The sequence below is a fragment of the Enterococcus sp. genome, assembly GCF_022711995.1.
GTDB lineage: Bacteria > Bacillota > Bacilli > Lactobacillales > Enterococcaceae > Enterococcus_D.
Genome location: NZ_JALAHI010000034.1, coordinates 1 through 55,555, shown reverse-complemented (window position 1 = coordinate 55,555; position 55,555 = coordinate 1). Strand labels below are relative to the sequence as shown.

56 protein-coding genes, 1 tRNA gene and 1 other annotated feature are annotated in these 55,555 nt (G+C 41.9%); of the genes, 12 read left to right on the top strand and 45 right to left on the bottom strand.

Going from position 1 to position 55,555, the window contains the following annotated elements:
* Nucleotides 1-172: 172 nt before the first annotated feature.
* The 3 genes from Q0A12_RS03135 to Q0A12_RS03125 all read right to left on the bottom strand — a co-directional run bounded on the left by Q0A12_RS03135 (nucleotide 173) and on the right by Q0A12_RS03125 (nucleotide 2,575).
* On the bottom strand, nucleotides 173-814 hold the full coding sequence (locus tag Q0A12_RS03135; RefSeq protein ID WP_291291251.1) for an HD domain-containing protein: 642 nt from the start codon (nucleotides 812-814) through the stop codon (nucleotides 173-175).
* Nucleotides 815-982: 168 nt separating this feature from the next.
* On the bottom strand, nucleotides 983-1,183 hold the full coding sequence (locus Q0A12_RS03130) for a cold-shock protein (protein ID WP_086275065.1): 201 nt from the start codon (nucleotides 1,181-1,183) through the stop codon (nucleotides 983-985).
* Nucleotides 1,184-1,450: 267 nt separating this feature from the next.
* Nucleotides 1,451-2,575, bottom strand: a complete 1,125-nt coding sequence (locus tag Q0A12_RS03125; RefSeq protein WP_291291250.1) for a hypothetical protein — start codon at nucleotides 2,573-2,575, stop codon at nucleotides 1,451-1,453.
* 177 nt (nucleotides 2,576-2,752) lie between these two features.
* Here Q0A12_RS03125 and Q0A12_RS03120 point away from each other — a divergent pair.
* Nucleotides 2,753-2,824, top strand: a tRNA-Arg gene (locus tag Q0A12_RS03120).
* Between the two features lie 242 nt (nucleotides 2,825-3,066).
* Here Q0A12_RS03120 and Q0A12_RS03115 read toward each other — a convergent pair.
* The 11 genes from Q0A12_RS03115 to sfsA all read right to left on the bottom strand — a co-directional run bounded on the left by Q0A12_RS03115 (nucleotide 3,067) and on the right by sfsA (nucleotide 13,386).
* Nucleotides 3,067-4,248, bottom strand: coding sequence for a GNAT family N-acetyltransferase (locus Q0A12_RS03115; RefSeq protein WP_291291249.1), 1,182 nt, complete (start codon nucleotides 4,246-4,248; stop codon nucleotides 3,067-3,069).
* Nucleotides 4,249-4,302: 54 nt separating this feature from the next.
* A complete protein-coding gene (locus tag Q0A12_RS03110; protein WP_291291248.1) occupies nucleotides 4,303-4,716 on the bottom strand; it encodes a DUF3284 domain-containing protein in 414 nt (137 codons plus the stop codon).
* Nucleotides 4,713-4,901 (bottom strand): DUF3188 domain-containing protein, encoded by a 189-nt coding sequence (locus tag Q0A12_RS03105; RefSeq protein WP_003126909.1) that lies wholly within the window; start codon nucleotides 4,899-4,901, stop codon nucleotides 4,713-4,715. Before Q0A12_RS03105 ends, Q0A12_RS03110 begins: the two co-directional genes overlap by 4 nt.
* Nucleotides 4,902-4,955: 54 nt before the next feature.
* Nucleotides 4,956-5,177: a hypothetical protein gene (locus tag Q0A12_RS03100; RefSeq protein WP_291291247.1), complete on the bottom strand. Its 222-nt coding sequence runs from the start codon at nucleotides 5,175-5,177 to the stop codon at nucleotides 4,956-4,958.
* Nucleotides 5,178-5,277: 100 nt separating this feature from the next.
* Complete coding sequence (locus Q0A12_RS03095) at nucleotides 5,278-6,714, bottom strand: PTS sugar transporter subunit IIC (protein ID WP_291291246.1); 1,437 nt, start codon at nucleotides 6,712-6,714, stop codon at nucleotides 5,278-5,280.
* An 88-nt stretch (nucleotides 6,715-6,802) separates the two neighbouring features.
* The gene (locus Q0A12_RS03090; RefSeq protein ID WP_291291245.1) at nucleotides 6,803-7,120 is read right to left on the bottom strand and encodes a PTS lactose/cellobiose transporter subunit IIA; all 318 of its coding nucleotides are present in this window, start codon (nucleotides 7,118-7,120) and stop codon (nucleotides 6,803-6,805) included.
* 23 nt (nucleotides 7,121-7,143) lie between these two features.
* Nucleotides 7,144-7,461: a PTS sugar transporter subunit IIB gene (locus Q0A12_RS03085; RefSeq protein WP_086275072.1), complete on the bottom strand. Its 318-nt coding sequence runs from the start codon at nucleotides 7,459-7,461 to the stop codon at nucleotides 7,144-7,146.
* Nucleotides 7,462-7,595: 134 nt separating this feature from the next.
* A complete protein-coding gene (locus Q0A12_RS03080) occupies nucleotides 7,596-10,310 on the bottom strand; it encodes a sigma-54-dependent transcriptional regulator (protein WP_291291244.1) in 2,715 nt (904 codons plus the stop codon).
* A 65-nt stretch (nucleotides 10,311-10,375) separates the two neighbouring features.
* Nucleotides 10,376-11,629 (bottom strand): DEAD/DEAH box helicase, encoded by a 1,254-nt coding sequence (locus tag Q0A12_RS03075; RefSeq protein ID WP_291291243.1) that lies wholly within the window; start codon nucleotides 11,627-11,629, stop codon nucleotides 10,376-10,378.
* Nucleotides 11,630-11,641: 12 nt separating this feature from the next.
* Nucleotides 11,642-12,640, bottom strand: coding sequence for a Gfo/Idh/MocA family oxidoreductase (locus tag Q0A12_RS03070; RefSeq protein WP_291291242.1), 999 nt, complete (start codon nucleotides 12,638-12,640; stop codon nucleotides 11,642-11,644).
* Between the two features lie 20 nt (nucleotides 12,641-12,660).
* Nucleotides 12,661-13,386 (bottom strand): DNA/RNA nuclease SfsA, encoded by a 726-nt coding sequence (sfsA, locus tag Q0A12_RS03065; protein WP_291291241.1) that lies wholly within the window; start codon nucleotides 13,384-13,386, stop codon nucleotides 12,661-12,663.
* Between the two features lie 380 nt (nucleotides 13,387-13,766).
* Here sfsA and Q0A12_RS03060 point away from each other — a divergent pair, with 380 nt between their 5' ends.
* The 3 genes from Q0A12_RS03060 (at nucleotide 13,767) to Q0A12_RS03050 (ending at nucleotide 16,136) form a co-directional block, all read left to right on the top strand.
* A complete protein-coding gene (locus Q0A12_RS03060; protein ID WP_291291240.1) occupies nucleotides 13,767-14,111 on the top strand; it encodes a DUF4828 domain-containing protein in 345 nt (114 codons plus the stop codon).
* Nucleotides 14,112-14,309: 198 nt separating this feature from the next.
* Nucleotides 14,310-14,465: a hypothetical protein gene (locus Q0A12_RS03055; RefSeq protein WP_291291239.1), complete on the top strand. Its 156-nt coding sequence runs from the start codon at nucleotides 14,310-14,312 to the stop codon at nucleotides 14,463-14,465.
* 339 nt (nucleotides 14,466-14,804) lie between these two features.
* On the top strand, nucleotides 14,805-16,136 hold the full coding sequence (locus Q0A12_RS03050; RefSeq protein WP_291291238.1) for a serine hydrolase: 1,332 nt from the start codon (nucleotides 14,805-14,807) through the stop codon (nucleotides 16,134-16,136).
* 63 nt (nucleotides 16,137-16,199) lie between these two features.
* Here Q0A12_RS03050 and Q0A12_RS03045 read toward each other — a convergent pair whose 3' ends face one another.
* Nucleotides 16,200-16,718: a GyrI-like domain-containing protein gene (locus Q0A12_RS03045; protein WP_291291237.1), complete on the bottom strand. Its 519-nt coding sequence runs from the start codon at nucleotides 16,716-16,718 to the stop codon at nucleotides 16,200-16,202.
* A 130-nt stretch (nucleotides 16,719-16,848) separates the two neighbouring features.
* On the opposite strand from Q0A12_RS03045, the gene Q0A12_RS03040 reads away from it, so the two are divergent.
* The gene (locus Q0A12_RS03040; protein ID WP_291291236.1) at nucleotides 16,849-18,051 is read left to right on the top strand and encodes a YdcF family protein; all 1,203 of its coding nucleotides are present in this window, start codon (nucleotides 16,849-16,851) and stop codon (nucleotides 18,049-18,051) included.
* A gap of 275 nt (nucleotides 18,052-18,326) precedes the next feature.
* Here the strand turns inward: Q0A12_RS03040 and Q0A12_RS03035 are convergent, their stop codons facing one another.
* Both Q0A12_RS03035 and Q0A12_RS03030 read right to left on the bottom strand, forming a co-directional pair.
* Nucleotides 18,327-18,839, bottom strand: a complete 513-nt coding sequence (locus tag Q0A12_RS03035) for an HD domain-containing protein (RefSeq protein WP_291291235.1) — start codon at nucleotides 18,837-18,839, stop codon at nucleotides 18,327-18,329.
* A 122-nt stretch (nucleotides 18,840-18,961) separates the two neighbouring features.
* Nucleotides 18,962-19,720: an RNA methyltransferase gene (locus Q0A12_RS03030; RefSeq protein ID WP_291291234.1), complete on the bottom strand. Its 759-nt coding sequence runs from the start codon at nucleotides 19,718-19,720 to the stop codon at nucleotides 18,962-18,964.
* Between the two features lie 109 nt (nucleotides 19,721-19,829).
* On the opposite strand from Q0A12_RS03030, the gene Q0A12_RS03025 reads away from it, so the two are divergent.
* From Q0A12_RS03025 to Q0A12_RS03015, 3 genes are all read left to right on the top strand, one after another.
* A complete protein-coding gene (locus Q0A12_RS03025; RefSeq protein WP_291291233.1) occupies nucleotides 19,830-20,111 on the top strand; it encodes an acylphosphatase in 282 nt (93 codons plus the stop codon).
* A gap of 112 nt (nucleotides 20,112-20,223) precedes the next feature.
* The gene (yidC, locus tag Q0A12_RS03020) at nucleotides 20,224-21,150 is read left to right on the top strand and encodes a membrane protein insertase YidC (protein WP_291291232.1); all 927 of its coding nucleotides are present in this window, start codon (nucleotides 20,224-20,226) and stop codon (nucleotides 21,148-21,150) included.
* A 122-nt stretch (nucleotides 21,151-21,272) separates the two neighbouring features.
* The gene (locus Q0A12_RS03015) at nucleotides 21,273-22,214 is read left to right on the top strand and encodes an AEC family transporter (RefSeq protein WP_291291231.1); all 942 of its coding nucleotides are present in this window, start codon (nucleotides 21,273-21,275) and stop codon (nucleotides 22,212-22,214) included.
* Nucleotides 22,215-22,322: 108 nt separating this feature from the next.
* Here the strand turns inward: Q0A12_RS03015 and Q0A12_RS03010 are convergent, their stop codons facing one another.
* The 9 genes from Q0A12_RS03010 to rpsB form a co-directional block, all read right to left on the bottom strand.
* The gene (locus Q0A12_RS03010; RefSeq protein WP_291291230.1) at nucleotides 22,323-26,672 is read right to left on the bottom strand and encodes a PolC-type DNA polymerase III; all 4,350 of its coding nucleotides are present in this window, start codon (nucleotides 26,670-26,672) and stop codon (nucleotides 22,323-22,325) included.
* 107 nt (nucleotides 26,673-26,779) lie between these two features.
* The gene (locus tag Q0A12_RS03005; RefSeq protein WP_291291229.1) at nucleotides 26,780-28,483 is read right to left on the bottom strand and encodes a proline--tRNA ligase; all 1,704 of its coding nucleotides are present in this window, start codon (nucleotides 28,481-28,483) and stop codon (nucleotides 26,780-26,782) included.
* A 73-nt stretch (nucleotides 28,484-28,556) separates the two neighbouring features.
* Nucleotides 28,557-29,825: an RIP metalloprotease RseP gene (gene rseP, locus Q0A12_RS03000; RefSeq protein WP_291291228.1), complete on the bottom strand. Its 1,269-nt coding sequence runs from the start codon at nucleotides 29,823-29,825 to the stop codon at nucleotides 28,557-28,559.
* Nucleotides 29,826-30,181: 356 nt separating this feature from the next.
* Nucleotides 30,182-30,988 carry a phosphatidate cytidylyltransferase gene (locus tag Q0A12_RS02995; protein ID WP_291291227.1) on the bottom strand — a complete coding sequence of 269 codons (807 nt, stop codon included), beginning with the start codon at nucleotides 30,986-30,988 and terminating at the stop codon, nucleotides 30,182-30,184.
* Entirely contained in the window at nucleotides 30,985-31,782 is a 798-nt protein-coding gene (locus tag Q0A12_RS02990; protein ID WP_291291226.1) for an isoprenyl transferase, read from the bottom strand. The genes Q0A12_RS02995 and Q0A12_RS02990 overlap by 4 nt, the downstream gene beginning before the upstream one ends.
* A gap of 413 nt (nucleotides 31,783-32,195) precedes the next feature.
* Nucleotides 32,196-32,753: a ribosome recycling factor gene (frr, locus tag Q0A12_RS02985; RefSeq protein ID WP_291291225.1), complete on the bottom strand. Its 558-nt coding sequence runs from the start codon at nucleotides 32,751-32,753 to the stop codon at nucleotides 32,196-32,198.
* Nucleotide 32,754: 1 nt separating this feature from the next.
* Entirely contained in the window at nucleotides 32,755-33,477 is a 723-nt protein-coding gene (pyrH, locus tag Q0A12_RS02980; protein WP_291291224.1) for a UMP kinase, read from the bottom strand.
* Between the two features lie 144 nt (nucleotides 33,478-33,621).
* Nucleotides 33,622-34,503 (bottom strand): translation elongation factor Ts, encoded by an 882-nt coding sequence (tsf, locus tag Q0A12_RS02975; RefSeq protein WP_291291223.1) that lies wholly within the window; start codon nucleotides 34,501-34,503, stop codon nucleotides 33,622-33,624.
* Between the two features lie 113 nt (nucleotides 34,504-34,616).
* Nucleotides 34,617-35,405, bottom strand: coding sequence for a 30S ribosomal protein S2 (gene rpsB / locus Q0A12_RS02970; protein WP_291291222.1), 789 nt, complete (start codon nucleotides 35,403-35,405; stop codon nucleotides 34,617-34,619).
* 298 nt (nucleotides 35,406-35,703) lie between these two features.
* On the opposite strand from rpsB, the gene Q0A12_RS02965 reads away from it, so the two are divergent.
* The gene (locus Q0A12_RS02965; protein ID WP_291291221.1) at nucleotides 35,704-36,174 is read left to right on the top strand and encodes an ArgR family transcriptional regulator; all 471 of its coding nucleotides are present in this window, start codon (nucleotides 35,704-35,706) and stop codon (nucleotides 36,172-36,174) included.
* A 58-nt stretch (nucleotides 36,175-36,232) separates the two neighbouring features.
* Here Q0A12_RS02965 and argS read toward each other — a convergent pair whose 3' ends face one another.
* From argS to Q0A12_RS02915, 10 genes are all read right to left on the bottom strand, one after another.
* Nucleotides 36,233-37,924 (bottom strand): arginine--tRNA ligase, encoded by a 1,692-nt coding sequence (gene argS, locus Q0A12_RS02960; protein ID WP_291291220.1) that lies wholly within the window; start codon nucleotides 37,922-37,924, stop codon nucleotides 36,233-36,235.
* An 85-nt stretch (nucleotides 37,925-38,009) separates the two neighbouring features.
* Nucleotides 38,010-38,212 (bottom strand) — a binding site (T-box leader).
* An 83-nt stretch (nucleotides 38,213-38,295) separates the two neighbouring features.
* Nucleotides 38,296-39,306, bottom strand: coding sequence for an ornithine carbamoyltransferase (argF, locus tag Q0A12_RS02955; RefSeq protein WP_291291219.1), 1,011 nt, complete (start codon nucleotides 39,304-39,306; stop codon nucleotides 38,296-38,298).
* Between the two features lie 192 nt (nucleotides 39,307-39,498).
* Nucleotides 39,499-40,518 carry a tRNA (adenosine(37)-N6)-threonylcarbamoyltransferase complex transferase subunit TsaD gene (gene tsaD / locus Q0A12_RS02950; protein WP_291291218.1) on the bottom strand — a complete coding sequence of 340 codons (1,020 nt, stop codon included), beginning with the start codon at nucleotides 40,516-40,518 and terminating at the stop codon, nucleotides 39,499-39,501.
* Nucleotides 40,515-40,979 (bottom strand): ribosomal protein S18-alanine N-acetyltransferase, encoded by a 465-nt coding sequence (gene rimI / locus Q0A12_RS02945; protein ID WP_291291217.1) that lies wholly within the window; start codon nucleotides 40,977-40,979, stop codon nucleotides 40,515-40,517. Before rimI (Q0A12_RS02945) ends, tsaD begins: the two co-directional genes overlap by 4 nt.
* Nucleotides 40,972-41,514, bottom strand: a complete 543-nt coding sequence (gene rimI, locus Q0A12_RS02940; protein ID WP_291291216.1) for a ribosomal protein S18-alanine N-acetyltransferase — start codon at nucleotides 41,512-41,514, stop codon at nucleotides 40,972-40,974. Before rimI (Q0A12_RS02940) ends, rimI (Q0A12_RS02945) begins: the two co-directional genes overlap by 8 nt.
* A complete protein-coding gene (gene tsaB / locus Q0A12_RS02935; protein ID WP_291291215.1) occupies nucleotides 41,498-42,220 on the bottom strand; it encodes a tRNA (adenosine(37)-N6)-threonylcarbamoyltransferase complex dimerization subunit type 1 TsaB in 723 nt (240 codons plus the stop codon). Before tsaB ends, rimI (Q0A12_RS02940) begins: the two co-directional genes overlap by 17 nt.
* A 234-nt stretch (nucleotides 42,221-42,454) precedes the next feature.
* Nucleotides 42,455-43,441 (bottom strand): LacI family DNA-binding transcriptional regulator, encoded by a 987-nt coding sequence (locus tag Q0A12_RS02930; protein WP_291291214.1) that lies wholly within the window; start codon nucleotides 43,439-43,441, stop codon nucleotides 42,455-42,457.
* Nucleotides 43,442-43,482: 41 nt separating this feature from the next.
* Nucleotides 43,483-44,964: a UDP-glucose--hexose-1-phosphate uridylyltransferase gene (galT, locus tag Q0A12_RS02925; RefSeq protein WP_291291213.1), complete on the bottom strand. Its 1,482-nt coding sequence runs from the start codon at nucleotides 44,962-44,964 to the stop codon at nucleotides 43,483-43,485.
* A gap of 13 nt (nucleotides 44,965-44,977) precedes the next feature.
* Entirely contained in the window at nucleotides 44,978-45,967 is a 990-nt protein-coding gene (gene galE, locus Q0A12_RS02920) for a UDP-glucose 4-epimerase GalE (protein WP_291291212.1), read from the bottom strand.
* Between the two features lie 48 nt (nucleotides 45,968-46,015).
* Nucleotides 46,016-47,173, bottom strand: coding sequence for a galactokinase (locus tag Q0A12_RS02915; RefSeq protein WP_291291211.1), 1,158 nt, complete (start codon nucleotides 47,171-47,173; stop codon nucleotides 46,016-46,018).
* 153 nt (nucleotides 47,174-47,326) lie between these two features.
* Between Q0A12_RS02915 and Q0A12_RS02910 the strand changes: the two genes are divergently transcribed.
* Nucleotides 47,327-47,494: a DUF3042 family protein gene (locus tag Q0A12_RS02910; RefSeq protein ID WP_291291210.1), complete on the top strand. Its 168-nt coding sequence runs from the start codon at nucleotides 47,327-47,329 to the stop codon at nucleotides 47,492-47,494.
* Between the two features lie 23 nt (nucleotides 47,495-47,517).
* On the opposite strand, the gene Q0A12_RS02905 is transcribed toward Q0A12_RS02910, so the two are convergent.
* From Q0A12_RS02905 to Q0A12_RS02865, 9 genes are all read right to left on the bottom strand, one after another.
* Nucleotides 47,518-47,880, bottom strand: a complete 363-nt coding sequence (locus Q0A12_RS02905; RefSeq protein ID WP_291291209.1) for a DUF488 domain-containing protein — start codon at nucleotides 47,878-47,880, stop codon at nucleotides 47,518-47,520.
* Between the two features lie 156 nt (nucleotides 47,881-48,036).
* Nucleotides 48,037-48,435 carry a rhodanese-like domain-containing protein gene (locus tag Q0A12_RS02900; RefSeq protein ID WP_291291208.1) on the bottom strand — a complete coding sequence of 133 codons (399 nt, stop codon included), beginning with the start codon at nucleotides 48,433-48,435 and terminating at the stop codon, nucleotides 48,037-48,039.
* Between the two features lie 15 nt (nucleotides 48,436-48,450).
* Nucleotides 48,451-49,416 (bottom strand): ROK family glucokinase, encoded by a 966-nt coding sequence (locus Q0A12_RS02895; protein WP_291291253.1) that lies wholly within the window; start codon nucleotides 49,414-49,416, stop codon nucleotides 48,451-48,453.
* Nucleotides 49,416-49,625, bottom strand: coding sequence for a YqgQ family protein (locus Q0A12_RS02890; RefSeq protein WP_291291207.1), 210 nt, complete (start codon nucleotides 49,623-49,625; stop codon nucleotides 49,416-49,418). Before Q0A12_RS02890 ends, Q0A12_RS02895 begins: the two co-directional genes overlap by 1 nt.
* Before the next feature lie 18 nt (nucleotides 49,626-49,643).
* Complete coding sequence (locus Q0A12_RS02885; protein ID WP_291291206.1) at nucleotides 49,644-50,324, bottom strand: rhomboid family intramembrane serine protease; 681 nt, start codon at nucleotides 50,322-50,324, stop codon at nucleotides 49,644-49,646.
* The gene (locus Q0A12_RS02880) at nucleotides 50,321-50,878 is read right to left on the bottom strand and encodes a 5-formyltetrahydrofolate cyclo-ligase (protein WP_291291205.1); all 558 of its coding nucleotides are present in this window, start codon (nucleotides 50,876-50,878) and stop codon (nucleotides 50,321-50,323) included. Before Q0A12_RS02880 ends, Q0A12_RS02885 begins: the two co-directional genes overlap by 4 nt.
* Nucleotides 50,879-50,954: 76 nt before the next feature.
* Nucleotides 50,955-51,935 (bottom strand): iron ABC transporter permease, encoded by a 981-nt coding sequence (locus tag Q0A12_RS02875; protein WP_291291204.1) that lies wholly within the window; start codon nucleotides 51,933-51,935, stop codon nucleotides 50,955-50,957.
* Complete coding sequence (locus tag Q0A12_RS02870; RefSeq protein WP_291291203.1) at nucleotides 51,932-52,915, bottom strand: iron ABC transporter permease; 984 nt, start codon at nucleotides 52,913-52,915, stop codon at nucleotides 51,932-51,934. Before Q0A12_RS02870 ends, Q0A12_RS02875 begins: the two co-directional genes overlap by 4 nt.
* Nucleotides 52,912-53,703, bottom strand: a complete 792-nt coding sequence (locus Q0A12_RS02865) for an ABC transporter ATP-binding protein (protein WP_291291202.1) — start codon at nucleotides 53,701-53,703, stop codon at nucleotides 52,912-52,914. Before Q0A12_RS02865 ends, Q0A12_RS02870 begins: the two co-directional genes overlap by 4 nt.
* Nucleotides 53,704-53,917: 214 nt before the next feature.
* Here Q0A12_RS02865 and Q0A12_RS02860 point away from each other — a divergent pair, with 214 nt between their 5' ends.
* Together Q0A12_RS02860 and rpmG are read left to right on the top strand one after the other, a co-directional pair.
* Nucleotides 53,918-54,808 (top strand): ABC transporter substrate-binding protein, encoded by an 891-nt coding sequence (locus tag Q0A12_RS02860; protein WP_291291252.1) that lies wholly within the window; start codon nucleotides 53,918-53,920, stop codon nucleotides 54,806-54,808.
* Between the two features lie 161 nt (nucleotides 54,809-54,969).
* Nucleotides 54,970-55,119, top strand: coding sequence for a 50S ribosomal protein L33 (gene rpmG / locus Q0A12_RS02855; protein WP_003126840.1), 150 nt, complete (start codon nucleotides 54,970-54,972; stop codon nucleotides 55,117-55,119).
* Nucleotides 55,120-55,555 lie beyond the last annotated feature (436 nt).

The window sequence follows — 55,555 nt, the reverse complement described above, 5'->3', positions numbered from 1 at the left end:
CCGGTATTCCGGAACAAGTAGCCCATCTGGTCTTGTTTCTCTCTTCCGAAGAGGCAAGCAATATTTCTGGAACAGAGGTTTATGTGGATGGCGCAGAATCATTGCTATAAATGAATTTGAAAAACAAGCAAGAAACAGGCGCGCATTCTCATGCCTGATTCTTGCTTGTTTTTTATAGACTCTCGTCTTTGATAAGATTGGCGATTTCTTCTAGAAAATTTTCTCTTCCATAAAAATCGGCGTTCAATAGCTCAGGGAAAACTGCTTTAAAAAAATAGGCTACACTGGGCCGCTGGTTAAATTGTTTGACTGTCATCACGGCTTCACGAAACATTTCTTTATAGACTTTATCTGGATTGCTTTTGGAAATTTCTTCAAAGGATTCATAGAGCAAATCAATTTTATCGGCAATCGCCAATAACTGTCCCTCCAAGGAATCATCTTTCCCATCAGCTAATCTGCGACGATACGTAGGCTGAAGTGATTCTGGAATCTCTTCTTCAATGAAAGTATCCGTCATCTTTTCTTCTACTGTGGAAAGCATTTGTCGCAACTCTTTGTTAGCATATTTGACAGGGGTTTTGATATCACCAATGAATCGTTCGGTGTAATCGTGATTTAAGGCTTTCTCATAAAGAATCTGCCAATTGATGGAATTTCCCGCCTGTTCCTCAATGTCCGCTAATGTCTGAGCAATCATTGCGACTCGAAACGAATGAGCGGCAACACTATGTTCTGTAAACTTAAAGAACCCTGGTGCCCGTTGAATTTTTTCCAAATTTGCCAGCCCCAAAATAAATTCATTTAGTCCCATCACTAAACCTCCCTTTTCTTTCAAGTATAACAAATCCCCAAAAGACGAACAAATCTTGACTCTGTTGAGTCATCACAACCACTCTCCCTTGAAGTAGACTGCTTCTTTTGTCACATTCAAGACACAAAAAAAGAGCAGCTAGGCTGCTCTGATAGGTAAAAGTTAAGTTTACGCTTTGTTAACGTTAGTAGCTTGAGGGCCACGTTGTCCGTCTTCGATATCGAAAGTAACTGCTTGACCTTCTTCTAAAGTTTTGAAGCCGTCACCTTGGATAGCTGAAAAGTGAACGAATACGTCGTTTCCGTTTTCTGCAGTGATGAAACCAAAACCTTTGTCTGAGTTAAACCATTTTACTGTACCTGTTTCCATAATAAAAAATCCTCCTTGTGTTAAAACACATATTTTGCAATTACTTGTATATGGTGAAAATGTGGGAGATGTTTTAAAATGAAACAAGCTACCATAAATTACCGTAACAAAAACTACACTTCGTATTATAGCACAGTTTTTCTGTTCTGACTATGGCTAACGTAAAAAAAATGAAAACGCAATTATTTCTTAACTTTTTCGGTGTTTTATAACAAAAAAAGGCAGCCCATCGGCTCCCTTTTTTTGACTTCTACCCTTTGCTTAAAACTAATACCGCAAAATCGCGGTTAAACTCTTTTCATCCGGTGCCTCTTTTTGCTCTACGATAAAAACATCTCCACTGTTTTCCAATACATTTTTAGCTAATTCATTCAAGACTTGTCGACGGTCATACTCCGTGTCGGGATCTTCGCCAAACCCATCGACTAAATTCGAAGTCGCGATAAAGAGCTGTGCAATTCGTCCTTCTTTTGCTGCTGGGACGATATCCACTAACTGATCCATGAACTTGCGATCGAGCAGCTTGTTGTAAGAAGCAATTTCATTTTGCTTCAGATCATCAATCAGTTTTTGCCCACACTCCGCAATTTGTTGTGGGGATAATGAAGCAGGTGATGATGCAATGCACGCCTCTTTTTTGAAGTAACTTGTTTTGGCAATTTTCTTAAACAATGTTTGGTTTTCAGGGAGTGCAAAAAGATAAAGTGGTAAATTTTCTTCATTTGGAAATTCATTTTTAAAATAATTGTCTACCGCTTGATAGTAATTGACGTGATCGATTTCAACTTCTTCGTCTTTGGCACTAAAGCCATGATAGGCAACGCCTTCGCCAGAGCTATTGGGACCGCCTTGTGCACTATAGTTGAAGTCGCCGCCCCCACTGATTTCTTCTCCAAGAGCAGTCTCAATGTCGATAGGTGCGTCTTTTGGCAATTCCACTTCAGTAACTTGTTTATTTTCCACACGATACAATTTCATCGAGTCCCGATTCAATGCAAGCAGATAAAAGGCATAATTAAACTGGGCATTTTTGATGATCGCTAACAGGTACGGTGTATCGCCGACATAGTATTGATCATCTACAGGAATACTCAAACGGTGAACCAACATTACTTCTGGGGTAAAAATTATCGCAACACTTTTAGTGCTGCTGCGCCAAAACGTCTGATCTGCAAGCAACGCATCCATTTTTTCCTGAATTTTGTGCCATGAATGCTCGGGATATTTCTTCTCAAATCGTCGTTTTGCTTCTTTGGCAAAGTTCTTGAATTTGATTTGATCTTTCTCGACATTCTGGTGACCCACATGAGTATTTAGCATGATCGTGACAAATGGTCCTTTGATTCCGTCAGTTGTTAATTGTGACAAAAAAGCTTTCCCAAATTTTACCATTCAACATTACCTCCTACTTGATCGGTTACACTTAAAGTGTACCATGCCTATTTTTATCCATAAAGCAAAACGATTGTCTCTACAATGTTTCCAGTCTGTTCTCATTGGCAATCAAGAAAAATAACTATGACTTAGGGTTGCAGGAGGAAGAATTTACAGGTAAAATAGGTTTGTTGTGTTCCCTTAGTTAAATGGATATAACAAGTCCCTCCTAAGGATTAGTTGCTGGTTCGATTCCGGCAGGGAACGTTTGCGTCCGATAGACCGTGTTAAACTCTTGCCAGTCAAGAGTTTTTTTGTTTTTACTGCAAAAGAAGGGCACATTTGAAACAATATTCCCCCACCCCAATCCTTTTTTTCTAAGAGACAAAGTTGACAATTACGGCCAAAAAAACAATCCCTCTGATCGATCTGCACTTTTTTAAAGAATGTCTGTTTCAGACACAAGCGAGGGATCAGAGAGGATTGTTGGTTCAGAATTCTCCAATAAATCAGAAATAGTCTTCTAATATTGGTTTTCCTGTTGGAAGATTATATTTGATACTAGCTATAGCAGCGTCGTCGGCCGCTAATTGTTCCAAGAAGACCATTGTTTCAATCGTTTGGTAACCCATAAACATTTGAACAAAACGTTGGGGGCTTGCTTTTAGCATCGGTAACTGGGTATGGGCTACTTTTTCCACTGAATGCTGGCCATCTTTAATAGCAACTTCGTAAATGCCGTTGTTCCATGGGGCATATTTGTCTTCTTGAATAGCAATAGCAAAGGCGCCATCTTGTTGATACGTAAAAGGATAGTCTTTCAAGAAGCCTTTGACATTGACCACTCGCGCCATCATATCTGGTCTGACTTGATAGTGTGCCATCGGTTTAGCAGCAATTGCTTGACGAATGTCATTGTCGAAACTAGGCTGATAAATGATTCGAGCAACGGAATCCGCATGGGAAACGATCAACCGATTTAACCCATGATAAGCTTCGATATTCAGATATCCCCACTCTTCAATAATGAATTTTCCTTCTTGGATCGTATAAATCAAATACCCTGTGGCCTGTCCAGCGGCATCGCGATAAATGGCAAAAGTATAAGGTTTGCGATACGTAAATTTGATGGTTTCCCACCAGTCTGCTCGTTGCAATGCCCCTTTTTTATGTCTTGGCATGGCATGATAAATCTCGTGGATCACATCTTTGGCTTCTGTCCAAGGCAAGCGTTGGATCGTCCCTGTTACTTTAGGACTATCTGCCCACTCATGTGCCGGAACATCATAGACCATACGTTCAAAGACATATTCATAGCCATAGCGACGATAAAACGGAAAAGAAAAGGGGGCCAGATAGGATAGGATAATGCCTTGCTCGTTGCAATCTTCCAAGATACGAGCCATGATACGATCGATCCTTCCTTGACTCCGATATTCCGGATAAGAGGCAACAAACCCAATTCCTGCCATCGGATAGCTTATGCCATGGAAATCAACGGAAAAGGGGGTAGCCATAATTTGACTGGCTAATTTTCCCTGCTCATCATAAGAGCCATAGTTCCATGAATTTTCTGCTAATAAGCGGTAACGCTCTTTATTTTTTTCACTTAACTCCCATTGAAAAGCATAAGCCACTAAGTCCAACACTTCTTGTGGACCTGCTTCACTCATTTTACGTACATCACTCATCCAAATTCCTCCTAATACTCCCTAAAAACACAAAAAAGGCGTCACAGGACCCCTTTAATATGATTCTTCCATCATAACCAGCATTTTTTTGAATTGTTTGCGCTTGAAATAACCTAAAATCGTTCCCAAGAGCATATCATTCAGTTGCTGTAAAATGCCAAATGACTTCATCGTTTCAGTATAACTCACTTTTGTCTGTTTGTCGTTAAGCGCTGATATTTCATAACGAACGACAAATTCATTCTTTGTGGTCTCTGTCCGAAACTGATAGACTTGATTTTCGATAAGTTCCTCAATTTTGATTTTTGCACGACTGGAGGCTGAAAATTCCTTGACGTACTCATAACCGGCCAACTGTTTGCGAGAAACGGTTTTGCCTGTTGCCTTGCGGATATCAAAGATTACTGAGTCGATTATCTTATCGAAAAAGACTTGACTTGGAACGTTCAATGTTTTTTCAATTTTCATTTAGACTGTCCTCCATTTGATTGATCAGCTTTTTTCTTGCCTTTCATAAACAACAAACCGCCGCCTATCAGTAAAGCAATTCCAGTGGTGAAACTGAAAATGTCTAAACGCATATTGCTTGGGTTCATGCTATACAAAATTACAAGCAACCCGATACTACACAAAAATAAGCCGTTTTTTATCATTTTGATTCATCCCTATCTATTTAATAGTCCCTGACATCCCTACAAAAAAAGAGATTAAACAGCTGCTGCTTGAAAGTATAGCACAGATCCCCATGGTTGCGCTTTGATCAATTCTTTTGCTTTTTTAGCGGCTGCTTCTGAATCGTCAGCAGTTGTAGTAAAAATCAGCTTGATCCCTTGTTTTTCTTTGAAAGTGTAAGATACACCGTCCTCGTTATACCCTTCTAATAACTCTTTGATTGCGTCCTGTTGCATAGCACTTGCGATTGAAATCATCTTTATTCCTCCTTGATAACTTGTGTGATGCGGTATTCAAAAATGAAAAGAACTGCTACCTCAACCTATGAAGCGATAGCAGTTCCTCTCGATTAAAGGGCTATTCGCCTAATTTTGGATCGATTTTGTTTGCTGAAATAACAAATGGTGCCCAGATAGCGAAGGTTACCACCATACATACTAAGGTAACGATCGGTGCACGCCAGTCAGCTCCTGTTGCCAAGAATGATAACAGCATTGGCGGTACCACCCAAGTAACTTGTTGAGAAACGGGTGCGACCAAACCAAAGTAAGTAGCTAACCAACCAATTGTTGTAGCAACAAGCGGTGCGATAATGAATGGAATGAACATGATCGCATTCAATACGATTGGCAAACCGAACATTACTGGCTCATTGATGTTGAAGATACCAGGTCCGATCGACAATTTAGCAACCGTTAGATAATCTGCACGTTTCGAGAATACTAAGATTGCGATCAACAGAACGATCGTTCCTCCTGAACCGCCAAACCATGCAAAAGCATCGAATGAACCACGAACCCACATATACGCTTTGCCATCTTCAATAGCCGCTAAGACGGCGCTTGTACCTGTTTTTCCGTCATATCCTTTTTGGAAAATATCGATATTGATCAATTGAGCTTGACCCCAAACACCTTCCAAAACTGGTGCCAATACGTTTGGACCATGAATACCAAAGAACCAAAAGATTTGTACGAAAACAGTAACGATCAAGACTGCACCTAACCCTTGAGACAATCCCAAGAATGGTTCAGCAATGTATTTTTGAACGAGATCAATAATCAATTGTCCGTCCGTAAGTTTTCCGACAATAAAGTTAATAATAGCAATAACATACAAAGCGATCGTTGCCGGTAAAATTGCGGCAAAAGCTTTTGAAACTGCTGGTGGAACAGAATCTGGCATTTTGATGGTAATATTGGCCAACATTAATTTACAGAAAATGATAACTGAAATTGCACCCATAATCATTACAGTAAAGTAAGCATTTCCATTTAGATGGTTTAAATTTAACCAACCCCAACCGCCAGCTGTAATTCCATCTGCTGTTGCAGACCAGCCAGTTGTTGCTGTCCCAGCATTGATTTCATCCATCAAGTTTGCAGGAACTGTTGTTGCAACAGATGTGCTGTAAGAAAAAGCAATCCCTTGAATCAATGTCGCCATTCCGACGATCCCGCCGGCAAGGTCATTGACACGATATGCTCGTGCTAGGTTATAGCCCCATGAAAAAGCAAAAACCAAACCTGCTACAGCAAGCGTACCATTCCAAACAAACCCATTAATACTAATAATTTCACGTATAACTGGAATCGTACTTGCATCATAATCCGGCCAAAACTGTGGCGGCAAGTCACGAATGATCGCATTGATCATTACGGCGATCGAACCAGCCATTGTCGCGGGCATTGTCCCAATAAACGCATCACGCAACGCTACTAAGTGCTTTTGTGCACCAATCTTCGCTGCTACGGGGAGAATGTATTTCTCCATCCAACTCGTTAATCCATCCATTTTTATGTCCTCCTATAAGTTCTATTCGCCAAAGAAGATTTTTCTAAGAGATAAAATCAACAAATAACTCCTTCTATCCGTTCAAAGATTATTCGTTAGTCATACGTCGATAAATATCTATGATTTCTTTCGCTAGATCTGTAAATGCAATCGATGTCATTAGATGGTCTTGCGAATGAACCGTCAACAAGGTCACAGTCATATGGTTTCCTTGTGCTTCTTGTGTCAACAAACCAGTTTGTGAATGGTGTGCTTCGACTAAAGATGCTTCAGCATCCGCAATCTTTTGGTCCGCCAATTCAAAATTTCCTTCTTTGGCTGCCGCAATTGCCTCCATTGCATCACTTTTTGCATTTCCGCCATACATGATCAAACCCATAATGGCTTCCAAATTTTGCTCGTCCATCAAAAAATCCTCCTCTTACTTCACTACTTCATTAAGCTTTCTGCTTGTGCTAAAACTTTTTCGCCATTCATCATGCCATAATCTGCCATGTTGATGACTTCTAAAGGAATCCCTTTAGGTGCCAATTTTTGCTCAAATTGTGATTTCATAAAACGTACTTGTGGGCCTAACAATAGAACATCTACCGGTTTTGACTCTAAATGTTGATCTGCTTCTGAAGCGGAAACTGCAAAAATATCTGCTTCCATTCCTTTTGCTTCAGCCGCTTTTTGCATTTTCGTTACCAACAAACTAGTACTCATGCCAGCAGAACATACGAGCATAATCGTTTTCTTCGCCATCTTTGTCACTCCTTTCTAAATTATTATTTACACTTAACTATAAAGCAAAAAGCGTGCCAAAATAAAAAAAGGGCAAACCTTGATTTAACAATGGTCTGCACCAATTTTCATTTACACACTTCTGCACTTTTTCGTTACACACTAATATTGTGTGCGGATTCATGATGATTTTTTATTTCGTTTTCTAAAAACATCTGTGTAAGATAGGCAATCTCGTCCTCAGATATTTTGATCTGATAATTTTTTTCGATTTGCAGCAAATTCGTCCGCAACACATCGGTCTCGATACGATAGCGTTTTTGGAAGTTGGCTAAATCCTTGAACGCTCGGGAAGGTTCCTTTTTCAAATTGCTCTCCACCAGAAAAGCAAGATGGATCACTAACCCGGCGTCTACTGTTGGTTCCAAAGTCACGTGCAACTGGTTTTGAACTTGATGAACGATGCGTTGCAAGCTCTCGATCAAATGATAGACCGAGCCCACATGGGTGATCGTACTTTCCAACGAACGGACGATTTTCTCGATGGGAACCTCATCAGAAACGATTCGCTTCAACACATTCAACCGTTCGTCATCAAAGACATCATAGGCTGAAAAGAAAGGGATGTTTTGATAATCGATATCTACTGTGCCCGCGATGGCTTTGATCTCGTATTCTTCCAGCAATCCATCAATGTGCTTCTTGAAAGTTTCCTTTTCAATAAACTGCATCTGAATGATTTCAACCTTCTCTTGATCGACGACTGGGTAAATTCGTTGATACAGCTTGGCTGCCACTCCTTCGCCGGTAAAACAAGTAACGATGACGGCTTTTTTATTGCCCTTGGCTTCACGAACGGTACGGAACTGTTCTTGAATGATCGTCTCAAAGGAGCGTTGGATATTTTGGTAAATGTCCTCAAGACTGCGGCCATTCTCTGCCATCCGCAATGCTTCCAGCACGATCATGGTACTAGACATCGAAATGGCTTTCGTTCGGATCCCCGTTTCTTCATAGATAAGATTTGCAAAAGAATTCAGCGAACCCATATCAGTCAAAAGCAACAGCCCATTACTTAGTTTTTCTTTGTTCTTAGAGACATAAGCCAATAATTTTTCGTACATCGCCCCTACTTCGGTGTCCAACGACATATTCATCGCATAACCGCTAGTGGTCTCCAAAAGTTCCTGTGCGGTCTCTAACATACTGCTGGCAGTCGCTTTTCCATGCATCAATACGATCACTTCCACCTTCTCAAGGGGAATGACGGATTGTTTTTTTACTTGGATGGCTAAAAACATACTAATAAAACCGATTTCATCAAAAGGAATTTCCACATGGCGTTCTTCTTCAATGATCGTCGACAAATCCATCGCTACTTGAAACTCGGATTTCAAGTTTTTCCGAATCGTATTCAAATCTGGGTGGACGATCATATGCCCTTCTTTGACCCGCTCTAACGTACTTTGGAGATGAAGAGCAAAAGCAAAGCGAGCCTTTTCATTGTATGTACGATCCAATTTCTGCTCTGCGATATCATAGAGATGATTCGTCAGTTTCCAAATGTCTTCTGGAATCAACTCTTTGTGGACAGGATTTTGTGTCAGCTCTTCTACATACATTTCAAAGTAAGCATCCACATCTTTGGAAATCAAGTTTTCCAGATCGATCGTTGCCACACCTGTTTCGATCAAGCTAGTGACTTTTTCTTCTATTTCATTATACACTTGCATATTTCTTTGTGGATCTTGTGACCAAACAACATCTTGATCGCCAGGTTCAAAACTCAAGAAATCGCCTTTGCCTTCTAAAAAGCGATCCAGTCGTTCCGCCATTTCTTTGATCTTCAGCAATCCTTTTTGGACTTGCAGCGAGCAGTCTTCCTTACGAATCAATAAATGCTTTTTGCTATAGGTTCGGTAATGCAGGAAAGCTTTGGCACAGACGAGTTTCAAGTCGCGCTTGATTTGACCGATGTTGCCTTCTGCTTCATACAGCATAAAAGCCAAGATGGCATCCCGTTCAACATCGATTCTCTGGTTGAGTCGCGTCGCTTCTTGCTTAATAAATAAGGAAATGATTTCATAACGTTCATCCAGTGAACGGCTTTCCACGTTTGGTAATGTGATCGCCATTGGAATTCGTCGATTGAATGTTGTCAAAAAGCTTTCCGAAGACTCTGTGGTGGCACCGATGATTTGCACGGACGCTTCGTAGACTTGATTGCTTTCCCCTAAAGGACGATAGACCCCTTTATCGATAAAGGTAAACAGCATCTCCTGTCCTTCTGGTGGTAAGCGATGGATCTCATCCAAAAACAAGATCCCCCCGTCGGCTTTTGCCATCAATCCGGGACTATCTTCTGCAGCACCGGTATAAGCTCCTTTACGGATCCCGAAAATATGACCGAATAGTAATTGGGGATTTTGCGCATAGTCCGCACAGTTAAAAGCAACAAATGGCGCATCCTTTTTCAACATTTTTGATTCCACAGCAAAATGATACATACACTCCGCAAATAATGATTTCCCGGTTCCCGTCTCTCCGAAAATAATCGTATGGAGTCCCCGAGGAGGGTATAAAATGGCAGCTTTTGCTTGCTGGATACTCACTTTTAATGAGGCATGAACCCCGACAAGGCTTTCAAAACTGACCTCGGAGGACACATCCACATGAACTTCTTCATTTAACGGCTCATAGATCACTGGCCGCCCGGCGCGTTTACTGATTTTATTTTCTTTAAATAATTCACTGAGATAACGGCTTGCATTGCTGCGATCGATTTGTAAGATCTCCGCCACCTCTATGGCTGTCAAACCTTGTTTGTGCAGTTCGATCGTCTGAAAGATTTCTTCTTTCCTTGAATTCACGAAAATGCCCCCTCAATATTACACACTAGTAATTAACCAACGTTAATAGTAACACAAAAAGACGCTCAATGGCGTCTTTTGCCTTTGTCTTTTTGGCTTTTTTGCTTTTTCTTGGTTTTTTTAGGCATAGTGTGTAATTTTTCAGTATTTTTTCTGGAATTTTTCTGCACACTTTGCTCTTTTTTCAACTCAGGTTTTGTTTCTGGTTGTTCTGTGTGAAGAGCACCTCCGTGTAAGAAAACTTCTTGCAACGAAATGTCTAATTGCGTAGCGATTTTTTTCAAATCCTTTACGGTGTGGTCTTGAACGATGGTGATTACTGTTCCTTCGTTCCCCATCCGTCCCACACGACCTGCTCGATGCAGATAAGCTTCTTTCTCTTTCGGAACCTCGGTATTGACGACATAGCCCAACTGATCCACATCTAGTCCTCTAGCAGCAACATCAGTGGTCAGCAATTCACAGATTTTCCCTTGTCGGAAAGCATCTAATGAAGCGCGGCGGGTCAATTTGTTCTGATCCGATGCCAGAGAAGCAACCGGCAATCCATGATAGAGGAGCTTTTCTTCGGCATTTCCTAATGCGCTAAGCTCATTGAAAAAAATCAACCCTTGAAAATCTGGTAAATAAGCCAACCGCCGCAAAGCATCCACTAATTTACGACTTGGATAATTCAAATAATAATGATGGATCAACCCTTTGCTTTGGTCTTCCTTTGTCACATCGATGATTTCTGGCGTTTCTGAAACCATTTCTATCTCTTTTAGCACTTCATTGGCAGTGGCAGAGAAGAAACTGCGAGTCGCCTGTTTTGGAATAAGCGCTAAAATTTTGCTGGCAAGGCCAAAGGCGCCCTCTTTTAAGAGCTGATCGACTTCATCCAAGACGACCGCTTGAATCTGTTGAGTTTTGACTTTTTTTAATTTGATTAATTCCAATACCCGTCCCGGTGTCCCCACCAAAACTTCTGGTTTCGTCTTTAATTTTTCAATTTGTCGTTTCGTGTTTGCCCCACCAATCAATGGTAAAACCTGTAAATCTAACAACTGGGCCCAGTCCCGAGCCACCTGTGTAACTTGCATCGCCAATTCTTGAGAAGAGGTCAAAATCAAGAGCTGATTGCCTTCGCCGACTTTGACTGCTTCCAATAAAGGTAATAAATAGGCCAATGTTTTCCCTGAACCTGTCGGCGAAACGCCTACTACTGATTGTCCTGCTTTTAAGAGGGGGTAAACCCGTTCTTGAATCAATGAAGGAGCAGAAAAGCCGCTATCCTGCCACTTTTTTTGCCAAACTTCTGATAAATACGTTGCTGTCATACATTCCATTCCTTACTCTTTGTCTGCATCAAAGGTGATTTCTGCGTGTTTTCTCATAAGATAGATGGCTTCATTGACATTGCGAGCCAATTCGATCCATTCTTCATAACGAGCACCCAGTTGAGGATCTGTTTTATTTTCGATAACTGCGGCAAAATCTGCGGCTTCCTCTACCATCGGATTTGCTTGTGCGGTCACTGGTAACACTGTTTCATTATGGGTACGGTCATAAAATACCGCTTGCTCAATGGCATTGATGGCATTTAATTCCAATGTCCCATTTTCAAAATATATTTCTGATTTCAAGTCGGAATTGCCGATTTTGCCCGTTTGAATGGTTACGTCGAAGGTTTCATACCGTAAAATGATCGTACCGATTCCATCAACACCCGTCACAATTTTCCGGGCAAAATAATAAACATTTTGGGGTCTGCCAAACCAAGCCAGTGCTGCGTACACTGGATAGACCCCTAAGTCCGCCAAGGCACCTCCTGAAAAATGAGTTGAAAAAATGTTCGGCTCTTCTCCTGCTAAAACAGCATCATAGCGGGAGGAATATTTCATATAGGTAAAGTTTGCACCAATCACATTGCCTTTTTCCGGTAGGAAAGCCGCAATGGTAGCAAAACTTTTTTCATGGATATTCCGCGCTGCTTCAAAGAATAAGACTTGCTTTTGATTCGCCAATTCAATAATTTCTGCCATTTCTGCTGGTGTTGAAAAAGCCGGCTTCTCCACGATCACATTTTTCCCAGCCAAAATGCCTTGCTTGGCCTGCTCAAAATGCAGACTGTTAGGTGATGCGATATAAACAGTATCTAGTTCTTCTAGTTGAAAGAAAGCCGTTAAATCATCTACACAAGTCACTGTTCCATATTTTTCTGCAAAAGATTGAGCCGTCGCCAACTTTCTTGAGTAAACAGCCACTAATTGGTAGCGACCCGTTTCATGCGCAGCCTGGACAAATTGATCCGTGATCCAATTTGTACCAATTATCCCTAAATGAATCATTCCTATTCCCTCTTTTCTTGTCAGTTCGGATCTTCAAAGGCAGCCGTGAGTTCAAAGGGCACTGCCTGATGAATGGAAATGCTTGTTTCCTCCACAAGACAATTATACGCGAAAACTTCGATTCCGTCTGCTATTGCTTGCCTAATTTTTTCTGCTAGCTCTGGCTGCATGGCGCGATGGATCGTCGCGACATCCACATGTTCAAATTGCACGACAAATAATACCGCAGCATAGTACCCTTCTTGCTTGGCATCGATCAGTTCGCTCACATGCTTCAGCCCACGACTGGTGGGGGCATCTGGAAAAGCACCCACTCGTTTGTTTTCCAAAGTCATCCCTTTGATTTCTACGAAGCCTTTTTCTTCTGCATCTGTTTCAAAATAGAAATCAAATTTTGATTGGTGATACGTCACTTCTTTTTTTAACAGGGTTAGATTCCCCTTGATATGAGGCAAACGGATGGTGCCATCTAGTAACGATTCATACGCCAAACGGTTAGGCACTTGACTGTCGATATTGATCCATTGATCCCCCTTTTTGACTGCAATCAAATCATACTTGGTTTTTCGCTTGGGACTATCCCAATATTGCAAGCTGACCAATGCTCCCGGCACAAGGACTTCCTTTCCCCGGCCGGTGTTTTTGACATGCACCACTACTTCTTCACCAGTCAGCAACTGACAGCGAGCGATAAAGCGATTTTCGCGAATAATAAAACGAGCCAAGTGACTATTTGGATACTCCATTTCTTCCCCTCTCCCACAACAGCCCTGCTTAAAGCCAGCAATCGAAAACAGAATCGTTGATACTGGCTGATCTCCCTTTTTTAAGCAGCGCTTCATAAATTGCTTTTTCCTGAAAAAATTCAAAAAATCATCGCCATACTACGAGACCCTTCTATGAGATTTTACCACAAGGCATCTCTTCTAGTTAGTATTCATCGGTCCTATGTATGTCACATGGGGACCATTCCCACTGAGATCATGGCCGCTTGCTCTAAATCCCTCTTTCAGCAAGCGAAGGAGTTTTACACTTAAAAACTTTTAAAGTTCCGACCAAAGTAGGAGGATTTCTTTGTTCCCCATGGTATACTAATTTCATCAAAGATAGGAATGGAAGTGAAAATGTGAAAAAACGTTCACTGTTGATTGGTCTGTCACTTTTGACCGGTATCGCCAGTTCACTCATACTAAGAAAAGAAAGACAAAAAATAGAACCCCGACAACAATATGTGGGAAAATGGCAATTCACCTCAAAAACGAAAGACACCCTATCTATTGAGATCACTAGCGAGCATTCACTGTTGATCAATGGCAAACTTTCTCCTACCGTCATCGTTGAGCTAACACCATCAAGATTGGTTTTATTAGACGCATTGGGTTACCATCTGATCATCGAGCAAAAAGACCAACACTTCACTCTTTACGATGAAGCAGAAGATTGTTACTACCTATTGACGAAGATTGCTTGATTTCTTCAAACTTTCTTCATGATTTCACCTATAAATGCTCAGATTTTTTACCAGCAAATTTTGCAAATTCATGCTATTATAATAATAAGAAGTGGTTGAACAAGGTGTTCCGTTGAGTGATAGTTGATCGTTCATAATTTAAGGTGTAGGTTCGATTCCTACCTTCCACATTAATTAAAACAGAAAGAAGGGATTTTTATGTTAGCGACATTTGTTTCACTATTTTCAATTTTTGGTTTAGCAGCATTACTTGGTGGATCACTTTTGCTTGCTCGACAATTGATGCAACACGAAACAAGAGCAGTAAAAGTACCTGTAAAAGTAAGTCAGGATCCCAGAGATCGTATTCGTTGATCGCTTTATCTGAAAAAAACGAGTCTGTGCCATAAGTTCAACAAACTGAATATCCGAAGATCATGCCGGAGCATCTGGGATTCAGCAAGTGCTAATTGCGGTTGCTCTCTAGGCTTTCTACGAGCTAGTCTCTATTTGTTCGGATACAACTTGTTGCTTATCTCGCAGTCTTTTTTTTTTGCCTAAATTTATCCTCACTGTAAGAAAACTTTAGCCTAGAGGATCAGTAAGAAGAAAACCAGCATCTTATGAATTTTTGAACTTTCTTGAAGAGTATTGCAAGTCTGGAAACTCTTTGTTAAACTTTTGATTTAGATACAGAAACGAAGGAGTTTACCTATGCAGAAATTAGCCAAAATCTGGTACTCATTGATTGCGGGTCTTGCCACCCTCTTTTTTATTGCCGGAATCCCATTGATCTCCCATGCGGAGGAGATCACGTTTACCCCAGAAGAAATCAAAAACTTTTCCATTGATGCAAAAGCAGCGTTTTCGGTGGATTTCACTACCGGTAAGATTTTATATGATCAAGAGGGCGAAACCCCTATGGGCATCGCCTCAATGACAAAAATCATTAGTCTCTATCTTGTTGCGGAACAAGTCAAAGAAGGCAAGCTGTCTTGGGAGGATCCAGTAGAAATCTCACAGTACGCAGCAGATCTCAGTGTCACCCCTGATTTATCCAATGTGCCTTTGCATCGCGATGTGCAATACACCGTCAAAGACCTTTACGATGCGAGTTATATTCAATCGGCCAACGCGGCAATTGTCGCATTAGCTGAAAAAATCGCTGGATCAGAATCTGCTTTTGTTGATCAAATGAAAGCCAAACTCTCTGAATGGGGTATCACGGATGCCAAAATCGTCAATGCCTCCGGACTGAACAATACTTATCTTGGAGACAATATCTATCCTGGTTCCACTGCCACCGATGAAAATGAATTATCTGCCAAAGATGTCGCAATCGTCGCAAGGCATTTGCTGCAAGACTTTCCAGAAGTATTGGAAGTAACCAGCACTGTTACTAAAACATTCGGTGAAGGTTCTTATTCGCCAGTGGAAATGGTCAACTGGAACTGGATGCTTCCAGGGTTTATCAATGCAAAAGACGGTGTGGACGGCTTAAAAACCGGAACAACTGATTTAGCCGGTGCCTGCTTTGTCGGAACGGCTGTGCGAAACGGTCAGCGTATCATCACTGTCGTCTTAAATGTGAATGGCCATGCTGAAAATCCTAGTGTGCGTTTTACTGAAACAGGTAAACTCATGGATTATTCTTTCGATGTCTGGAAACAAGTTCCTGTGCTATCTGCTGGTGATCAGCTTGAAAATACGAAAACAGTCGCTGTAAAAAATGGGAAAGAACTCACTGTTCCCGTAGCAGTCAAAGATGATCTATCGCTTTGGGTACGTAAAGATATGGACTCAAAAGATTTCACGACTGCGATCGATTACAACAAGACGATGAGCGAAGATGCTGTCTCTGCTCCTATTGAAAAGGAAACTGTTTTAGGAAAAGTGACGGCAACGATTCCTGCGGATCCATTCGGTTATTTGGAGGATAGTGAAATGCCTACCACTGAGCTGGTTACCACACAAGCTGTTGAAAAAGCAAATATTTTTGTTATTGGCTGGCGGTCAGTAACGAACTTCTTTACGAATCTCTTTTAAAAAAACTTCCAGTTTTGGGATTACCGACAACTCCGGTGATTCCCAAAAACTGGAAGTTTTTTATTATGAAAGCAATTCTTCTTTCGTCACAACAGGAGCAATCGGTTCAATCGGAAAATACAACTCTACTTCTCCTTCTTGAAAACTAGGCAGATAGTGTTCTTGAATAGCTGCTGCCAGTTGCACATTGTTTTCCGGAAGAACATCTGTCAGCATCTTTTCGGTCATCATATTCAAGTTAGCCGCATTTGTCTTAACAGCCAGATATTCCATCTCTGGCATTTGCCAACGGACCCAACCCACTGGCGGAAAATCATCCGTAGTGACTTGGACACCCGCCAAGTATCGGCCGGTTTCTTGCCATGGTTCTAGCCAGTTATCGCCATCACTCATCAAACCCCAGTAGTGCAAATTCTCTGCTTCTTGATCGTCAAGTAGAAATTCGATTTCTTGAAAGTCTTTGGTTGCGAGATCCCACAGTGCTGGTACCCATGATGGCCCTTCTTCTGCAAGACCTTTTCCTTCTTTTCCGACCACAAAAAATGCCGGCAGTGTTACTCGAACCACTTCACCTAATTCCATGTTTGCGCCTCCTTCTTTCTTCTCTATCCATTGTAGCGAATACAAGAAAATTCAGCAACTTTGACCACATCCGCAAGCTTTTTCTTCCAAAATTAGGTATACTGTTCTTAGATTTAAAGGAGTGAAAAGAATGGATTTTACGCGAATTGGGCTTTTTAGTATTGCTTATCTCTTAGGAGCAATTTTTGTTTTTTGGTATCGAAAGAGAAAAGATGATCCGGATGTCTTTTTCTTTGAATGTTGTTGGACCATCACTGCACTACTGATTTACTTAGCGATTACAGAATTACTAACGGGGAGTTTCTTTATTGCTGGTCCTCTCAGCTTGGCGGGAATATTTTTGTATTCCTATTTTAAGAACAAGCATCGCTTGGTAAATGGCTTGCTTTTTAACCTCTTCATTTTAAGTTTTGGGATTTATTTGCTGGTCAATCTTTATCGAACAGAGGATATTTTAGTCGGTGGGATTTTAGCAGTCGCACTGGTTGGCTTTTTGCTGGTTTTTCTTTTTGGGCTATACGGATTGGTTATTTTTCTCTATTGGAATTCAATCGTTGTGTTACGGCGAGAATCCCATTCATTGGCCAATCTATTGACTTTGGTCCTCGCTATTGTGCTGACGATTTTATTGTTCTCAGATTCTTTTCTGCATAACCTACCTAACTGGGTCAGTGTCTTATTTACGATTTTTCCCGTTTCATTACTTTATTTTTTTGTGGTTTTTCTCAACTTTTTATCGATCTCAATCATTTACCAGTTTAACCACCCTCGTTATGATCAAGACTTTATTATTGTTTTAGGCGCAGGCCTGCTCAATGGAGAAAAAGTTTCTCCGCTGTTAGCACAGCGAATCGATAAAGCCATCGAATTTTATCATCTGCAATTTCGCGCAAAGAAAACAGCCCCACGTCTTTTGATGTCTGGCGGTCAAGGAAGCGATGAAAAAATTCCTGAAGCAGTCGCAATGAAAGAATACGCCGTTAGTCAAGGGATCCCTGAAAGTGAGATTTTAGTCGAAGCCAATTCGACAACGACTTACGAAAACATGAAATTTTCAAAAGAAATCATGGATTCGTTACGTCCTGAAGGCTATCATGCAATCTTTGCGTCAAATAACTATCATATTTTTCGGGCAGGAATGTACGCTGATCAAGCACACGTCAAAGCAGACGGCATCGGTTCCCGCACTGCCTTTTACTACTTGCCAAATGCTTTTTTGCGGGAGTACATCGCCATTTTGTTCATGCACAAAAAAAGACATATGCTAGCCATTAGCGGGATCGCATTGCTCTTCATTTTAATGACTGTGCTTGAGTTTTTCTTTGGCAACTAGCGCAAATGCCCCTTCTAGGGACATTCGCTCATGAGTCACAGGAAACTCCTGTCCCAGCTAAATAAGCTTTTTAGCTGCTAGCATCGGCGGCGAATTCATCACTCAAAATCAGTTAGGAGTAGTCCTAGCTGATTTTTTCTTTCTTCTCTTTGAAACAGCGCCCTAAACGCATTACAGATAGAAGATCGATTTTTCCCAGTGATCAATTGCCAGAAAAGCAAAAAAAGCGCCCAGATTCAGAAGTTCCTTCCGAATCCGGGCGCTTGCCTGTTTGATCAGAGATGTGTTGGTCGTTGTTTATGCCAAAACCGTTGTTGCCATTTCGCTTTCATGGCTTGCGTCATTGGCTCTGATGCTTCTTTCACCGCACAATATTTATCCACCATAGTTACGATATAGCTTTCTTTATAGCGGGGTGGTGCAATCGTTGCGCCCCACATATGTTTCAAAATAATGTCTCGTTCCAAATCATTTAATTCAGTGATTTTCTCTGCGTTTTTTACGGCAATTCGGGGATGCATATAAGCATGAGTTCCCTCATCGAATTTGGTTGTACGCCAATCATAATAGAAAAGGTCATGCAGTAATCCAGCCCGAGCGGTTGCACGAGCGTCTCCGCCCCATTTCTTTGCCAACTTATAACTGTAATAAGAAACGCTGATGGAATGTTCTAAACGTGTGGAATTCATATGTTGTACAAAATTGGCTAATTTTTTTACAGCTTCTGTCTCTAACAAATCTGCTACATAAGACATATACTCGCTATCTTCTTGCCATTTTTCTGTCATAGATTTTGCCTGCCACCTTTTTGATACTGCTTATTCTTACAAATAGTAGTATAGCATCAGCTTAGATAGAATTCTAGGAGAATCCAATGCATCCCTTTGAGTTTAACAGTTCCTTAAAAAGTCTAGCGAACAAAATCGTACATTAAAATAGCGGCAGCAATAGCGACATTCAGCGATTCTGCTTGCCCATAGATAGGAATATAGACATTCTGATCTGTCAGTTTAAGAATTTCTGGATGTACCCCTTGTCCTTCATTTCCTAAGATAAAGGCTGCTGTGCCAGTTTTAGGCAAATCCGTATAGGAAACGGCCTCTTTGTTCAGTTCCGTCCCGTAAATCATAGTTCCTTGTGCTTTTAATTTTTGGATGAAAGCAGGCACTTCTCCTTCTAGGATCGGCAAATGAAAGTTGCTCCCTTGCATGCTGCGCAAAACCTTTGTACTATAGCTGTCAGCTGTACCAGTTCCTAAAAACACCCCAGAAAAGCCAGCCGCATCAGCTGTCCGAATCATCGTGCCAACGTTGCCTGGATCTTGGACATTATCGAGAATCAGCCAATTTCCCTGAAGCACTTCGTCAACCGGTTCTTTTTCAATCACTGCAAAGATCCCTTGTGGGGTTGGTAAATCTGAGAGAAAAGCAGCTACCTCATCGGAGATACGAAATACTTTGTCTTGATAATCCTTCAACTGTTGGCCACTTTCTTGGATTCCTTTGTCAGTAACAAATAAATAGTGGATCGGGGCGGATGCAGCAATCGCTTCTTGCACCAAATGCCAGCCATCTATTATATACGTGTTGGTTTGATTACGATACTTTTTTTGCGTGAGTTTTTTGACCTCTTTGATCAATGTATTTTTTTTTGAAAGAATTTCCTTCATCCCGTTCACCTCGCTTTATTATAGCATGAGTCGAAAGATGAAACTTGTTCTTTTGCTGGAAAACCGCTATCATATAGCATAAGGAATGATTGAAACGAGGTGGCAGTTGATGAAAAAAATACGTATCCAAGTTGAAGGTCGGGTCCAAGGCGTAGGATTCCGCTACACGACCAAAATGTTAGCTGATCGCATGGGTATCAAAGGTTCGGTCAAGAATGAATCAGATGGTTCAGTGATGATCGAAGCGATTGGTGAAGTAGATCAAGTGGACGAATTTATCGAAGCAATCAAGGACTCCCCGTCTCCTGCAGGTAGAGTAACCCGAACAAAAATCCAAGAAGATCCATCTATCAAAGAAAGAACCAGCTTTGTAGTTGAATATGGGTACTAAATCTACGACGAAAGATTGATTTTTCAATGAATTTTCTTTTGTACATTGAAATAGTCAGTCTTTTTTAGTATAGTTATTTTTGTCTAAATTTATAGTGAAGAGGAAGAAAAGAATGTCAAAAATGAATAAATGGCTGCTCTCGTCTGGATTGTTAGGACTTTTACTGACTTTATCTGGATGTGTCAGCACAAACTCTGATGGTACACCCAATGAAAACGGCATGATCTATCGTTTCTTAGTGAAACCATTAGGTAATTTGATCACCATGCTGGTAGAAAACTTCGATTGGTCTTATGGTTGGGCAATTATCGCTGTGACAATCGTTGTTCGCCTCATTATCTTACCCCTCGGGATCCATCAATCGAGGAAAACCATGATCCAAAGTGAAAAAATGCAGTTCTTGAAACCACAGGTTGATATTGCCCAAGCAAATTTGAAAAAAGCAACCACCCGTGAAGAACAAATGCAGGCCCAAGCAGAGATGCAAAAGATTTATTCTGAAAATAATGTCAGCATGTTTGGCGGAATTGGTTGTTTGCCGTTGCTGATTCAAATGCCGATATTTTCAGCTTTGTATTTTACCGCTCGCTACACACAAGGAATTCAAAATTCGGAATTCTTTGGGATTTCACTAGGACAACCTAGTTTCCTATTTGTAGCGATCGCTGGTATTTCGTATTTGGTACAAGGGTATATCTCAACCATCGGTATTCCGGAAGAACAAAAGAAAACCATGAAAACGATGCTGATCGTTTCGCCATTAATGATCGTCTTCATGTCATTAAGTGCCCCTGCCGGTGTAACATTATACTGGGTAGTTGGTGGGGTCTTCAGCTGTCTGCAAACATTTATTACAAATGTGATCATGAAGCCTAAGATTCGTGCCCAAGTCGAAGCGGAGATGAAAGCTAATCCACCGAAAACAGTCGTGACACCTCGTAAAGATGTCACCCCAGCTGAGCCACAGCCAAAAGCACCAAAAAACTTGAATGCTAAAAGTAGTAAAGGCCGTAATGCCGGCAAGCAACAACGCAAATAAGTTTAAAACTATGACCGAAGGTTTTTGGTCATAGTTTTTTTTGATTGTTTTTTTCGCGTATTCTTCTCTGATTGGATTGCGCATAGAAAAAAGATTCGCTATAGTGAAAGAGAGGTGAGTTCATGTTTCAAGCATATAGCAATATTTTCGTGATTTTTAGTTTGATGTTTATCGGCTACTGGTTATCTTTTAAACAATGGTTCTCAAACCGCACAGCGGATACCTTTTCAAAACTTGTTTTAAATCTTTCCCTGCCAGCGAGTATGTTTTTGAATATCATCAAAAATTTTACCCGCGATGAATTTTTGTCCTTATTTTCGGGAATGATCATTCCGCTATTATCCATCGCCATTACATATGGCATCAGTAAACTTTGGCAACGACTCTTTCATGTCAATGACCGTCATCACGGCGCTTTCTCAACCATGTTTACTTTCTCCAATACGATTTTTATTGGTTTACCGATCAATTTAGCTATTTTCGGTGAAAAGGCTGTGCCTTATGTCTTACTTTATTACATTGTTAACACGAGTTTGTTTTGGACGGTTGGGATCTATGAGATTGCTCGAGACAGTCCTAGTTTTGGCGAAGCAAAAGTTTCTTTTCATCCTTTGGTTGTGCTGAAAAAAATCTTCTCGCCGGCATTGATTGGTTTTATTGTAGGTTTGATCTGGATGATGCTGGATTTTCCACTACCGAAATTTATTGCGGGTTTAGGCGGTTATCTCGCTGAGTTGACTACGCCTCTTTCCATGTTCATCATTGGGATCATCGTTTATTACAGCGGCATCAAGAATTTACGTATGACCAAGGATCTTGCCGGTGTCCTCGTAGGTCGTTATCTGCTATCGCCATTGATTGTTTGGCTGATTGGTCAATGGATTCAAGTTCCTTCATTGATGCTGCAAGTCTTTATCATTCAAGCATCGATGCCTGTTCAAAATTCTGTGCCGATCCTAGTTAGAAATTACCAAGGAGATGAAGAGTTTGCTGCTTCTTCATTAGGCTATTCTGTTTTGATTTACATGATTTACATTCCGGTATTATTAGCCATTTTATTATGATATGTTGGGAAAATGTCTATGTATAAAAAACGATTCGAGGTTCTATCACTTCTAAGAAAGATAGCGTCTCGAATCGTTTTTTTGTATAGCTAATGAGAAATTACTTGCTTACAACATATCAAACAACGACAATTGATTTTCATCTGGTAAATCTTTTAAGACACCATTGTCTGTCATGTATTCGATCAATGTTTTCGATACTTTGCCTCGATTGGCCAAATCTTCTTTGGACAAGAACGGGCCGTCTTTCCGGGCTTCACAAATTTGTTTAGCTACGTTAAGACCCAAACTTGGCACTGCTCGAAGGGGTGCGATCAGTTTATTGCCGTCGATCACAAAGTTTTCAGCATCTGATTTATACAAATCGATCATTCCAAACTCATAGCCTCTTTCCAACATTTCATTGGCCAATTCCAATACTGTCAGCAAGTTTTTTTCTTTTGTAGAAGCATCCATGCCTTTGTCATTGATTTCTTGCATTCGTTCTTTTACTGCTTCTTTGCCTTTTGACATGGCGATCAAATCAAAATCATTCGCGCGAACGGAGAAATAAGCACAGTAATACAAGATTGGGAAGTATACTTTGAAGTAGGCCACCCGCAATGCCATCAATACATAGGCTGCCGCATGGGCTTTCGGGAACATATACTTGATTTTCGAACAAGAGTCGATATACCATTCAGGAACATTATTTTCCCGCATGGCTTGCAGATACGTATCTCGCAACTCATCTGGAATCTTGTTCCATTGGCCTTTACGCACTGTTTCCATGATTTTGAAGGCCATACCGTCATCTAACCCAGCATGGATTAGATAAACCATGATGTCATCCCGACAACCAATTACTTCGGCCAAATTGGCATCTCCCCGGCGAATCAATTCTTCAGCATTTCCTAGCCAAACGTCTGTCCCGTGGGAAAGACCTGAAATCTGCAACAACTCTGCAAAAGTTGACGGATGGGTCTGTTCCAACATGCCCCGAACAAAACGGGTCCCAAACTCAGGAATCCCCAAGGTGCCGGTTTTAGAATAAATCTGCTCTTCTGTTACCCCTAAAACCTCCGTGCCGCCAAAAATCCGCATGACTTCCGGATCATCCGTAGGGATTGTTTTAGGGTCGATTCCTGAGAGATCCTGCAGCATCCGAATCACTGTCGGATCATCATGTCCCAAAATATCGAGTTTCAAAATGTTGTCATGAATCGAGTGGAAATCAAAGTGAGTCGTTTTCCATTCGGAGTTCATATCATCTGCAGGGTATTGGATCGGTGTGAAATCATAGACATCCATATAATCGGGGATAACAATGATCCCCCCCGGATGCTGTCCAGTGGTCCGTTTAACACCTGTGGCTCCTTTTGCTAAGCGATCCACTTCTGCTGCTCGATAATGAAGGTTATGATCTCGCTCAAAACCTTTCACAAACCCAAATGCGGTTTTGTCCGCTACTGTACCGATCGTTCCCGCCCGATAAACATAGTCTTCACCAAAAAGGACTTTCGTATAATTATGGGCTTCAGGTTGATATTCTCCAGAGAAGTTCAAATCGATATCGGGTACTTTGTCCCCGTGGAATCCTAAGAAGGTTTCAAACGGAATGTCATGACCGTCTTTGTTCAGTCGAGTGCCGCATTTCGGACATTTTTTCTCAGGCATATCATAGCCGGAGCCATAAGAACCATCCTCGTAAAACTCTGAATATTGACAGTTAGGGCAATAATAGTGAGGCGCCAATGGATTCACTTCCGTGATCCCCGTCATCGTTGCGACAAAACTAGAACCCACAGATCCCCGTGAACCAACTAAATAGCCATCTTCATTGCTCTTATGCACTAGCTTTTGAGAAATTAGATAGATCACGGAGAAGCCATTCCCGATGATGGAATCCAATTCTTTTTTCAAACGTTTTTCAACGATTTCAGGTAAAGGATCGCCATATAACTCTTTGGCACGATTGTAACTTAAATCCGTGATCTCTTGTTCAGAACCAGGAATTTTTGGTGTATACAAATCATCCTTGACAGGAATGACTTTCTCACACATATCCGCAATTTTATTAGAGTTGGTGACAACGATCTCTTTGGCGGTTTCCGGCCCCAAAAATTGAAAAGCAGTCAGCATTTCATCGGTGGTCCGAAAGTGGACAGCAGGTAAACTATGGCGGTTCAGAGGATTGGCTCCCCCCATTGAATTGATCAAAATCTTACGGTAGATCGCATCTTCTTCATTCAAATAATGCACATTGCCTGTTGCTACTACTACTTTACCTAAATCCTTCCCAATCTCAATCAGATTGCGAATAATGTCTTCTAAGTCCGACTCATTCTTAACAAGTTCGGTCTCAATCAAATGTGCGTAGACTTCTTTAGGCATCACTTCGATATAATCATAGAATTCTGCTAATTTCCGAGCGGCTTCTACCCCTTTTTGCATCATTGCGACGAAGACCTCGCCTTTATCACAGGCAGTACCTACAAGCAATCCTTCCCGCAATTTCACCAATTCCGAGCGGGGGATCCTTGGCACTTTGTCATGGAAATACTTCACATTTGACATGGAGATCAATTTAAAGAGATTTTTTAATCCCGTTTGTGTTTGAGCTAGAATGGTTGCATGGAACGGCCGGGCCGCTTTAAAGGAGTTCTCTCCCCCCACGTGACGATTCAAATCTTCATGAAGCAGCATATCATGCTTTTCCATCGCTTCTTTGACAAAGATCCAAGCCAAATGCCCCGTTGCTTCCGCATCATAGATCGCCCGGTGATGCTGCTCTAAACTGACGCCGAATTTCTTAGATAAAACACCGAGACCAAAACGTTTGAACTCAGGATATAAGTAACGCGCCAGTTCTAATGTATCAATAACGGGATTTTCCGCTTCTGGAATCCCATATTTTCGATAACTCGTATTTAAAAAGCCCATATCAAAAGAAGCGTTGTGGGCAACCAGAATCGCACCTTCGGAAAATTCTCTAAAGAGACGCAAAACTTCTTCTTCTGATTTCGAACCGCGAACCATTTCATCGGTGATCCCGGTCAATTCGACAGTGGTGCGCGACAAAGGGTGTCCCGGATCAATGAATTCATCAAATGAGCCTTCCACGTTGCCTTTATGCATGCGGACAGCCGCTAATTCGATGATTGTATCATAAACCGCCGATAGACCGGTCGTTTCCACGTCAAATACGATATAAGTGGCATCCGTCAAAGGAACAGGTTTAGGATTATAGGCTACTGCAACACCATCATCAACAATATTGGCTTCCACCCCATATAAAATCTTAACTCCTGCTTTTTCACCGGCATGATGGGCATCTGGGAAAGATTGTGCGCCACCATGATCCGTAATGGCGATGGCTTTATGTCCCCATTTACCCGCTTGTGCCACAAGGTCACTAATATTGTTGGTGGCATCCATCGTACTCATGTTTGAATGCAGATGCAGTTCCACTCGCTTTTCCCCTTCAGGCGCATAGTCTTTCCGAATCTCGTGCTTTACCTCGATCAAGTCTTGCGCATTCATGACAAGATCCCGCATAAAAGTATCTTCTTGCACACTTCCCCGTACTTTTACCCAGCTGCCTTTGGAGATCGCCTCAAAAATTTGTTCATCTTTTTCATTATTGGAGAATTTTTTGATACTAAAAGAGGATGTATAATCGGTGATTTTCAGTATCAAAATCTTCCGTTTCGATCGTAATTCTCGGACTTCTTTATCAAAAATGTACCCTTGAATCGTCACTCGCCGTTCTTCTTCAATGATATTGATCATCGGCGTTACAGGTTCATCTGCTGGAATGTTTCTTCCTAGGGCAATCGGTCCATCAAACTCAACTGCTTTGACTTCTTTTTTCCGTTGTTCGTGAGCAATCAAGTTTTCAGCAGCTTGCAATTGGAAAGCAGCCGTCTGCTCTTCTTTCCGGGCTTCCAATTCTTTTAAAGCTTCTTCCGCTTGCTTGACATCCATTTCAGGAATGATCCGAAACTTTTGAAAACCAAACGTTTGGTAATTTTCCTCAATGATCGGCAAATATTGCTGCTGCAAAATGGCGATCACTGCCTCATTGGTCACTGGTAGGATCACCTTTTTTTCATTCACTACAGGTAGCTGATTCTTAATGACTTGCTGCACTAGTGGACGATCACAATTTTGATTGGCCAGGGCCAATGGCCAATATTCTTGAATCAGTTGTTGATCAAAGGTATTCTCCTTGGCTTCAATAACCATTCGTACAGCAGCTATGTCTTTAAAAGCTAGTTCCAAATGTTGTTTAAATGATTGATACACCATAACAGGGAGCAGCGCATCAAATTGCAAGTAAAACGTCCAAGCTTTTGACTGGCGGTGTACCACGACTTGCTTGATTTGAGCGGTCTGTATCAAAGGATGTTGGCGTAAATTAGGACCAGCATTGATTTGCTCTAATAAGATCTCAAAGGTCTCTCTTTCTTTTGACAATTGACCATCCTCCTTTTTCTCAGTATTAATTAGTATACCTCTTTTTCTTTTGTCTTTCATTAAAAAATCGAGAAAGGGCTGCTCCCTTCCTCGATTTTTGACATGGATCATTCGGATGCGGTCAATAAGATCGTTAATGTCGTTGCTACTTCTTCTTTGCGGACTTCAACGGTGGCATCCGTATGTTTGATTTTAATTTCGACAATGCCTTCGGTTGCTTTGTTGCCGATGGTCAAACGAATCGGACAACCAATCAAATCGGCATCGGCAAATTTGACACCTGCTCGTTCGTTGCGATCATCGACTAGCACTTCATAACCGACAGCAAGCATCGCTTCCTCTACTTCCTTGCACAATGCGGTCTGATAGGAATCCTCCATCGTAGTTTGAATAATATGGATATCGTAAGGTGCGATCTCTTTAGGCCAATCGATACCGTCCTGATTGCCATGTTGTTCCACGATGGTTGATAGGAGTCGGGATACCCCGATACCATAACAGCCCATCAAAACAGGCGTCTCCTGCCCGCTCTCATCCACCACCGTGGCACCAAGTCTTTCACTATATTTGGTTCCAAGTTTGAAAATGTGGCCGACTTCAATTCCCCGTGTGAAGGTCAAGACCCCTTTGCCATCTGGAGAAGGATCGCCTTCTTGGACTAAACGAAAATCAGCAAACGCCAATGGAGTAAAATCTCGGCCAAGATTGGCGTTTTGATAATATTGTCCCGGTTGATTTCCAAAAACGATTACGTTGGCCAAGTCTTGCACATGCTGATCGGCATATAAAGGAACAGCATCCGGCACATCGATCGGACTGATTGATTCGGTCTGCAAATGACACCGTACTTCTTCTGGTGTGGCAACTTTCAATTGATCCGCATCAAGAAAATTTTTGACTTTTGCTTCATTCAATTGATGATCGCCCCGAAGAAGAATCATGACTGGTTCACCATCCGCCAAAACTAGAAAGGACTGGACGATTTTGGTCAAATCACTCTCACAAGCTGCCGCTACTTCTTCCAAAGAATAAGAAGGATCAACTTGCAACTCTGTTCGTTCGAGAAAAGTTTCGTGAGATTTCTTTGACACATACAAACTCGTCGCCATCTTCCAATTTGCCACATAGTCACTTTCCGATGAATAGCAGATCAATTCTTCCCCGATCTGTGACAGTGCCATGAATTCTTTGGAATCGTGGCCCCCCATCAGACCGTTGTCGCCGATCACTGCCCGATAGTCCAAACCACATCGTTGCAAGATCGCATGATAAGCCCCTTCATATCGACGGTAAGTAGCATCTAAGCTGGTTTCATCTGCATGAAACGAATAGCCATCTTGCATAATGAATTCCCGGCTGCGGATCAAGCCAAATCGCGGCCGTTGTTCGTCGCGGTATTTGGATTGGATTTGGTACAAACTGATCGGCAGACGCTTATAGGAAGAAATCTCGCTTTTGATCAACTCCGTAAAGGGTTCCTCATGGGTTGGTCCTAAAACATATTCCCGTTCGTTCCGATCAGCTAATTGATACAAGGAGCGCCCATAAAGGCCATCTCGACCAGTGGTTTGCCATAATTCCAGAGGCAATAAGACCGGCATCGTCATTTCCACTGCATCGATTTTGGCTAATTCCTCCCGCATCAATTTTTTGATTTTCTCCAACACCCGCTGGGCCAACGGCAAATACATGTAGATGCCTGCTGCTACTTGCCGGATATAACCGGCTCTAACTAAAAGCTGATGACTCAATGTTTCCGCATCACTTGGTACTTCTCGCAATGTCGGAATAAACAGTTTCGACTGCTTCATTTTTTTCTCCTTTGCTGCAAACACTTTGCTATACCATACACCCTTCTTGGCATCAATCAGTTATTTTTCTTTGTCAAAAGAAAAAGCGCTGAATATCATTCCAAGTTACTAACACCATCAGCAACATCAAAAAGCCAAACCCAATTAATGTGATGATTCCTTCTTTTTCTTGACTGATCGGTTTACCTCGTAAGCCTTCCAGAATATTCAAGACCAGTTTGCCCCCATCCAACCCTGGAATAGGCAACAAATTAAAGATCCCCAAATTGATCGAGATAGCCGCCATCATTGCGATGACTGTGGTCACCCCTTGCGAAGCTGCTTGTGAGGACAACTGGAAGATCGCTACAGGACCACCTAATTTATCCAAATCTGGTTGCAGAATCAAATTACCCACGGCACGAAAGATCAATAATGCATTGCTAAGAGTCATCTCCAAGCCACCCAATAGCTTGTCGCCAAAGCTCGATTTCAAACCTGGACTAATTCCCATGTAACCAACTTTTGATCCTTCAGACGCTTTTCCTTCCGGTGTTGCTTCAAGCGTCAAAGTTTCGTTTCCTCGTTTCACTTCAAGAGGAATTTTCGTATTGGGATAGTTTTGGATCTCACTACTCAATTCCTGCCAGTTAGACACGGACTTACCGTTAACAGCTAGAATCTTATCGCCATCTTTCAAGCCTGCCGCAGCTGCTGGTGAGCCGGTTTGGATACCAGAGATACTGGTAGTAGTGACATCTTGCACGCCGCCTTGTGCGAACACTAGTCCAGTGAACAAAACAAAAGCTAAGATGAAGTTATTCATCGGTCCCGCAAAATTGGTCAACATTCTTTGCCAAAGCTTCGCCGATTGAAATTGTACATCTTTCGGCGCGATTCTGACTTCGACACCATCCTCATGAATGATGGTTGCATCATGATCGACGGCATACGTAACTTTTTCTTGTTCATTTCCATTGATATACCCTGAGATAGTCAATTTCTCTTCCAGATCAAAATCTACAACTTCCATCGGGATGGCATTGGCCAACTGGACTTTTTTGCTCGTATTGATCTTGATAACTTTCCCGTCCTTATCTTGTACCAGTGAGACAGGCATCCCTGGTGTTAATTCAGTTTCATCTTCCCCCCAGCCTGCCATCTGAACATAGCCGCCTAACGGTAACATTCGAATCGTATATGTCGTGCCATCTTTGCCTTGGTGAGCAAAAAGTTTTGGTCCCATTCCGATGGCAAATTCGCGAACTAAGATCCCTGCCCGTTTGGCAAAGAAGTAGTGCCCAAATTCGTGGATCACGACCACAACAGAAAATATGATAATAAACACAAGAATCGTTTTCATTCTGTTTCCTCGCTTTCACTGTTCCCTCTGGTTAAAGGGGAAACCTTTCTTTATTTTATCATACCAGCCCCTAATGAGGAACTTCCGGCGTTATTGTAACAAGAATTTAAAGAAGTGACACCATCACTAACGGGATGCTATTTTTTTCCTTCCCTTCGCCTCTTGCGGTTGCCTGCTTTTCCCCACAACTACACCGGAATCAATAAAATCACACCTTCAACCATACAAGCATTAAAAAACCTCTAAATGAGCCCGCCTGTAACAGCAACGTTCATTTAGAGGTATATCAGAATTATTTTTAATTTCGAGTTTCGAAAAAAACTTAAAAATCGACAGTGTCCTTGATCACGTACTTTCTAAAAAACACCTAATAAGTACATGATTGGAAAAACAAACAACATGCTGTCAAATCGATCAAGGATCCCACCGTGACCAGGTAAAATATTTCCCGAATCTTTTACACCGTAATGTCGCTTGATGGCAGATTCAACGAGGTCGCCAAATTGGCCAGCAATAGAAAAAATGATTGTCAACAAAATCATGACCAAACTTCCATGACCAAAGTAGTCTTTTCCTGGGAAGGTGAGCAAATAAAGAGCCGCGACTACAACGGCTGATGCAATCCCGCCTAATGCCCCTTCAATGGTTTTGTTGGGCGAGATTTCCGGCCATAATTTGTGAGCTCCAAACCGGCGACCAACCATATAGGCGCCAATATCTGTCGCCCAGACAACAAACAGACCAAAGATCAAGACAATCAATCCATCTGGCGCCAAGCGGGCCGTCAAGAAGCGTTCAAAGCCCACCCCTACATACAGACTGACCAAGACAGGAAAACCTGCTTCATCGATAGTATACATGTTTTTAGAAACCACGGCGATTCCTAATAACAATAGAACGATCAAATAAAACAATGCGCTTTTATCTGTATTCGCCGGTAAAAAGGCAAACCAAGGATCCTTTGGTAAAACCAGGATCACAGCCCCAATAATCGACAAGACCCCTTCAAAACTGAGAACTGCTAATCCTTTCATACGGAAGAGTTCAAATACACCAATTCCCGCAAGTAAGGCTGCCGTCAATTCGATGGCTATTCCTCCGATATAAATCACAGGTAAAAAGAATGCTAATGCCACCACTGCGGTGATCACACGTTGTTTCACTGTTTATCCTCCTCCTTGTTCACCCCACCAAAACGCCGATTCCGCTGCTGAAAACTGCCGATGGCAGCCTCTAACAGCTGGGCATCAAAGTCAGGCCACAATGCTTTAGTGAAAAAGAGCTCGCTATAAGCAATTTGCCAAAGAAGAAAATTACTGATCCGTTCTTCCCCACTCGTTCGGATCACCAATTCAGGATCCCGAAGTGCCACTGGCAAAAAGCCAGTCATTAGATGTTTTTCCAACATTTCCTCTGTGACTTCCACAGATTCCTGTGTGTGGTCGAGTTCTGCATAAAGCGTTTGGATTGCTTGCAACATTTCTGCGCGACTGCCATAATTCAATGCGAAGTTCAGCACCATTCCTGTATTTTCCTTGGTCTGTTCAATGGCCCGCTTGACCGCATCTTGGGTATGGGTAGGCAGATATTCGGTAAAGCCCATCACATGGACTTTGACATTTTCTTTGATCAACTCGGGTACAAATGTGTCAAAAAAATCAACAGGCAATTGCATCAAATAATCCACTTCTTCATTCGGCCGTTTCCAGTTCTCCGTTGAGAAGGCGTACAATGTCAAGACTTTTACACCTAACCTTGAAGCATGGGTCGTAATCGTCTTAACGGTTTCCATCCCTTGTTTGTGCCCTGCTACTCGCGGCAAACGCCGATTTTGAGCCCAGCGACCGTTTCCATCCATAATGATCGCAATATGCTGAGGCACAGATAATGCCGGATCAAATTCGAACTCAGTTTCTTCCTTAACATATTTGTCTTTTTGTGGAAAAAAACGCAACATATGATTCGCTCCTCTTCCGTTTCGTAAAATTCATCCTTCTCATTATAACAATAATCATATTTCTTGCCTATGAAAAGTAAAAAAAGAAATCTATATTAAAGAAAATCAAAAACATTTTTTCTTTTTGTTAAGAAAAAGAGACTGTACCATAAGTCTCCTACAAGTAACCATATCCGAACATTAACTAGTATTGCTCCTACGGTGCAGTGGCTCCTCGTCGCAAAAAGTCAGAGGAATCTGTAGCAATAGCATATGATTCGGTTTCACTTGTTGGATGTTGACTTATGTCACAGTCCCTAGTATTGCTCCTACGGTGCAGGGACTCCTCGTCGCAAAAATCCGAGGAATCTCTAGCAATAGCATATGATTCGGTTTCACTTGTTGGATGTTGACTTATGTCACAGTCCCGCTTCTTATACTTCTAATAATTCTTGTTCTTTTTCAGCTGCGATCTGATCGATTTCTTTGATACTGTTATCTGTCAGTGTTTGGACTTCTTTTTCTGATTCTCGCAGATCATCTACCGTGATATCGCCAGATTTTTCTTGTTTTTTGTAAGCATCCATTGCATCACGACGAATATTACGAACAGCGATTTTGGCGTTTTCCGCTTCTTTTTTCACGTCTTTTGCTAATTCTTTCCGGCGTTCTTCCGTCAATTGCGGGATAACTAAGCGGATCACTGATCCGTCATTGGCAGGTGTGATACCAATATCGCTTTGCATGATTGCTTTTTCCACTTCTTGAATCATGGTTTTGTCGAAAGGCGTAATCATCAAAATCCGGGCTTCAGGAATCGTGATCGATGCCATTTGGTTCAGCGGTGTTGGAACACCATAATAGGTTACCATCACACGGTCTAAAATACTTGCGTTCGCACGGCCAGCACGAATTTGTCCTAGCTCACGTTGCAAGTTTTCTGCTGCTTTTTTCATTTTATCTTTTGCTTCTGTTAAAATTTTGTCAGCCATTCTATTTCCCCCTCACTGTCGTTCCAATATGTTCTCCTAAGATTGCACGGCGGATATTTCCTTGTTCATTTAAATTAAAGACAACTAACGGAATATCATTATCCATGCTTAATGAGCTTGCAGTGGAATCCATGACTTGCAATCCTTTCGAAATCACTTCCAAGTGCGTAAGTTCTTCAAACTTCACGGCACTTTGGTCGAGTTTTGGATCTGCTGAGTAGACACCATCCACGTTATTTTTTGCCATCAAGATCACATCGGCATTGATTTCAGCCGCTCGCAAAGCAGCCGTCGTATCCGTTGAAAAATAAGGATTTCCTGTACCACCGGCAAAGATCACTACGCGCCCTTTTTCTAAATGCCGTTCTGCCCGGCGACGAATATAAGGCTCTGCGATTTGGCGCATTTCGATAGATGTTTGAACGCGAGTCGGCACACCAGCATTTTCAAGGGTATCTTGCAAAGCCAATGCATTCATGACAGTTGCTAACATCCCCATATAGTCTGCTTGTGCACGTTCCATGCCCATTTGAGCGCCGATTTGACCACGCCAAATGTTACCCCCACCTACTACGATCGCCATTTCAACGCCAAGTTCATGAACCTCTTTGATTTCTTTGACGATTTCTTGAATCGTTGGCGGTTTGATACCAAAGCCTTCATCTCCTGCCAATGCTTCTCCGCTCAGTTTTAACACAACACGTTGATATTTTGCTTTACCCATGATGATTCCTCCGTACATTCTCCAATACTATTGTAGCATATTGGCGCCATTCTGTTTGAATTTGTGCAATTTTTTTGAAAATCGGTTTTTGCTTAAAAAAAGGGAGCGCACTTCCATGCGTTCCCATCTGTTCGAGGAACAGAATTATTTTTTGACTTGGCTCATAACTTCTTCTACAAAGTTATCTTCACGTTTTTCGATACCTTCGCCGACTTCAAAACGAACAAATGATTTCACTGTTGCGCCTTTTGAAGCAACAAATTTTTCAACAGTCATGTCAGGATCTTTAACGAATGGTTGGTCAACCAAAGCGATTTCTGCTTTGAATTTTTTCAAACGGCCTTCAACCATTTTTTCAACGATGTTTGCTGGTTTGCCTTCGTTTAATGCTTGTTCAGTCAAGACTTGTTTTTCGTGATCCAATTCTTCTTGTGAGATTTGAGATTCATTCACATAGCGAGGATTGATGGCAGCAACGTGCATCGCTACATCTTTCGCTACTGATTCGTCCGTTGTTCCTTCAAGAACAGTCAAGACAGCGATACGTCCGCCCATGTGCAAGTAGCCACCGAAAGCAGAGTTGTCATCTTTTTCAACAACTTCAAAACGACGGAAGCTGATTTTTTCACCGATTACTTGCGTTGCTTCGATCAAAGCTGCTTCCATTTTACCTTTTGATGTTTCTAACTGCAAAGCAGCTTCCATATCAGCAGGTTTGTTTGCAGCGATTACTTCTGCGATTTCTTTAACTAAATCTTGGAACATTTCGTTTTTAGAAACGAAGTCTGTTTCAGAGTTTACTTCAACGATTGCAGCGGCATTGCCGTTGATAGCAACAGATGCCAAACCTTCTGCAGCAATACGGTCATTTTTCTTTGCAGCTTTAGCCATTCCTTTTTCACGCAATAAATCAACGGCTTTTTCGATATTTCCTTCGACTTCGACTAAGGCACGTTTTGCATCCATCATACCTACACCAGTCATGTCGCGCAATTCTTTTACTAATTTAGCTGTTACTTCTGCCATTTTTTGTTTTCCTCCTAAATGTCATTTAACAAGCCTAAACTTGCCTTTTAAAAAAGCTGTTTCAAAGGAGAGTGAGGCTTGGCGCCTAGCCTTTGAAACAGCTCCATCATTTCTTATTCAGCTGATACATTGTCGCCTTCGACAACATCAACGATTTCTTCGATTGAAGTAGCATTTTCTGTTGATTCAGCAGAAAAATCTTCTTCAACCACTTGGTCTTCGCCTTGGTTGCCTTCGATGAATGCATCTGCCATTTTAGCAGTGATCAATTTAACGGCACGAATCGCATCGTCATTTGATGGGATAACTACATCGATCTCATCTGGATCACAGTTTGTATCAACCATCGCTACGATTGGGATATTTAATTTACGTGCTTCTTGGATCGCAATGCGTTCTTTGCGTGGGTCAACAACGTACATTACATCTGGAATTCTAGGCATATCAGCGATACCGCCTAAGAATTTTTCAAGACGTTCACGTTCTTTGTTCAAACCAACGACTTCTTTTTTAGGAAGGACATCAAATGTGCCATCTTCTTCCATTTTGCTGATTTGTTTCAAACGAGCAACACGTTTTTGGATGGTTTCCCAGTTTGTCAAAGTTCCACCCAACCAACGATGGTTTACGTAGTATTGACCTGAACGGATTGCTTCTTCTTTGATTGCTTCTTGGGCTTGTTTTTTTGTTCCTACGAACAAAGCAACTCCGCCTTCTTCTGCAACGTTTCTCATGTATTCGTATGCTGCATCTACTAACTTAACAGTTTTTTGCAAGTCGATGATGTAGATACCGTTTCTTTCTGTGAAGATATATTTCTTCATTTTTGGGTTCCAGCGACGTGTTTGGTGTCCAAAGTGTACGCCGGCTTCTAGCAATTGTTTCATTGAGATTACTGCCATGATTTGTTTCCTCCAATTTGGTTTTGATTTCCTCTCTTGCTCTTTAGCTCTTCGAAGAACTGATTATCAGCACCGCTTCGCAGATGGAACAAGATGTGGGATTAGCGAAAGTCATAATGCTCACGCCTTAAATAGTATACAGTAGCTACTTTAGAATTGCAACTGCTTTTCTTCAATTGCTGTGTTCCTTAGCGCATATTTCATATAAATAACAATTCTTCTATTTCACTAAATTCTAGGTTTTTAGCCTGTTATCTGCTATGATAATGCTGAATAATACAATTAAAGGAGTCTATTTATGCGTAAATCCGACCGGCATTTATTGATCAAACAGATTATTGCAGAACAAAGCGTGGGTACCCAAGAAGAGCTGCTGCAGTTGCTCGAAGCCCAAGGGGTAACCGCAACCCAAGCAACAATCTCACGTGATATCCGGGATCTTAAAATCGTTAAACAGCCTGATGAAACAGGCCAAACAAAATTTATTCTCTTTCAAGGAAGCAATTCTCCAGAAAATACAAAAGCCGAAGAACAGCGGTTGATCCATATGCTTGAAGATGTCGTCACCAAAGTGGATCGTGTCCAATTTATGACGTTGATCAATACGATCCCTGACAACGCCCCTTTATTGGCAGCAGCATTAGATGAAGTTTCCATGCCTGAAAAAGTTTGCTCTCTCGCTGGCTTCGATACCGTGGCAGTCATTTCTCGGACAAATGAAGATGCCATCAAGCTGACAGAGTACATCAAATCCCACGCCATTCTCTAAAAATCGAAAAAGATACCAGCAACAAGCCTTGGGGCTATCGCTGGTATCTTTTTTTCAATTACATTTTATCAGGTGCATGCAAACCTAACAGACGTAAGTCTTCTTTCAACAAGACGGTTACGGCGTAAACCAATGCCAATCGTGCTTCTTTTTGCGCATCTTCTGCTAGAATCTTGACATTTGCGTAATATTTGTTGAAAGCTTGGGCCAATTTGATCGCGTGTTTGGCAATCACTGATGGCTCATATTTATCTGCAGCCTGTAGGATCGTTTCTGGGTAGCGTTGGATCAACTTGATCACTTCCCAGCTCTCTGGATCGTTTAATGCCAAATCTTGTACAGCGGCAGGATCAAATTGCGCTTTTTCTAAAATACTCATCGCCCGCGCATGAGAATATTGAACGTAAGGTCCGGTTTCTCCTTCGAAACGAACCACTTCTTCTAAAGTGAAATCGAAGTTGTTCAAACGGTCATTTTTTAAATCGTGAAAGACGACCGCACCGACACCCACTTGTTTGGCAACTTCATCTTTGTTGACTAAGCCTGGATTTTTTTCTGTGATTTGTTCTTTCGCAGATTCGATGGCTTCATTCAATACTTCTTCTAGTAAAACAATTTTTCCTTTTCGGGTAGAAAGTTTTTTCCCATCTTTGGTGATCAACCCGAATGGAATATGGTGCATCTCATCAGACCAGTCGAAGCCCATTTCTTTCAGAACAGCTTTCAATTGTTTAAAGTGATAACTTTGTTCATTGCCGACAACATAAAGAGACTTAGCAAAGTCATAGGTCCGTTTGCGGTACAACGCTGCGGCCATATCCCGAGTGATATACAAGGTGGCGCCGTCAGATTTGCGGATCAGGGCTGGATTAAGTTCATAGGCAGACAAATCAACGATTTCTGCGCCTTGGTCTTCTTGCAACAAATGCTTTTCTTCGAGAAGTTCAACGACTTCCGTCATTTTATCATTGTAGAAGGCTTCCCCGTTCAATGAATCAAAACTTACTTCCAGCATATCGTAAATTTTGTTAAATTCTTTCAATGACTCATCACGGAACCATTGCCATAATTGGGTTGCTTCTGGATCGCCATCTTCTAACTTCTTGAACCATGCCCGAGCTTCGTCTTCCAATGTTTTATCATTTTCCGCTTGCTCATGGAAATCAACATATAAGCGCAACAATTCGTTGATTGGTTCTTTCTTAACTGCTTCTTCCGAACCCCACTTTTTATAAGCGACGATCAATTTCCCAAACTGAGTTCCCCAGTCGCCTAAATGATTGATCCGGATTGGCTGATAGCCGATTTTTTCAAGAATAAAGCCAATCGAATTTCCGATCACTGTAGAACGTAAATGTCCCATTGAGATTGGTTTCGCAATATTTGGTGAAGACATATCGATGGGAACTGCCTGTTGATTGCCAATGGATTGATCCCCGTAGTGATTTTTTTCTTTCAAAACAGTTTCTAAGACGTGCTCACTGATTACTTCTTTATTCATAAAAAAGTTCAAGTAAGGACCCACGACTTCAATTTTTTCAAAGGAAGCAGGATCGATTTTTTCTGCCATTTCACCAGCAATCTGCTGTGGTGCTTTGCGATAGACTTTAGCTAAAGCAAAAGCAGGAAACGCTACGTCTCCGTGTTCAGCACTTTTAGGATTTTCTAATAATTGACTGACTTGTTCCAAAGTCAGCTCTTCTTTGACAGCGGCAAAAATGGCTTGTGCAACGATTTCTTTATTATTCATTTTTTTCCCTCCATTTGTTTCGATACGATAGTCCTCCCTAGCAAATGTAGCGGTACACAAAAAAAGCCCCTAGTGCATCATATGCACTAGAGACGAGACTTCCCGCGGTACCACTCTATTTATCCTTTAAGGAAAGGTCCTTAAAGGATCGACTTATTTCTGATAACGGCAGAATTCCGTTTGCTAGGCAAAATCTCACAAGTGCGTTTCACTTTCTTGATTGTTCGGCTCCCACCTTCCCGAACTCGCTGAAAAACAAAAGTTACTCTTCTTGCTCATCGATTATCCACTATTTTGTTCCCAGAAAGTATAACAAAAAATAATCGGTTTGGCTAGCTTGTTTTTCGCCTTTGCAAGGATCTTGCAGAAAATTAAACTTTAGGGATAAACAGATCCCCTAGTGTGACCGCCATAATAGCTTTGATGGAGTGAAGCCGATTTTCAGCTTGGTCAAACTGGCGTGCCTGTTTACTGTGAAAAACGTCATTGGTCACTTCCATCTCCTTTAAGCCAAAATCTGCAGCAATGTTGGCCCCATATTTGGTTTGTGTATCATGAAACGCAGGGAGACAATGGAGGAAAATGGCTTGCTCATTGTTGGTTTTTTTCATTAATTCGGCATTTACTTGATAAGGCATCAACAGGTCGATGCGTTCTTTAAATTTTGTTTCTTCTCCCATTGAAACCCATACATCGGTATAAACAACGTCGACGCCAGCTACTGCTGCCACGTCATCTGTAATCAGAACTTCTGCTTGCGTTGAGTGGGCGAATTGCTCAGCCAAATCGATGACTTGTTGTTCCGGCTGCAATTCTTTTGGTGCAATGATTCGACAGTTGACTCCCAGAATACTGCTAGTCACCAGTAAGGATTGGGCAACGTTATTTCTGCCATCCCCGCAGTAAGCGATCGTCAGACCTTCAAGACTGCCGAAATTTTCCTGAATCGTCATAAAGTCTGCGATCATTTGTGTCGGATGCCAGGTGTCGGACAATCCATTCCAGACCGGAACACCAGAATATTTTGCCAAATCTTCAACGATTTTCTGACTAAATCCACGGTATTCAATTCCGTCAAACATTCGGCCAAACACTTTGGCTGAGTCTTCGATGGATTCTTTTGTTCCCATTTGAATATCGTTAGCGCCTAAAAATTCCGGGTGTGCACCTAGATCAATCGCAGCAACGGTAAAAGCCGCTCTGGTTCGAGTAGAATTTTTTTCAAACAAAAGAGCAACATTTTTTCCTTCCAGATAGCGATGGGGGATATTCTTTTGCTTCAATTCTTTTACATGCAACGAAAAGTCGATCAGATACTGCAATTCATTTTTGGTAAAATCTTTCTCCGCTAAAAAACTACGGCCTTTAAATACGGATTTCATTTCTCTTACACCCTTTCCTGCTTACACTTTTAGCCAGTATACATCTTTTTGGATTTTTATTCAACTTATCAAATCTTTTTGTATATTCAATCGCAACGATCCTCATGCGACTAAAAGACCGTGACAATCGCTAAGATTGGAATCCTAGCACTGTCACGGTCTTCTCTGCAATAACCCCCTATCCAATGGCGATTAATTCATTTCATGGCCAAAGCTCAAGCTTGGTACAGCGTTTAACGTTAATGGGGCAAACTGTTGTTTTTCTAACAGAATATGCCCAAATGCCCCAATCATGGCCGCATTGTCCCCACATAAACGTAAAGGCGGAATGATTAATTCAATCTCCGGCAGCTCACTCATTGCCGCTTGTAAAGCTTCCCGCAATCCTTGATTCGCAGCCACACCTCCTGCTACAATCAATTGCTTGACGGGATAATGCTTGCAAGCGCGAATCGTTTTAGTGACCAGCACCTCTACGACACTAGCTTGAAAACTAGCAGCTAGATTGACCTCATCCAGTGCTTCTCCTCGTTGCTGTGCGTTATGGACAAAATTGATAAAGGCACTCTTTAAACCGCTAAAACTAAAATCATAGTTGTCTTCATGAATCATCGCTCGCGGAAAATGATACGTGTCTTCCCCCAAGTGGGCCAAACGATCGATTTCTTTTCCACTGGGATAAGGCAGTCCCAAGACGCGGCCCACTTTGTCATAAGCTTCTCCGGCAGCATCATCTCGAGTCTCTCCAATAATTTCAAAAGAGCCATCTTCCGCCATATACACCAATTCGGTATGCCCACCGCTTACTAACAATGCAAGTAATGGGAATGTCAGTGGTTTGACAAAACGAGCCGCGTAGATATGACCTGCCATGTGATTGACAGGCAGCAGTGGTAAGCCATGCGCCCAAGCAAAAGCTTTTGCAGCAGACAGTCCGATCAATAATGCGCCCACTAGACCAGGACCATAAGTGACCGCTACCGCAGACAAGTCTTCCGGTGTCACTTCTGCTTGGTTCAATGCCTCTTCTAAACAAAGAGTGATCTGCTCCACGTGGTGCCGACTGGCTACTTCTGGAACAACCCCTCCAAAGCGCTGATGACTTTTTATTTGAGAAGCAACGATATTGCTTAAAATCGTGTCTCCATTTTTTATGACAGCGACACTTGTTTCGTCGCAACTGCTTTCAATGGCTAAAATCAATTCATTCATGTGATTGATACTGGCCTCACTTTCTTTTCCATGATCAATGCATCCTCTTGGGGATGACTATAATAATTTTTGCGGCGGCCAATGATCTCAAAACCACTTCGCAAATATAACGCTTGTGCCGGAAAGTTACTTACCCGTACTTCCAGAAAAATTCGTTCCACGCCAGCGGCCAGACAAGACTGAATCATTGCTTGCAGCAACTGTTTACCGATCCCTTGTCCTTTTTTTTCCGGTAGAACAGCGAGATTACAGATCTCCGCTTCCTCCAAGACTTGATGGTAACTGATAAATCCTTCCATCGGCAAATTGAGAATTAAATAATGACTGTGAGCAACAGCCAAATCTTCTTTGAATTGCTGGCAAGTCCAAGGAGAACCCTCTTGATAGCTGGCTTCAGCTAGTTGCCATAATAGTTCTTCACTTTTTGCAGGTAAGTCTTCCTTATTAAACCATTCATTCATTTAAAAATTTCACCATATCTAATGCATCTTCATTTCCTTCGGTATAGTAGGCATTTTTGATTGCGCGGGAGACAAAACCCAGTTTTCGATAGAGTCGCTGGGCATCGCGATTACTTAAACGCACTTCCAGAGAAAGTCGGTCACATTTATTTTTTCGGGCATACTGTTCGATTTCGGTTAACAAAAAAGAGCCGACACCTCGGCCTTGATATTCTGGTATAACAGCAATATTGGTGATATGCGCATCTTCTCCCAACAAACGAACACCAACAAAACCGATCATGCGCTCATTTTGTAAAATGCACAAATATAAATGCTTAAATCGTGAATAAATTTCTGAAAGAAAGGCACTCTTTGTCCAAGGCAGTTCCCCGGCATACACCAATCGTTCCACTTGCAGCAACTCTTTGATGTCCTCACCGACAATCTCACGAATCACATAGGTTTCATTCTGAATCTCTTTCGTCTGTTCCGGGTATTGAACTTTGCGAAAAAGGGTCAGCTTTCCTTTGAAAGATTTAAATTTTTTCAACATACGTATCGGCTCCTGGGGTATGAGATGCTAACCACTTTTCTTCCGCTTCAACAAGTTTCAAGTATTCTGGTACAAAATCATCGATAGAAGGAACAGGTGCTTCAACTGCACTTAATTCCGCCAAAACAACGCCATTAGGATAATTCCATAAAGCGACCGGATTGATTTGTGCCGAGGGCAGTGCTTCAATGAGTTGCGGTGCAAATTTTGCGACGTCCGCGCCGACAAATAATACTTCTGAAGGCTGCTGAGCTAATAATTGCAATAACTCAGTTAACGCCACGTGCTGATCTTGAATCACTGGCTGTAATTCTCCCTCTTGCCAACGATAACCACCAGCATAGACATTGTTGCGGCGAGCGTCAAATAATGGCACGATCAATTTTGAGACCCCAACGCAATTTGCTGCGATGCTCTTCAAACTTGAAACAGCCACCAATGGAATATGTAATGTATCAGCTAATGTTTTTGCGGTGGTGACACCGATCCGCAATCCGGTATATGACCCAGGTCCTTTGGCAACGGCGATTCGTTCCAGCTCTTTTGGTGCAATTCCCACAGATTGCATCAATAAATCGATCGCTGGCATCAATGCACTGCTGTGATTTTTGATGGCCATCGTTTGGCTTTGACCAAGAATTTGCTGTCCGTCAACGACCGCAATGGCCAATGTTTGATTTGATGTATCGATCGCTAATGTTTTCATTGTTTTTTCTCCCCAATCAAAAAACTCATTCATATTTTACCATATTCTGATAAAATGCCAAACTTTGCTTATTTGATTAGACAAGCAGGCGGAAAATAGTAAAAAATGCCCTAAGAACCTATGGGCCACGACAGCTGTTGTCTGTAGCAAAGAACTCCCCGAAGCAAGTTCTCTTCACACATAGATTCTTAGGACATTTCCGTCTCCGTCAGTCATTAGTAGGATCGTTCCTACTCACTGATCTGTAGACTGGCGCTGAATCAATTCAGTCGCAATAGTGACCTTTCGCGGAACTGGTGCGGGATTCTTGATAATCTCAAGTAGTGTTGTGACTGCCAACTCCCCCATCCACTCCGTATGAACTTTGATCGTCGAAAGGGTTGGGAAAACATATTTAGCGACACTGACATCATTGAAACCAATCAATGAGAGATCTTCAGGCACACGAATCTTTTTTTCTTGCAATGCCCGCAGTGCGCCAATTGCTAATGCATCACTGGAAGCAAACAATGCCGTCGGTAGGTCCGTATTCTCTTGCAAGTAACGCTTCATTGCCTGATACCCGCCTTCGACAGTAAATGGTGCAGCGAGATGATACGCTTCATCATAAAGACGCAGTCGGGTCAATCGTTGTTTAAAGATCGTCAGCCGAGGGTCTTCGATTTCTTGCCGGCTTCCTTTTGTGAATTCAATACCAGAGAATATCGCAATTTTTTGATGTCCCTTGGCAACAAAATGATCAATGACTAAATCCACTGCTTGCTGAAAATCCACCACTAATGAATCCACACCAGCCGAAAGGCCATCGAAATCAACCAGCAAAAGATGGGGCTGCGTTTTTTTTAGCTCTGCGATCTGTTGCGCATCAAACTTTCCTAATGCGATCGTTCCATCTACTTGCGTCTCACTGATAGAAGCAAAGGATTCTTTTAGTAAGCGAATCCCAAGTTCTTCAGTTTTGTTCTCGATCCCTAATCGAATAGCCAAATAATAGAGATCTGCCAGTTCTTCTTCCGTATCAAACCATTGGATCAAACGAATCCGACCATTTTCTACTTGGTTTTTCTTTTTGTGCTTCGTATAGTTCAGTGCTTCAGCTGTTTTAAAAATTTTTTCTTTGGTTTCTGAACTGACTGATAACTCACTGTCATAATTGAGGACACGAGAAACAGTCGCCGGTGAAACCCCTGCCTGTTCAGCGATATCTTTAATCGTAGCCATCCTCGCGCCTCCTTTTTGTTAATTCCATCTCATCAAGCCCCTTAAAGTTGGCTGATAAAACGCGTAAATGCAACCTGTCCGGACGCATCACGTTTAAAGACTCCTGCATATTCTAATACTTTTGCAAAAATCCCACCCACTTCTTGATAGACGATATCCGTAACAGTTTCTTCTGTGATGGTATAGGATTCCTTCATTGATTGCGCCCACGGCAAATGATAGGCGGCCATTTGATTTGGCTGATCAAGTAGATAGGCCCTCACTTCTTTCAACTCAGTGGCTAAACGTGGCGGTAAGACCGCTAATCCCATCACCTCGATCAAGCCAATGTTTTCTTTCTTGATGTGTTGAACATCTTGATGAGGATGGAAAATCCCATCCGGATGTTCATCGGAAACATTGTTATCCCGTAGAACCAAATCCATTTCAAAGAGCCCGCCTTGTTTACGAGCAATCGGTGTAATGGTGTGATGGGGTGTCCCATCTTCTGAATAAGCATTGATGGAAACGGACGGATCCGAATACTCTTTCCATTGTGCCAAAATATAATCTGAAGCAGCCGCCACTTTTTGTTTGTCACTGCCTTGAATCCGAATAACGGAAAGGGGCCATTTCACGATTCCTACTGTCAGTTCGTCAAATCCGGTTAGTTTGAATGTTCTCTCAATCGGCGCTTTGGCCATCGCAAAGGTGTGCCGTCCGCCTTGATAATGGTCATGAGACAAGATGGATCCTCCTACGATCGGCAAATCAGCATTTGAACCGACAAAATAGTGAGGCAGCACTTCCACGATCTGTAATAATCGATCGAAGGTCTTGCGGTTGATTTTCATCGGCCGATGTTCCAAGGATAAAAAGATCGAATGCTCGTTGTAATAGGCGTAAGGGGAGTATTGGAAGCCCCACGCCTCACCATCCAGATTCATCCGGATAATGCGATGATTGGTCCGAGCAGGATAATTCAGCCGTCCTTTATAGCCCTCATTCTCTAAACACAGGAGACATTTCGGATAATCAATCGTTGCCGCTGTACGTTGCGCAGCAATTTCTTTAGGATCCTTTTCAGGTTTTGACAAATTGATCGTGATTTCCAGCTCGCCATATTCGGTCATAACCGGGAAGACGATATTTTTCTGGATCGCCCGGGTTTTGATGTAATCATTCTGCTGACACAATTGGAAAAAGTAGTCAGTCGCCTCTTGAGGATCTTTCGCATAATGCTGAGCAAAAAAAGCATTGACGACCGAAGGCGGCGGTGTCAAGAAATCCATCAGTTGCGCTTCAAAAATCTCTGTTTCGGCGAGTGTATCACCAATCACTTGATTTTTTTTCGCTTGCGCGATCAATTGATCCATTAGCACCACGGATTGTTCTTCGACGGGTCTGACCGTAGGTGCTTCAAACGCTTCTTCTCCCACCATGCCTAAGATCCGATTTTGTAGATAAATGCGATCCATTTCCATCCAGCCACCAGCTTGAATCGCTAATGTCACGAAATCACAGATTGTTTGACTGAGCGTCATGTTTTGTTGCCTCCTACTCTTGATAACCTTCTGGATGGCTCACATGCCAATTCCAAGCTGTTTCAATTATTTGTTTCACATCGGTATATTGTGGGTTCCAACCTAAAACCGCTTTGGCTTTGTCGCTAGAAGCCACTAATGTACTTGGATCGCCAGCACGACGTGGGGCTACTTTCGCAGGAATCTCTTTTTTCGTCACGATACGAGCTGCATCCAGCATCTCTTTGACTGAATAGCCATTGTTGCTGCCAAGATTGAACACATTGCTGGCATTGCCTTGTTTCAAATATTCCAATGCAAGAATGTGGGCACTGCACAAATCTTCTACGTGAACATAATCGCGGACACACGTTCCATCTGGCGTGTCGTAGTCATCTCCAAAGATCGCTAATTCTTGCCGTTGACCTAAAGCAACTTGCAAGATGATTGGTACCAAATGGGTTTCAGGATCATGATCTTCTCCAATCGAAGCATCTGATTTAGCTCCGGCAACATTAAAGTAGCGTAAAGCAACATACTTCATGCCGTAAGCTTCATCACACCAGCGCATCATTTTTTCCATCATCAATTTGCTTTCCCCATAGGGGTTCTTGGGATTTGTCGGTGTTTCTTCCGTGATGGGACTTTGTTTTGGCTCGCCATAAGTCGCAGCGGTAGAAGAAAAGACAATGTGTTCAACATTGTTTTCTTTCATGACTTCTAGCAGCACTTGCATCCCATATACATTGTTGTTAAAGTATTTCAATGGTTTTTCAACTGATTCCCCCACGAGAGAACTTGCGGCAAAATGAATCACTCCATCAATTGTTTCTTTCTCAAAAACGCTTTGCAAAAAGGTTTTATCTCGAATATCTCCTTCGTAGAAAACCGCTTCTGGATGGATCGCTTGACGATGACCTGTTAACAGATTATCTACGACAACGGCTTGGTATCCTTTCGTAATCAATTGATCAACTGCATGAGAGCCGATATATCCGGCGCCGCCTAATACTAAAATAGCCATTCTTTATCATCCTTTTCTTTTGTTTATTCGATGAGTCCGTCTTACATTCTACAGTTTTCGTGCGCCATCATCAATGCTCGCTTGATAAATATCTGTCTCATAACCGATTTTTTCAAGATAGCTAGCCTTAACAGCCGATTCAAATGTAGCCCATTCGCTTTTTTTCACCAAAGCGATGGCACAGCCGCCAAATCCAGCCCCGGTCATTCGAGCACCTAAAACCGCTGGCTGCGCTTGGGCCGCTGCCACCAAAGTGTCCAATTCGACTCCCGTAACTTCATAATCATCTCGCAAAGAAGCATGGGAAGCATCTAACAGCTGACCGAAAGCATCTAAATCTCCTGCTTCCAATGCGGCTTTCGCTTTTAAGGTACGTTGATTTTCTGTTACAGCATGTTTTGCCCGTTTGATCAATACGGGATCTGCGATCAATGAGGTATGAGCAAAGAATGTTTCTTCGTCCAATTCCCCTAGTGACTGGATCTTCAATTTTGTTTGCAGCCGTTTTAATGCCTCTTCGCACTCGGCACGGCGCTCATTGTATTTTGAATCAGCCAATTCGCGGCGCTTGTTGGTATTCATGATCGCTACGACATAGTCACCAAATTCTGCCGGCACCAATTCATAGGCTAACGTGTTGGTATCCAACAATAATGCATGATCTTTTTTCCCCATCCCGATAGCAAATTGGTCCATGATGCCAGAATTCACACCAATAAATTCATTCTCAACTTTTTTCCCAGTCAGTACCAATTCCAAACGCTCGATTTCCAAGCCGAACAAATCTTCAAGAATAACCCCAGTCAATAATTCAATAGACGCGGAAGAAGACAATCCTGCCCCATTGGGGATATTGCCATAAAAGGCGATATCCATCCCTGAATCGATGACATGCCCTGCTTCTTTCAAGAAGCGAATCACACCTTTTGGATAATTGGTCCAATCATCCTCTTTGCGATAATCCAAATCCGTTAAAGAAAATGTGATGATCCCTTTTTCCGGGAAATTTTCTGAATAAAGGTGTATTTGATTGTCTGATCGTTTTCGCGCTACTCCATAAGTTCCGATGGTAATGGAAGCAGGAAACACATATCCCCCATTGTAATCTGTATGTTCGCCAATCAAATTAATGCGCCCTGGTGCAAAATAGCTGCCTGTGCCTTCTTCGCCGAATTTTTCTGTAAAAATTTGTTGTAGCTGTTCCATCTTGTTCACTCCTTCGTTCTATTTAGTAAATTTATTATAAAATATTTACTAAATTTTATCAAGGGTTTACTTGGTCGTTAAGGGCTTATTTTTGATATTTTTGCTCTTTTGTTTCATAATAGAATCAAATAAGTAAAGGCGAGGTGGAGAAAGATGAAACGATTTCTTTCAGGATTTTTAGTCGGTACCGTGGCGACGATCGCGGCAGCTGCAAGTGTAGCGATGACTGTCAAAAAACAAGTGATCGATCCAATCGATGAACAACAAGCACAAAATGAGGAAAAGAGAAAACGAGCAATGCGTAAAAGCGTCTCTCGTTAATACAAAAACTGCCATTGAAGATTTTACTTCAATGGCAGTTTTTTCAATTCTTCAGCTAAGACAACCGCTTGATTATGGGTTTCATCTTTGGCACCATAAACCAAAGTCACGGTTTGATGGTCTTTTACTAGTTGCTGTAGTGCCTTAAAGGCATCATTGGCTGGCTGTTTTTTTAGTTCTGCTAGGTATTTTTGACAAAATGCTTCAAAACGCGCTGGATCATGACCAAACCATTTGCGCAATTCCGTACTAGGTGCCACCTCTTTCAGCCAAGAATCAATCGCCGCCGCTTCTTTTTTGACCCCCCTTGGCCAGATTCGATCAACTAGGACTCGATACCCATCAGATGGTGTTGCAGCCTCGTAGGCACGTTTTACCTTAATCATTTCAACCCACTCCTTTGGAACCACTACACATTTTTTCAAAAAAAGACCGAGTTCATGATGACAAGGTCCGCGATTCCAGCTGCTGAATGGTTTCTAACGATTCATTCTCGCACCTCTAGCCTCTTGTCTGATCATTGACCTCAGTCTTTTGGTTGATTAGCTATTTTTTTTCTTTGTTTTTCCGCTCCAGCCTTCATAGCCTTCTTTAAGGATATACACATCTTTAAAGCCTTCTTTTCGAAGTTTATTCGCTGCGCGAATACTTAAAGATTTACGGGTATCATACAAGTAGATTGGCTGATCTCTCCGAAAGGCACTAAAGGAGTTTGTTAACACAGTAAATGGGATATTTCTGGCACCCAAGATGTGACCTGCATCAAACTCATTTTTCTCACGAACATCGATCACTTGCGCTTTTTTCATTCCATTCTTAAATTCTTCTTCGGAAATGATTTTTGCGGATCTTCTACCCATGATTTGGAAATACGCCCAATTTAATGCGATTGCCAATAAAATCAACCCTAAAATGATATTAATCCAGTTAAAAACAGACATCTTACCTTTTCCTCTCTACTTTGCAAATTGTAATGCTAATGATGCGGCACCGATCACGCCAGCATCGTTTCCTAACTCAGCTAATTTGATTTCCGTACTTTCAGTTACTTGCGGGAAGGTAAATTGTGCAAAGTAATCAGCTACACGGCTACGTAAAAATTCACCTGCTGCTGAAACACCTCCACCTAGAACAATACTGGAAGGATTGAGTGTATTACCCAGATTTCCGCAGGCAAGTCCCAAGTAGAAGCAGACTTTGTCGACGACCATCAATGCAAACGGATCTTTTGCTTGGGCTGCTTCAAAAATATCTTTACTAGAAATGTCTTCCCCATTATCCAATTCTTTTTTCAGTTCAGAGTCGCCAGCATATTCCTCTGCCAAATGTCTTGCCACTCGAACAACACCCGTCGCACTAGAAACTGTTTCTAGACAGCCGCGCTTGCCGCAAGTACATTCAAATCCTTCTGGATCTACTGTAATATGGCCGATTTCTCCAGCACATCCTGCCACACCATGTAAAAGTTGTCCTTCCATGATGATTCCGCCACCAACACCCGTGCCAAGAGTGATAAAAATCACGTCTGGGTTGTTATCTCCGGCACCTTTCCAACGTTCGCCTAATGCGGCAACATTGGCATCGTTATCGATAGCAAAAGGAATTCCCGTTCCTTTTTCGATGGCTTCTTTGACGGGCTGCAATGTTTTCCAGTTCAAATTGTAGGCGCCGATAACGGTTCCTTTTTTCCGGTCAACACTTCCTGGAGTTCCCATTCCGATTCCAATAAAGTCTTCCGCTTTCATGTCATACAAGTCCAAACGGTGATTGATTGATGCAATGATCTCTGGTACGATGTGTGAACCTTCATCAAGAATATTGGTATCGATACTCCATTTTTGTTGAATCTCTCCTTCAGAAGTCAATACGGCAAATTTAACCGTGGTTCCACCTAGATCGATTCCGATGATTTTTTTGTCCATCACTTATTTTCCTCCCGGCTCTCTTCAATCCGGTGTTCACGTTTTAAAATACGCCAAGCGGTCATATAGGTATCTCGATCGATCAGACGGCTGTCATAGAGGTTTCTGACTTCCATCTGGATCAACTCGATATCATAGATCCGCTTGCCTACATAAATATAAACACCAAATTGTTTCAATAGTTGTTGTACGTCATATAACGTTTCCATAAACACACTTCCTGCTTATTATACAAGTATTTGATACTTTTTTAAACCATATATCACAAAAACTGCCAGCAAAAAAAGAAAAACGATGGCAGAAAGAATTCGGGTATGAATCGAATATTTTCCATAGTTCTTAGGTAAAGCCAATGCATTGCCTAAGATGAATCCCCCCAAGATACCTCCGACATGTCCCCAAATATCAATCGATTGATCAAATAAACCAAACACGAGATTCAAGACAACGAACAATGCAAATTGACGAACCATCGCTTGGATCTGGTAATCATTTTTAAAGTGCAGCCCCAGAATCAAAAAGGCGCCAAACAAACCAAACAATGATGTGCTGGCACCTGCAGACTGAATCCCGGCCTGATTAAAGGCAAAACTCATCGCATTTCCCAAGATGCCACTGGCTAGATACAAGACAAAGAATCGGGTATGACCATAAATTGCCTCGACCTGCTGTCCCATAAAATAGAGGATTACAGAATTGACAGCAAAATGAGCGAGACCAAAATGGATGAAAATTGGCGTTAGAAAGCGCCAGTACTCGTTCATGTAAGCAACGTAGGGTCCAAACATAACTCCAGATACTTGAACCATCGGACTTAAATAACCGATAACAAAAACCAGTGTCTGGATGGCTAAAAACGTATAAGTCAGGAATGGCTGATTGAGCCATCTTTTCATTTGTCTATTCATTCGTAAACTCCTTTTTCACCGAAAGAAATCTGGTCAGTGATTATTTTCTGGACAGGAATGTCAAAAGAATCCGGCTGCCAGCGATCATCGAACTGCTCTGCAAAAACGAGAGACAATTTCTTGCCTGAAAAATCCGCCAGAAACCGATCGTAATAGCCGCCGCCAAATCCGATCCGATACCCTTTAGGGGAAAAGATCAAACCAGGAACGATCAACAGATCTAAATCCGCGATTTTCATTTGCGAAAGGGGTTCTTCTACCCCAAATGAAGATAGCTGATACTCGGTTTGAGGGGACACTTGATAAAAGCAAAGCTGCTTTTCGACAGCGACTGGTACAGCCAGCCGCTTGTTTTCAAGAAATCCGCGGGCAAAAATAGGCTGGGTATCAAACTCAAAAGGCAATGAACGGATCAGCCCCACCGACTCTGCCTCCCCCCACTCTTTAGAAGCAAACAATAGCGACTGAATGATTTGCTCTTTATGCTGCTTTATTTGGGGATTCAGTTGCTTCAAACGCGTTTGTCCTTGTTCGCGCAATAGTTTTTTATCCATGATTCAACAACTCCTACTCCGAATAGTACCAAAAATACGACGTAAATAGCAAATACAATCGTGAGAATCTTTTTCATCATCCTTGCTTTTTTTGACGAAGCAATAAAAACAAAAAGTATGGCGCGCCGATAAGGGCAATCACGATGCCCGCGGGAACTTCTCCTTCTTGAAGCAACAGGCGACCGATGGTGTCGCTGACTAAAACCAATATCGCGCCAATCATTCCCGATGCCAGCAACGCCGATCGCGACTCATTGCCAATCAAACCTTTTGCGATATGGGGTGCCAACAAACCAATGAAAGCCAAATTTCCAGTATAACCAACACTACTAGCAGCCAAGCCAACAGATAACACTAACAAGCAAGTACGTAGAAAATTCAAGGGAACGCCTAAACTGATTGCTTGTTCTTCTCCAAAGCCTAATAAATTGATCCATGGCGTGAGCCAAAAAGCCAATAAACCTAGAATCAAAACCCATGGCACTAAACTCAAAACTTGTGACCAAGAAGTCCCCCAGATTGATCCTGAAAGCCATGCGGTAACAAAACTATAGCGCTCTTTTGATAATTGAACGGTCAATAATAACGTCGCCGAAGCAAGACCTGCATTAACCGCAATGCCAGATAATAAAACTCGCTCCATGGAAAGGAATTGCCGATATTTATAGGCTACTATATAAACAAGCAGTGCAGCGAATAACCCGCCGATAGTCCCAATGAGCGGCAACAATTGGGACCCCTGGGCATAAAAACCTAAATAGAACATCACACAGAAGCCTGCCCCATTATTGATCCCTAAAATACTGGCATCTGCTAACTCATTTCTAGTGACGCCCTGCAGCAAAAAGCCAGAAAAACCAAAGGCAGACCCAGCAATCAATGCCAGTAGCGCTCGCGGGAGTCGGAAGTCAAAGAAGATCAATGATTGACTTGTCGTGGCCGTTTGTTGCCAAAGCGCGAGCCAGAGATCAAAAGAAAAGAAGGTTTTCCCCACCATGATACTGCCGCAAAACGCCAGAAGAACCAAAATAAAAAGAAACCCGATTTTTTTCTTCATAGCTGTTCCCTCCGAATCTTTACTAATAAGAAAGGAACACCAATCAAAGCCATAATGATCCCAAAGGGGGTTTCAAAGGGAGGCCGAATGATTCGTCCCACCCAATCAGCTAAAATCACCAGTATTCCGCCAGCAATTAAAGACAAAGGTAAAATCATCTGGTAATTTTTGCCGATGATCCCCCGGATCACGTGAGGAACGATCAGTCCAACAAAGCCAACTGGTCCCACTACTGACACAGCCATCCCTGCCAACATAACGACAACCGTCAAAGACAGAAGACGAATTCTTTCAGGATGCTTTCCTAAAGAAATCGCCAGCTCATCCCCCATCGCCAACAAATTCAAGGACTTTCCTAAACCAAGGACAATACAAAATGCTACAAAGTAAATGGGGCTAATCACTCGCAGTTGCGCCCAAGTTACGTTTGCCGCGCCACCGATAAACCAGAATGCCAAGTCTTGGTTCAAGTCAAACTGCAGTGACAAGACTTGACTAATCGCAGAAAAAAAGGAACTCAATGCGACACCAGCTAAAATCAAGCCAGTCGGCGTCATTCCGATCCTTGAATACTTCGTCAATAAGAATAAGAAAGCCGTTGCTAAAAAGGCGCCTAAAAATGAAAACAGTGCCGCTTGATTCGGTTGCAGTGAAGGAAATACAATGAATGCTAAAGCCAATCCAACTGCCGCTCCACTGTTGATTCCAAGCAATCCGCTATCGGCTAATGGATTTTTAGTGACCCCCTGCATGATCGCGCCAGTCACTGCAAAACTGCTACCAACAATAAAAGAGGCGCAGACCCGGGGCAAACGAATATTTCGGATCACTTGATGGGTTTGGTTTTCTGCATCAAATGCAAAGAAAGCCGCTTTGATTGTCGCAAAAGGAATATCTGCTGCTCCTTGTATCAAGGCTAGAAAAAAAACAGCGATCAGTAATCCGCTCAAGACAAGCAAAAGAATCGTAAATTTTTTCATGTATTTGCTCCCAGCTCATAGGTCAAAATTAACGGCTTCGAACTATTGGGAAAGGTCCCCATAACCGCTTCGATTGCAAACAGCTGCTGTAACCAATGGTGTGTCAATACTTCCTCTGGTGTCCCCCAAGTCATTAATTGCCCTTCCTTCAGTGCAAAAATATAATCGGAAAAACGAGAAGCATGGTTCAAATCGTGAATCGATAGAATGATCGTTTTCCCATATTTTTCATTGATTCGTTTTAGCAATAGCAGCACTTCTAATTGATGGGCCGGATCTAAAAAGGTTGTTGGTTCGTCTAAGATAACGATCTCTGTATCTTGTGCTAATGCCATAGCGATCCAAACCCGTTGTTTTTGCCCCCCTGAAAGTGTTTGAATAGTCACATCTGCCAATTCTAACAGATCGGTGGCTTCTAGTGCCCATTCAATGGCTTGATAATCTTTTGTTGTCAATCGACCTAGTCCTTTTTGATAAGGAAAACGGCCATAAGAAACAATTTCTCGAATGGTTAATCCGATCGAGGAATCACTGACTTGCGACAATAAAGCTATTTTCGTGGCAGCTTCCTTCGTTTTGATCGATTGCAAGTTTTGCTCATCTAAATAAACTTCCCCTTCTAATGGAAGAAGAATGCGGGCGAGTGCTTTTAGAAAAGTTGATTTTCCACTACCATTCGGACCAATCAACCCAATGATTTTTCCTTCTGGAATCGTGATTGTTATCTTTTGCACAATTTTTTGTTTTTGATAGCCGACAGATAAATCGACCGTGCGTAATTTTGCCATATCGTTCCCTCAAAATTCTATTGATAATGATTATCAATTATGTCTGTTTTCCCCCTCTCCGTCAATGCTTCACATCAAAAAACAAGATAGGATTGACAAATACAGGGATCTTCGTGATAATAGCAAAATGAAAGTGAGAATGATTCTCATTTATATCACAAGGAGGACTCAAATGAAAAAACGATCAACAAAAACATTTTTTTGGCTGTCTTGTATGATGATGGCCTTCGCTTTAAGTGCGTGTTCCACCGCTTCAAAAAACACAACGTCGACTGAATCCACTACTTTGAAAGATGCAGCTGATCACGAGGTCACGATCCCTAAAGAGCCAAAGCGGATCATCGGCAGTTATTTAGAAGATTATTTGGTTGCATTAAATGTCACCCCCGTTGCCCAATGGACAGTCGGCAATGACAGCGATCAAGGCTATTTGCAAGACAAACTAAGTGATGTTCCAAGAATCAACTACGATTTGCCTTATGAAGATGTTTTAAGTTACGAACCAGATTTACTACTGATCGATAACAATTCGATGGTTGAAGGCGATAAATACGCACAGTACAGTAAAATCGCGCCAACTTATGTGGTTAAAAATGGCGAGGATGTAACTTGGCGGGACCGTTTGACGGACATTGCAAAGGTGTTAGATAAAGAAGGCCAAGCTGCAAAAGTAGAAAAAGACTATGATGCATTAGTGAAAACAACGAAGCAAGATTTTGCGGATAAAATCAATGGAAAATCCGTCGCTGTTCTTTGGGTCACCAACAATTCCGCATTTATGGTTGCGGAGGATCGCTCCAGTGGACAACTTCTTTACCATGAGCTAGGCTTTTCTGTGCCGCCTCTAGTTTCTGAGATCAGTAAAACGGCAACTGCCGATTGGTCTGCCGTTTCTTTGGAAAAACTCGCTGAACTAGATGCTGACTATTTAATTTTAGTGAACAGCGATCAAGGAGCCGACTTTTTTAAAGACCAAGTTTGGCAAAATCTTAAAGCAGTCAAAGAGGGAAATCTTTGGGAGTTTGGACCTAAAACCAGCTGGCTCTATAATGGACCAATTGCCTATACAAAAATGATCGAAGATGTGCAAAATAAATTGCGCTAACTGACTGCACTCAAATGAGTCCCGACCTAACCCGAAATTTCGTCAAGTAAAATTACTTAACAAATTTCATCAAACCACTAGCATTCCTTTGCCAAACATGCTATTATATTTTAGTCTGAGAGGAATCTTAGAGAATTCTTGATTATATGGGAGGGAAAAACATGCGCGTAAACATCACATTAGAGTGCACTTCTTGTAAAGAACGCAACTACTTAACAAACAAAAACAAACGTAACAATCCTGATCGTTTGGAAAAGAAAAAATATTGCCCACGTGAAAGAAAAGTTACTTTACACCGCGAAACAAAATAATACTATTTAAGAAGTTCGCAAACGTTGATTACTTTGGCGTTTACGAACTTCTTTTTTTTAAACACTTCAATTTGACTCACATATTAACCCACAAATATTCAACAATAACTTTTCAAATCTTGTTACCATTTGAATCCCTCCTACTCGATTCTGAGTAAGAAGATTTTGTGTTACTTAAGATCTTTTTGAAAGTACACTTGTAAAATCTTCTCCTGCAATCAGTAATTGCGCGTTTTGTTCCCACCATGCTGAGAATTTTCATTTAACCCCCAAAGTCTTTTACAAATCTCTTGCACTTACCAATTGCTCATCAATTTCGTTTTTTGCTACTTTGATTAAATTCGTTTATCGGAATCTTCCTCCCATTTAAGGGGAAACAAATTTAACAACAGTTTTATAAATTATATTGACACCAAAATACACTATAGTGTAGCAT

Coding starts and splice junctions, on each gene's coding strand:
- tsf (WP_291291223.1), bottom strand. CDS start 34,503: ATGGCAGAAGTAACAGCTAAATTAGTAAAAGAATTGCGCGACATGACT.
- Q0A12_RS03115 (WP_291291249.1), bottom strand. CDS start 4,248: ATGAGTGATGTACGTAAAATGAGTGAAGCAGGTCCACAAGAAGTGTTG.
- Q0A12_RS02890 (WP_291291207.1), bottom strand. CDS start 49,625: ATGGAAACGTTATATGACGTACAACAACTATTGAAACAATTTGGTGTT.
- Q0A12_RS03135 (WP_291291251.1), bottom strand. CDS start 814: ATGGGACTAAATGAATTTATTTTGGGGCTGGCAAATTTGGAAAAAATT.
- Q0A12_RS02990 (WP_291291226.1), bottom strand. CDS start 31,782: ATGTTGCGTTTTTTTCCACAAAAAGACAAATATGTTAAGGAAGAAACT.
- Q0A12_RS02930 (WP_291291214.1), bottom strand. CDS start 43,441: ATGGCTACGATTAAAGATATCGCTGAACAGGCAGGGGTTTCACCGGCG.
- Q0A12_RS03050 (WP_291291238.1), top strand. CDS start 14,805: ATGCAGAAATTAGCCAAAATCTGGTACTCATTGATTGCGGGTCTTGCC.
- sfsA (WP_291291241.1), bottom strand. CDS start 13,386: ATGGAGTATCCAAATAGTCACTTGGCTCGTTTTATTATTCGCGAAAAT.
- frr (WP_291291225.1), bottom strand. CDS start 32,753: ATGGCTGACAAAATTTTAACAGAAGCAAAAGATAAAATGAAAAAAGCA.
- rseP (WP_291291228.1), bottom strand. CDS start 29,825: ATGAAAACGATTCTTGTGTTTATTATCATATTTTCTGTTGTGGTCGTG.
- Q0A12_RS03045 (WP_291291237.1), bottom strand. CDS start 16,718: ATGGAATTAGGTGAAGTGGTTCGAGTAACACTGCCGGCATTTTTTGTG.
- Q0A12_RS02900 (WP_291291208.1), bottom strand. CDS start 48,435: ATGTCTGTTTTTAACTGGATTAATATCATTTTAGGGTTGATTTTATTG.
- galE (WP_291291212.1), bottom strand. CDS start 45,967: ATGGCTATTTTAGTATTAGGCGGCGCCGGATATATCGGCTCTCATGCA.
- rimI (WP_291291216.1), bottom strand. CDS start 41,514: ATGTTGAAAAAATTTAAATCTTTCAAAGGAAAGCTGACCCTTTTTCGC.
- argF (WP_291291219.1), bottom strand. CDS start 39,306: ATGAAATCCGTATTTAAAGGCCGTAGTTTTTTAGCGGAGAAAGATTTT.
- Q0A12_RS02860 (WP_291291252.1), top strand. CDS start 53,918: ATGATGATGGCCTTCGCTTTAAGTGCGTGTTCCACCGCTTCAAAAAAC.
- Q0A12_RS03075 (WP_291291243.1), bottom strand. CDS start 11,629: ATGACAGCAACGTATTTATCAGAAGTTTGGCAAAAAAAGTGGCAGGAT.
- Q0A12_RS02965 (WP_291291221.1), top strand. CDS start 35,704: ATGCGTAAATCCGACCGGCATTTATTGATCAAACAGATTATTGCAGAA.
- Q0A12_RS03125 (WP_291291250.1), bottom strand. CDS start 2,575: ATGGTAAAATTTGGGAAAGCTTTTTTGTCACAATTAACAACTGACGGA.
- Q0A12_RS03025 (WP_291291233.1), top strand. CDS start 19,830: ATGAAAAAAATACGTATCCAAGTTGAAGGTCGGGTCCAAGGCGTAGGA.
- rpmG (WP_003126840.1), top strand. CDS start 54,970: ATGCGCGTAAACATCACATTAGAGTGCACTTCTTGTAAAGAACGCAAC.
- Q0A12_RS03035 (WP_291291235.1), bottom strand. CDS start 18,839: ATGACAGAAAAATGGCAAGAAGATAGCGAGTATATGTCTTATGTAGCA.
- rpsB (WP_291291222.1), bottom strand. CDS start 35,405: ATGGCAGTAATCTCAATGAAACAATTGCTAGAAGCCGGCGTACACTTT.
- Q0A12_RS03070 (WP_291291242.1), bottom strand. CDS start 12,640: ATGATTCATTTAGGGATAATTGGTACAAATTGGATCACGGATCAATTT.
- Q0A12_RS03105 (WP_003126909.1), bottom strand. CDS start 4,901: ATGATAAAAAACGGCTTATTTTTGTGTAGTATCGGGTTGCTTGTAATT.
- Q0A12_RS02875 (WP_291291204.1), bottom strand. CDS start 51,935: ATGAAGAAAAAAATCGGGTTTCTTTTTATTTTGGTTCTTCTGGCGTTT.
- Q0A12_RS03100 (WP_291291247.1), bottom strand. CDS start 5,177: ATGATTTCAATCGCAAGTGCTATGCAACAGGACGCAATCAAAGAGTTA.
- Q0A12_RS02880 (WP_291291205.1), bottom strand. CDS start 50,878: ATGGATAAAAAACTATTGCGCGAACAAGGACAAACGCGTTTGAAGCAA.
- tsaB (WP_291291215.1), bottom strand. CDS start 42,220: ATGAAAACATTAGCGATCGATACATCAAATCAAACATTGGCCATTGCG.
- Q0A12_RS02885 (WP_291291206.1), bottom strand. CDS start 50,324: ATGAATAGACAAATGAAAAGATGGCTCAATCAGCCATTCCTGACTTAT.
- Q0A12_RS02865 (WP_291291202.1), bottom strand. CDS start 53,703: ATGGCAAAATTACGCACGGTCGATTTATCTGTCGGCTATCAAAAACAA.
- rimI (WP_291291217.1), bottom strand. CDS start 40,979: ATGAATGAATGGTTTAATAAGGAAGACTTACCTGCAAAAAGTGAAGAA.
- Q0A12_RS02895 (WP_291291253.1), bottom strand. CDS start 49,416: ATGGACAAAAAAATCATCGGAATCGATCTAGGTGGAACCACGGTTAAA.
- Q0A12_RS03015 (WP_291291231.1), top strand. CDS start 21,273: ATGTTTCAAGCATATAGCAATATTTTCGTGATTTTTAGTTTGATGTTT.
- Q0A12_RS03095 (WP_291291246.1), bottom strand. CDS start 6,714: ATGGATGGATTAACGAGTTGGATGGAGAAATACATTCTCCCCGTAGCA.
- tsaD (WP_291291218.1), bottom strand. CDS start 40,518: ATGAATGAATTGATTTTAGCCATTGAAAGCAGTTGCGACGAAACAAGT.
- Q0A12_RS03090 (WP_291291245.1), bottom strand. CDS start 7,120: ATGGACGAGCAAAATTTGGAAGCCATTATGGGTTTGATCATGTATGGC.
- argS (WP_291291220.1), bottom strand. CDS start 37,924: ATGAATAATAAAGAAATCGTTGCACAAGCCATTTTTGCCGCTGTCAAA.
- Q0A12_RS03040 (WP_291291236.1), top strand. CDS start 16,849: ATGGATTTTACGCGAATTGGGCTTTTTAGTATTGCTTATCTCTTAGGA.
- Q0A12_RS02870 (WP_291291203.1), bottom strand. CDS start 52,915: ATGAAAAAATTTACGATTCTTTTGCTTGTCTTGAGCGGATTACTGATC.
- pyrH (WP_291291224.1), bottom strand. CDS start 33,477: ATGGGTAAAGCAAAATATCAACGTGTTGTGTTAAAACTGAGCGGAGAA.
- Q0A12_RS03110 (WP_291291248.1), bottom strand. CDS start 4,716: ATGAAAATTGAAAAAACATTGAACGTTCCAAGTCAAGTCTTTTTCGAT.
- Q0A12_RS03030 (WP_291291234.1), bottom strand. CDS start 19,720: ATGAAGGAAATTCTTTCAAAAAAAAATACATTGATCAAAGAGGTCAAA.
- Q0A12_RS02905 (WP_291291209.1), bottom strand. CDS start 47,880: ATGATTAAGGTAAAACGTGCCTACGAGGCTGCAACACCATCTGATGGG.
- Q0A12_RS03085 (WP_086275072.1), bottom strand. CDS start 7,461: ATGGCGAAGAAAACGATTATGCTCGTATGTTCTGCTGGCATGAGTACT.
- yidC (WP_291291232.1), top strand. CDS start 20,224: ATGTCAAAAATGAATAAATGGCTGCTCTCGTCTGGATTGTTAGGACTT.
- Q0A12_RS03005 (WP_291291229.1), bottom strand. CDS start 28,483: ATGAAGCAGTCGAAACTGTTTATTCCGACATTGCGAGAAGTACCAAGT.
- Q0A12_RS03130 (WP_086275065.1), bottom strand. CDS start 1,183: ATGGAAACAGGTACAGTAAAATGGTTTAACTCAGACAAAGGTTTTGGT.
- galT (WP_291291213.1), bottom strand. CDS start 44,964: ATGACGCTCAGTCAAACAATCTGTGATTTCGTGACATTAGCGATTCAA.
- Q0A12_RS02915 (WP_291291211.1), bottom strand. CDS start 47,173: ATGGAACAGCTACAACAAATTTTTACAGAAAAATTCGGCGAAGAAGGC.
- Q0A12_RS03055 (WP_291291239.1), top strand. CDS start 14,310: ATGTTAGCGACATTTGTTTCACTATTTTCAATTTTTGGTTTAGCAGCA.
- Q0A12_RS02910 (WP_291291210.1), top strand. CDS start 47,327: ATGAAACGATTTCTTTCAGGATTTTTAGTCGGTACCGTGGCGACGATC.